Annotated in this window: 41 protein-coding genes; 18 read left to right on the top strand and 23 right to left on the bottom strand. The window is 45.3% G+C overall.

The genetic code is table 11. The features are described 5' to 3' along the window. Positions 1 to 328: 328 nt before the first annotated feature. The 3 genes from ispF to ftsB are packed head-to-tail and all read right to left on the bottom strand — an operon-like array spanning position 329 to position 1,763. Complete coding sequence (gene ispF / locus ACO59Y_RS05045; RefSeq protein ID WP_373603604.1) at positions 329 to 805, bottom strand: 2-C-methyl-D-erythritol 2,4-cyclodiphosphate synthase; 477 nt, start codon at positions 803 to 805, stop codon at positions 329 to 331. Further along, positions 802 to 1,485 (bottom strand): 2-C-methyl-D-erythritol 4-phosphate cytidylyltransferase, encoded by a 684-nt coding sequence (gene ispD / locus ACO59Y_RS05040; RefSeq protein ID WP_486131199.1) that lies wholly within the window; start codon positions 1,483 to 1,485, stop codon positions 802 to 804. The genes ispF and ispD overlap by 4 nt, the downstream gene beginning before the upstream one ends. Continuing rightward, positions 1,485 to 1,763 (bottom strand): cell division protein FtsB, encoded by a 279-nt coding sequence (gene ftsB, locus ACO59Y_RS05035; protein WP_486131197.1) that lies wholly within the window; start codon positions 1,761 to 1,763, stop codon positions 1,485 to 1,487. Before ftsB ends, ispD begins: the two co-directional genes overlap by 1 nt. A 240-nt stretch (positions 1,764 to 2,003) precedes the next feature. Between ftsB and ACO59Y_RS05030 the strand changes: the two genes are divergently transcribed. Together ACO59Y_RS05030 and ACO59Y_RS05025 are read left to right on the top strand one after the other, a co-directional pair. Beyond that, a complete protein-coding gene (locus ACO59Y_RS05030) occupies positions 2,004 to 2,825 on the top strand; it encodes a 5'-nucleotidase, lipoprotein e(P4) family (RefSeq protein WP_486131195.1) in 822 nt (273 codons plus the stop codon). 448 nt (positions 2,826 to 3,273) lie between these two features. Next, positions 3,274 to 3,858 (top strand): Crp/Fnr family transcriptional regulator, encoded by a 585-nt coding sequence (locus tag ACO59Y_RS05025; RefSeq protein WP_373603600.1) that lies wholly within the window; start codon positions 3,274 to 3,276, stop codon positions 3,856 to 3,858. A 3-nt stretch (positions 3,859 to 3,861) separates the two neighbouring features. Here the strand turns inward: ACO59Y_RS05025 and ACO59Y_RS05020 are convergent, their stop codons facing one another. Continuing rightward, a complete protein-coding gene (locus ACO59Y_RS05020; protein ID WP_486131193.1) occupies positions 3,862 to 4,731 on the bottom strand; it encodes a DMT family transporter in 870 nt (289 codons plus the stop codon). 241 nt (positions 4,732 to 4,972) lie between these two features. Next, complete coding sequence (gene glpT, locus ACO59Y_RS05015; RefSeq protein ID WP_486131191.1) at positions 4,973 to 6,412, bottom strand: glycerol-3-phosphate transporter; 1,440 nt, start codon at positions 6,410 to 6,412, stop codon at positions 4,973 to 4,975. A 311-nt stretch (positions 6,413 to 6,723) separates the two neighbouring features. Here glpT and glpA point away from each other — a divergent pair, with 311 nt between their 5' ends. From glpA to glpC, 3 genes are read left to right on the top strand one after another with little or no spacing between them, the layout of a single operon-like run. Next, positions 6,724 to 8,415, top strand: coding sequence for an anaerobic glycerol-3-phosphate dehydrogenase subunit A (gene glpA, locus ACO59Y_RS05010; RefSeq protein ID WP_486131189.1), 1,692 nt, complete (start codon positions 6,724 to 6,726; stop codon positions 8,413 to 8,415). Further along, on the top strand, positions 8,405 to 9,688 hold the full coding sequence (gene glpB / locus ACO59Y_RS05005; RefSeq protein ID WP_486131187.1) for a glycerol-3-phosphate dehydrogenase subunit GlpB: 1,284 nt from the start codon (positions 8,405 to 8,407) through the stop codon (positions 9,686 to 9,688). Before glpA ends, glpB begins: the two co-directional genes overlap by 11 nt. 8 nt (positions 9,689 to 9,696) lie before the next feature. Beyond that, a complete protein-coding gene (gene glpC, locus ACO59Y_RS05000) occupies positions 9,697 to 10,977 on the top strand; it encodes an anaerobic glycerol-3-phosphate dehydrogenase subunit GlpC (protein ID WP_486131185.1) in 1,281 nt (426 codons plus the stop codon). A 94-nt stretch (positions 10,978 to 11,071) separates the two neighbouring features. Here the strand turns inward: glpC and hslU are convergent, their stop codons facing one another. From hslU to pckA, 4 genes are all read right to left on the bottom strand, one after another. After that, a complete protein-coding gene (gene hslU / locus ACO59Y_RS04995) occupies positions 11,072 to 12,406 on the bottom strand; it encodes an ATP-dependent protease ATPase subunit HslU (protein WP_486131183.1) in 1,335 nt (444 codons plus the stop codon). A gap of 18 nt (positions 12,407 to 12,424) precedes the next feature. Further along, positions 12,425 to 12,763, bottom strand: coding sequence for a DMT family transporter (locus ACO59Y_RS04990; protein WP_486131181.1), 339 nt, complete (start codon positions 12,761 to 12,763; stop codon positions 12,425 to 12,427). Then, positions 12,747 to 13,271, bottom strand: coding sequence for an ATP-dependent protease subunit HslV (gene hslV / locus ACO59Y_RS04985; protein ID WP_373603592.1), 525 nt, complete (start codon positions 13,269 to 13,271; stop codon positions 12,747 to 12,749). Before hslV ends, ACO59Y_RS04990 begins: the two co-directional genes overlap by 17 nt. 404 nt (positions 13,272 to 13,675) lie before the next feature. Next, positions 13,676 to 15,292, bottom strand: coding sequence for a phosphoenolpyruvate carboxykinase (ATP) (gene pckA, locus ACO59Y_RS04980; RefSeq protein WP_486131179.1), 1,617 nt, complete (start codon positions 15,290 to 15,292; stop codon positions 13,676 to 13,678). Between the two features lie 293 nt (positions 15,293 to 15,585). Here pckA and ACO59Y_RS04975 point away from each other — a divergent pair, with 293 nt between their 5' ends. Continuing rightward, positions 15,586 to 17,640: a TonB-dependent receptor domain-containing protein gene (locus tag ACO59Y_RS04975; protein ID WP_486131177.1), complete on the top strand. Its 2,055-nt coding sequence runs from the start codon at positions 15,586 to 15,588 to the stop codon at positions 17,638 to 17,640. A gap of 40 nt (positions 17,641 to 17,680) precedes the next feature. Beyond that, the gene (locus ACO59Y_RS04970) at positions 17,681 to 18,547 is read left to right on the top strand and encodes an alpha/beta hydrolase (RefSeq protein ID WP_486131175.1); all 867 of its coding nucleotides are present in this window, start codon (positions 17,681 to 17,683) and stop codon (positions 18,545 to 18,547) included. A gap of 221 nt (positions 18,548 to 18,768) precedes the next feature. Here the strand turns inward: ACO59Y_RS04970 and ACO59Y_RS04965 are convergent, their stop codons facing one another. Next, positions 18,769 to 21,090, bottom strand: a complete 2,322-nt coding sequence (locus tag ACO59Y_RS04965; RefSeq protein WP_486131173.1) for a Tex family protein — start codon at positions 21,088 to 21,090, stop codon at positions 18,769 to 18,771. Between the two features lie 248 nt (positions 21,091 to 21,338). On the opposite strand from ACO59Y_RS04965, the gene greB reads away from it, so the two are divergent. Next, on the top strand, positions 21,339 to 21,818 hold the full coding sequence (gene greB, locus ACO59Y_RS04960; protein WP_486131171.1) for a transcription elongation factor GreB: 480 nt from the start codon (positions 21,339 to 21,341) through the stop codon (positions 21,816 to 21,818). Between the two features lie 158 nt (positions 21,819 to 21,976). Here greB and slyD read toward each other — a convergent pair whose 3' ends face one another. From slyD to rraB, 3 genes are all read right to left on the bottom strand, one after another. Further along, on the bottom strand, positions 21,977 to 22,627 hold the full coding sequence (slyD, locus tag ACO59Y_RS04955) for a peptidylprolyl isomerase (RefSeq protein WP_486131169.1): 651 nt from the start codon (positions 22,625 to 22,627) through the stop codon (positions 21,977 to 21,979). 66 nt (positions 22,628 to 22,693) lie between these two features. Further along, positions 22,694 to 23,410 carry an SIMPL domain-containing protein gene (locus ACO59Y_RS04950; RefSeq protein WP_486131167.1) on the bottom strand — a complete coding sequence of 239 codons (717 nt, stop codon included), beginning with the start codon at positions 23,408 to 23,410 and terminating at the stop codon, positions 22,694 to 22,696. A gap of 49 nt (positions 23,411 to 23,459) precedes the next feature. Continuing rightward, positions 23,460 to 23,912, bottom strand: coding sequence for a ribonuclease E inhibitor RraB (rraB, locus tag ACO59Y_RS04945; RefSeq protein WP_486131165.1), 453 nt, complete (start codon positions 23,910 to 23,912; stop codon positions 23,460 to 23,462). Positions 23,913 to 24,017: 105 nt separating this feature from the next. On the opposite strand from rraB, the gene truD reads away from it, so the two are divergent. The 6 genes from truD to ACO59Y_RS04915 all read left to right on the top strand — a co-directional run bounded on the left by truD (position 24,018) and on the right by ACO59Y_RS04915 (position 29,037). After that, positions 24,018 to 25,031 carry a tRNA pseudouridine(13) synthase TruD gene (truD, locus tag ACO59Y_RS04940; protein WP_486131163.1) on the top strand — a complete coding sequence of 338 codons (1,014 nt, stop codon included), beginning with the start codon at positions 24,018 to 24,020 and terminating at the stop codon, positions 25,029 to 25,031. Positions 25,032 to 25,083: 52 nt separating this feature from the next. After that, entirely contained in the window at positions 25,084 to 25,824 is a 741-nt protein-coding gene (gene surE / locus ACO59Y_RS04935) for a 5'/3'-nucleotidase SurE (protein ID WP_373603581.1), read from the top strand. Positions 25,825 to 25,864: 40 nt separating this feature from the next. After that, positions 25,865 to 26,440 carry a YqaA family protein gene (locus ACO59Y_RS04930; RefSeq protein ID WP_486131203.1) on the top strand — a complete coding sequence of 192 codons (576 nt, stop codon included), beginning with the start codon at positions 25,865 to 25,867 and terminating at the stop codon, positions 26,438 to 26,440. A 13-nt stretch (positions 26,441 to 26,453) separates the two neighbouring features. Then, positions 26,454 to 26,639, top strand: a complete 186-nt coding sequence (locus tag ACO59Y_RS04925; RefSeq protein ID WP_373603580.1) for a lipoprotein — start codon at positions 26,454 to 26,456, stop codon at positions 26,637 to 26,639. 13 nt (positions 26,640 to 26,652) lie between these two features. Further along, on the top strand, positions 26,653 to 27,837 hold the full coding sequence (nlpD, locus tag ACO59Y_RS04920; protein ID WP_486131160.1) for a murein hydrolase activator NlpD: 1,185 nt from the start codon (positions 26,653 to 26,655) through the stop codon (positions 27,835 to 27,837). 267 nt (positions 27,838 to 28,104) lie between these two features. Next, positions 28,105 to 29,037, top strand: a complete 933-nt coding sequence (locus ACO59Y_RS04915) for a hypothetical protein (RefSeq protein WP_486131158.1) — start codon at positions 28,105 to 28,107, stop codon at positions 29,035 to 29,037. A 78-nt stretch (positions 29,038 to 29,115) separates the two neighbouring features. Here the strand turns inward: ACO59Y_RS04915 and purL are convergent, their stop codons facing one another. The 9 genes from purL to ACO59Y_RS04870 all read right to left on the bottom strand — a co-directional run bounded on the left by purL (position 29,116) and on the right by ACO59Y_RS04870 (position 40,555). Beyond that, a complete protein-coding gene (gene purL, locus ACO59Y_RS04910) occupies positions 29,116 to 33,006 on the bottom strand; it encodes a phosphoribosylformylglycinamidine synthase (protein WP_486131156.1) in 3,891 nt (1,296 codons plus the stop codon). Between the two features lie 281 nt (positions 33,007 to 33,287). Next, positions 33,288 to 34,007 carry a purine-nucleoside phosphorylase gene (gene deoD / locus ACO59Y_RS04905; RefSeq protein ID WP_486131154.1) on the bottom strand — a complete coding sequence of 240 codons (720 nt, stop codon included), beginning with the start codon at positions 34,005 to 34,007 and terminating at the stop codon, positions 33,288 to 33,290. 91 nt (positions 34,008 to 34,098) lie between these two features. Then, positions 34,099 to 35,349: a NupC/NupG family nucleoside CNT transporter gene (locus tag ACO59Y_RS04900; RefSeq protein ID WP_486131152.1), complete on the bottom strand. Its 1,251-nt coding sequence runs from the start codon at positions 35,347 to 35,349 to the stop codon at positions 34,099 to 34,101. Positions 35,350 to 35,539: 190 nt separating this feature from the next. Further along, positions 35,540 to 36,172 carry a pyridoxamine 5'-phosphate oxidase gene (gene pdxH / locus ACO59Y_RS04895; RefSeq protein WP_486131150.1) on the bottom strand — a complete coding sequence of 211 codons (633 nt, stop codon included), beginning with the start codon at positions 36,170 to 36,172 and terminating at the stop codon, positions 35,540 to 35,542. Positions 36,173 to 36,250: 78 nt separating this feature from the next. After that, positions 36,251 to 36,898, bottom strand: a complete 648-nt coding sequence (hisIE, locus tag ACO59Y_RS04890) for a bifunctional phosphoribosyl-AMP cyclohydrolase/phosphoribosyl-ATP diphosphatase HisIE (protein WP_486131148.1) — start codon at positions 36,896 to 36,898, stop codon at positions 36,251 to 36,253. Positions 36,899 to 37,261: 363 nt separating this feature from the next. After that, positions 37,262 to 38,035, bottom strand: a complete 774-nt coding sequence (gene hisF / locus ACO59Y_RS04885; RefSeq protein WP_486131146.1) for an imidazole glycerol phosphate synthase subunit HisF — start codon at positions 38,033 to 38,035, stop codon at positions 37,262 to 37,264. Next, positions 38,017 to 38,763, bottom strand: a complete 747-nt coding sequence (gene hisA / locus ACO59Y_RS04880) for a 1-(5-phosphoribosyl)-5-[(5-phosphoribosylamino)methylideneamino]imidazole-4-carboxamide isomerase (protein WP_486131144.1) — start codon at positions 38,761 to 38,763, stop codon at positions 38,017 to 38,019. The genes hisF and hisA overlap by 19 nt, the downstream gene beginning before the upstream one ends. Positions 38,764 to 38,838: 75 nt before the next feature. Beyond that, a complete protein-coding gene (gene hisH / locus ACO59Y_RS04875; RefSeq protein WP_486131142.1) occupies positions 38,839 to 39,435 on the bottom strand; it encodes an imidazole glycerol phosphate synthase subunit HisH in 597 nt (198 codons plus the stop codon). A 388-nt stretch (positions 39,436 to 39,823) separates the two neighbouring features. Continuing rightward, positions 39,824 to 40,555, bottom strand: coding sequence for a glutathione peroxidase (locus ACO59Y_RS04870; RefSeq protein ID WP_486131140.1), 732 nt, complete (start codon positions 40,553 to 40,555; stop codon positions 39,824 to 39,826). Between the two features lie 121 nt (positions 40,556 to 40,676). On the opposite strand from ACO59Y_RS04870, the gene oxyR reads away from it, so the two are divergent. Both oxyR and fabR read left to right on the top strand, forming a co-directional pair. Beyond that, complete coding sequence (oxyR, locus tag ACO59Y_RS04865) at positions 40,677 to 41,582, top strand: DNA-binding transcriptional regulator OxyR (RefSeq protein WP_486131138.1); 906 nt, start codon at positions 40,677 to 40,679, stop codon at positions 41,580 to 41,582. Further along, the gene (fabR, locus tag ACO59Y_RS04860; RefSeq protein ID WP_373603567.1) at positions 41,582 to 42,208 is read left to right on the top strand and encodes an HTH-type transcriptional repressor FabR; all 627 of its coding nucleotides are present in this window, start codon (positions 41,582 to 41,584) and stop codon (positions 42,206 to 42,208) included. Before oxyR ends, fabR begins: the two co-directional genes overlap by 1 nt. 38 nt (positions 42,209 to 42,246) lie before the next feature. On the opposite strand, the gene ribB is transcribed toward fabR, so the two are convergent. Then, complete coding sequence (gene ribB / locus ACO59Y_RS04855) at positions 42,247 to 42,894, bottom strand: 3,4-dihydroxy-2-butanone-4-phosphate synthase (RefSeq protein ID WP_486131135.1); 648 nt, start codon at positions 42,892 to 42,894, stop codon at positions 42,247 to 42,249. Positions 42,895 to 43,359: 465 nt separating this feature from the next. On the opposite strand from ribB, the gene nadR reads away from it, so the two are divergent. Both nadR and ACO59Y_RS04845 read left to right on the top strand, forming a co-directional pair. Further along, the gene (gene nadR, locus ACO59Y_RS04850) at positions 43,360 to 44,466 is read left to right on the top strand and encodes a multifunctional transcriptional regulator/nicotinamide-nucleotide adenylyltransferase/ribosylnicotinamide kinase NadR (RefSeq protein ID WP_486131133.1); all 1,107 of its coding nucleotides are present in this window, start codon (positions 43,360 to 43,362) and stop codon (positions 44,464 to 44,466) included. A 1-nt stretch (position 44,467) separates the two neighbouring features. Then, positions 44,468 to 45,157, top strand: coding sequence for a metallophosphoesterase family protein (locus tag ACO59Y_RS04845; protein WP_486131131.1), 690 nt, complete (start codon positions 44,468 to 44,470; stop codon positions 45,155 to 45,157). Positions 45,158 to 45,261 lie beyond the last annotated feature (104 nt).

Raw genomic sequence — 45,261 nt, 5'->3', positions numbered from 1 at the left:
TAGGCGCCGGCGTTGTTGCGAAAATCATCAAATAATTATTTGATAAATTAACTAAAAAGGCGACTTGAAAGAGTCGCCTTTTTGTTTACCTAAAATAAATCAATATAGTAGCCCAAACAGGAATAATTACAGAATAATAGTTCAATTTATTCATGCAGAAATCGTTTTTATGCGTTTTTACGGCATTATGTAGCAAATACAAAACCATTCGAACGAAATATGAATTTGCATTACAAAAATAGCACCGCATTGAAAGTCGTTTCAATGCGGTGCTATTTTGTAAGGTCATTTAGGCCTTGTGCAACAACTACTACATAATTTCTCGTTTTCATTGTTTTATAAGAAGTGCAACAGCTTCACAGGCAATCCCCTCGCTTCTTCCGGTAAAACCTAACTTTTCTGTTGTTGTTGCTTTTATATTTACCGATTCAATATCGCATTGTAAATCCGTTGCAATGACGCCACGCATATCATCAATGTGCGAACGCATTTTCGGCGCTTGTGCAATAATCGTTACATCTATATTACCCACTTTATAACCTTTGGCCCGCACTTGACGAAATGCTTCACGAAGTAGCTCTCGGCTATCCACGTTTTTGTATCGCATATCCGTATCCGGAAACAGTTTACCGATATCTCCCAATGCCGCCGCGCCCAACAATGCATCCGTTAAGGCATGCAATGCGACATCACCATCGGAGTGGGCAATAAACCCGGTATGGTAAGGCACTTCTACGCCACCGATGATGAGCGGACGATCTTCACCAAATGCGTGAACATCAAAGCCGTGTCCGATTCTTATCATAATATTTTCCTTGTTAAGTAAAACTCCGCTAAAGCCAAATCTTCCGGTCTTGTGATCTTGATATTATCGCGTCGTCCCATCACTAAATGCGGTTGAAATCCGGCAAATTCCATGGCTGATGCTTCGTCAGTAATGGTGAGTTTTTGCCGTATCCCTGTATTTAGGGCTTTTTTCAGTAAATCCAGCGGAAAAAATTGTGGCGTTTGCGCTTGCCAAAGTTGTGAACGATCTTCCGTCGCAATAATATTGCCGGCGATATTTGCACGTTTAACAGTATCTGTTACCGGAACCGCTAAAATGGCACCGTTTTCATCCGTCGTTGCCAACAGCTTATCCAAATCCCGTGTTGTTAAACAAGGTCTTGCCGCATCGTGCACAAGCGCCCAAACGTGCTCTTCCGATACCACATTCAAGGCACTTAAAACGGACTCCGCACGTGTTGCGCCCCCTTCTACAAGTTGAATTTTCGGGTGAGAAAGTACAGCAAGTTCAGCCGCGTAAGGATCGTTTTTACTGAGCGCTACAATCACACGAGAAATCGCAGGATGGGAAAGCATAATCTCTAACGTATGCTGCAAAACGGTTTTGCCTAGAATCGTTAAATATTGCTTAGGTTTATCGGCTTGCATACGAGATCCCACGCCAGCGGCCGGAATAATAGCGATGATTTTTCGAGACATTATTTGTGCTCTTTTACAATGTGATAGAAGATTTCGTGCTCCTTCACCATGTCATGCTGCATTCTGGCGCGCTCTTCGATGGACTCGAACCCTTTAGTCAACCCTTGAATTTCTGCCGAAACCATTTGATTTCGTTGCATAAGTCTTTCATTTTCAGTTTTATTTTCGATAATTTTGGCAGCGACTTCTTTATAATCTAAATAACCGTTTTTGCCGAACCAAAAATCATATTGAAATAGCGCGAGAATTCCAATTAATATTGCTGTAAATAATCGCATAATTTACTCGGTATAACTTAAAAGTGTCTATAGTTTAGCTTGAAACGGTATGAAAGGCGATGGAAAAGTACGGTTGATTTTCACGAGTTTTTTAGTCAAATTTGACTGATTGTGATCTTAATCACAAATCTAGTGAAATTAACGAATAATGCCGAAAAATTTCGGCAAAAAACTAGAAAAGCGACAAAATGTCTTGTTATACTTTTTGCGTTTTATTTTGTTTCAATAGAGGAAAACACCATGAAAAAAACGTTAAAATTGACCGCCTTGACAGCGATTTCTGTCTTTGTTTTAGCGGGTTGCGCACACAAAATGGATCCGCAAGAGCATGCCAATATGCAATTAGAACAGCAAGCCGTGCTCGGTTTAAACTGGATGCAAGATTCCGGTGAATATCAAGCGTTAGCGTATCAAGCCTACAATGCGGCCAAAGTGGCCTTTGATCATGCCAAAGTAACAAAAGGTAAGAAAAAGGCTGTGGTTGTGGATTTAGACGAAACGATGTTAGACAACAGCCCTTATGCGGGTTGGCAAGTTAAAAATAATAAGCCTTTCGACGGCCAAGACTGGACCCGTTGGGTTGATGCACGTCAGTCTCGCGCGGTGCCGGGTGCGGTGGAATTTAACAATTATGTCAATTCCCACAAAGGTAAAATGTTCTACGTCACTAACCGTAAAGACAGCACAGAAAAAGCCGGTACCATTGATGATATGAAACGCTTAGGCTTCAACGGTGTAGATGAGTCGGCACTTTACTTGAAAAAAGACAAATCCGCCAAAGCGGCGCGTTTTGCCGAGATCGAAAAACAAGGTTACGAAATCGTACTTTATGTGGGCGATAATTTAGATGATTTTGGTGATGCAGTGTATGGCAAATTAAATGCGGAACGCCGTGATTTCGCAGCGAAAAACCAAGCGAAATTCGGCAAAACTTATATCGTATTACCTAATGCGAATTATGGTGGCTGGGAAGGTGGTTTGAAAAAAGATTACTTCAAAGGCGATACGCAAGATAAAATCAAAGCGCGTTTGGATGCGATTCAAGCTTGGGACGGCAAATAGCCTAGCTTGGCTAAAAACAATTGATAGACGGATTTAATTAAAGGGCCGAGTTCTTTATTCTACTGAGCTTGGCCTTTTTATTGGCCCGTCATTGACCTTCGCCACCAGCACCGCATTGAAACCTGATGAGGCGTGCCTTCGCTTTAGTCCATTCGACGATTGAGATAAACAGAATTACTGAATTTCCCGTCCATATTCATATAGATAAAGCCTGTTTTGAATCATCAACATCTCAAGTGAGCGGAAACTTCAATCAATCGTTATATTGCCTTAGGATAATTTAAATCAGTAAATTTTATTTTTACTTAGAGTGAAATATTTTTTATTAAACCAATATTTATTTAATAAATGTTATTTTGTTACGAAGTTAACACTTTTACATCTTGCCCGTGGCAGATTACCAATTGAATTTGTATAGTAAAGCAAATGACATCAGAAGGATTGTATTATGCTTTATTTACCTCAGCAATTAACACACTGCCTCGTTTCGGAAAGTAAAACCCTTGAACGAAATAGTGTTATTTATTCTCAAGGTGAACGCACTCAGGTTTTTTATTTTCTTCAAAGCGGCCTAGTCGGTCTTTATCATGGGCTTGAGAACGGCAAAGAAACACTTATTCGCCTGTACCACGCCAAGCAATATTTTGGCTTTCGTACATTATTTAGCGATACAACCTATCACTGCAGCGCCCGCGTATTGCAAGAAGCGGTCGTTACGCGTATTCAACCTACATCGCAAGCGCGTTTTATTGCGGATAATTCTCAATTTTCCCAATATTTGATTAAACAATTAGCCGGCGAATTATATGATGCCGAGCATCGTTTAACCAAAACTGCCCATAAACGTAGTTACGATCGTGTAGCGGAGGCCATCGCTAACCTAACGGAAAGTTATCCCGATTATCCTTGGACGTATCGCGAAGTGGCTGAATTCTGTGGTTGTGAAACGGAAACCGCAATCCGTATTAGCCGCGAATTGAAGAAAAAAGGTATTTTGGATAAATCCAATCGCCATCTTCGTATGAACAGTTAAACCTCATTTTGAGGACCGCATTCGAGCCAGTAGCGTCACCGATGCAATAATCACCACAGCGCCAAGCCAAAAAGAAAGGGTTGGCGCGCTATCCCAAAATAACCAATCAAACACACTTGAGAAAATTACGCCGGTAAAGGCAAAGGGTGTGATAACGTTCGCCGGTGCATGTCGGAAAGCGCGGGTCAATAACAGTTGAAAAATTAAGCCAAAGCCGCCGATTAATAACAGCAGGGCGAATTCGTGTAAATCAGGCATTTTCCATTGGTGAATGAAAAATATCGGCAAAAGCAAAGTACCGATTAAGTGAAAATAAAATACGATGTTTTTCGGTGAATTGTGCTTATTAAGTTCTTGTAGGCTGATGAATGCCATTGCTGAGAGCACCGCACCGCCTAAGCCGACAAACACGTAAAACGGCTCGACGCTGCCGTTATGATTAGCGAGTAAGATCATTGATACGCCGAAAAAGCCGATTAAGCTGCAAGCTAGCACATTAAGCGGTGTTTTTTGGCGAAAGAATAGCAGTAAGAGCGGGATAAACAGTGTTGAAGTGTTAATTAACAATACGCTAATCGAGAGCGGTAAGAATGCGACGATATAAAAGTTAAGCAACATACTTGCCACCCCCGCCAAGTTGCGCAATAACAGAAATTTCCATTGGCGGATTTCTACTTTGAAATCGCGATCTTTAATCATAAACGGTAATAAAAACAGTAAGCCGAGCAAAAAACGCGAAAATAAAGTTTCGCTAGCCGGCATCGTGGAGGAGGCAATTTTGACGAACGCGTTCATCAGAGTAATGCTGAAATAAGCGGAAATCATAAAAATAATGGCTTTATGATAAAGCGTGTTGGCGGGTTGATTTTGCATAAGTCTTTCTAGAAATACGAAGCAGTATTTGGTCTGAATTTCAATAAACTTTTTGATGAACAGAAAATGATTTCGTTCGATGCGATATCACCTTAATCGTGCATCATAAGAAAAACCGGCGAGATATTATTTAAAATGTTGTTTTCAATGCGGTGCTTAAAACGAAGTTCACACTGTTGCAACAAGGCATTGATACAAAAAAAAGCGGCAAGCTTTCGCTTGCCGCCACTAAACCGATTCCTTATTTACCGTAGGTATCGCCAATTTTCGCTTTATGTTTACCTTCTTCAACCATTACGATGAAGAGTAAGATAATAGCTAAGATACCACCGCCGATCATGACGTAGAAACCGCCGTCCCAACCGTAGTGTTGTGCAGCCCAACCGATAACCGCTGATGCAGATACGGTACCGCCTAAGTAACCGAATAAACCGGTGAAGCCTGCTGCAGTACCTGCTGCTTTTTTCGGTGCAAGCTCAAGAGCATGTAAACCAATTAACATTACAGGGCCATAGATTAAGAAACCGATTAGGGTCATTAATACGAAGTCGGTTAATTGATATGGGTTTTCATACCATGCGCTGTAGTTTGCTAACTCAGCTTCAGGTGTAGCCGGATTCATCCAATATGCTGCCACTGCTACAGTAGTTAAGATCATAAAGATGAAACCTGTTAAACCACGTTTTCCTTTGAATAAATGGTCAGATACCCAACCACAAAGCAATGTACCAGGAACAGCCGCTAATTCATAAATGGTGTATGCCCATGCGGTACCTTTGATATTGAAGTGTTTTACTTCACTTAAATAAACCGGAGACCATTTCAATACGCCGTAGCGGATTAAATAAACGAACACGTTAGCAATTGCGATGTACCATAACAATTTGTTTTTTAATACATAAGTAATGAAAATTTCTTTTGCAGTTAAGTCGTTTTCATAAGTTTTTTCGTTATAGTCATCAGGATAGTCATTACGCCATTTTTCGATGGACGGTAAACCACAAGATTGCGGAGTATCGCGCATAACGAAGTACACCGGAATAGCACAGATCATCGCAGCAATACCGGGATAGTACAAAGATTGTTGCCAGATGTCTTTCGCTTGCGCTTCAATACCGTGAGTACTGAAGAAGATTGCACTTGCCAATAATACCATTGCACCCGGCATCATACCGCCGATATTGTGCGCTGTATTCCAAATTGACACGATAGTACCGCGTTCGGATTTAGACCACCAGTGAACCATGGTACGGCCACATGGAGGCCAGCCCATACCTTGGAACCAACCGTTTAAGAAGATCATCACCCACATAATTGCAATGCCGGAAGTCGCCCATGGGAATAAGCCCATCAAGGTCATACATAAACCGGAGAGTAATAAACCGAATGGTAAGAATACACGCGGGTTAGAACGGTCTGACATCCCTGCCATAACAAATTTTGATAAACCGTAGGCAAGACCGGCCGCTGAACCGATGACACCAAGTTCTGCTTTAGTATAAAGGCCGGCTTGAATTAAACCTGGTTGCGCTAAGTCAAAGTTTGCACGAACAAAATAGTAAGCGGCATAACCAAAGAAGATCCCTGCGAACACCTGCCAACGTAGGCGTTTATACGTGGAATCAATTTTTTCCGCCGGTAATTCCGCGATATGCGGGGCGGGTTTAAATGGTCCAAACATAACTTTTCTCCAATTTATTAGTTTTTATGGTGAGTTCTTTGTTGTTATTCAAAGAATATAAAAATAGGAGTGCATAATAAAAGAAAATTAAAAATAAAAAAGCGGATTTATCAAAAAATGTGATTTAATTCACAAAAAAACGCCTTAATGAGCGAATACGAAAATATTTTGTGAGGCATATCACAAAAATATTTTCTTTTTCGCTCAAAACGTTGTTAATTTAAACAGACTTCAATAAAATGCCCATAATTTTTAGGTATCGTTTTTAACTATAGATTTTAAATTAAATATAGTGGGCTTTGGGGGTAAACATGGGATTATCGCCTAATTTATATCGAGATGCGGGTGATCTTTCACCACTCTCAACGGATGTGATTATCATTGGCGGTGGCGCAACAGGTGCGGGAATTGCACGCGATTGTGCGCTTCGTGGCATTGATTGTATTTTACTGGAGCGTCGCGACATCGCCACCGGCGCCACCGGTCGTAACCACGGTTTATTGCATAGCGGTGCGCGTTATGCAGTGAACGATCAAGAATCCGCGGAAGAATGTATTAAAGAAAACCGCATTTTGCGCAAAATCGCGCGCCACTGCGTGGATGAAACAGAAGGCTTGTTTATTACGTTGCCTGAAGATTCGCTGGACTATCAAAAAACCTTCCTTGACAGCTGTGCCAAATCCGGTATTGATGCTCAAGCGATTGATCCTGATTTAGCCAAAATTATGGAGCCTTCCGTCAATCCGGATTTAGTCGGTGCGGTGGTCGTGCCGGACGGCTCTATCGACCCATTCCGTTTAACGGCTTCCAATATGATGGATGCCGTTGAAAATGGCGCGAAAATGTTTACCTATTGCGAAGTGAAAAATTTAATTCGTGAAGGTGGCAAAGTCATCGGTGTGAACGTGTACGATCACAAAAACAAAGCCGAACGCCAATTCTTTGCGCCGTTAGTCGTGAATGCGGGCGGTATTTGGGGACAGGGCATTGCGGAATACGCCGATCTCAAAATTAAAATGTTCCCGGCCAAAGGCGCTCTGCTCGTCATGGGGCACCGCATTAACAAATTGGTTATTAACCGCTGTCGTAAACCGGCGGATGCAGATATTCTCGTGCCGGGCGATACTATTTGTGTTATCGGCACAACATCCAGTCGCATTCCTTACGATCAAATTGACAATATGGAAGTGACACCGGAAGAAGTGGATATTCTATTCCGCGAAGGGGAAAAATTGGCACCAAGTTTGCGTCATACCCGTGTGCTTCGCGCTTATGCAGGTGTGCGTCCGTTGGTGGCGAGCGATGATGATCCGTCCGGCCGTAATGTGAGCCGCGGTATCGTCTTGCTTGACCACGCAGAACGTGACGGTTTAGACGGTTTCATTACCATCACCGGTGGTAAATTAATGACTTACCGCCTAATGGCTGAGTGGGCAACAAACTTAGTTTGTAAAAAACTTAATAAAACCGCGACTTGCGTGACGGCGGATCAACCGCTTCCGGGTTCCACCGAAAGCCGTCAAGAAACCAATCAGAAAGTCATTTCCCTCCCTAGCACCATTCGCTATTCTGCGGTATATCGCCACGGTTCACGCGCCACTCGTTTGTTAGATAAAGAACGCTTGGATCGTTCCATGGTGTGCGAATGTGAAGCGGTGACTGCCGGTGAAGTGCGCTATGCGGTGGATGAATTGGATGTCAATAATCTTGTGGATTTACGCCGCCGCACCCGCGTGGGCATGGGCACTTGCCAAGCAGAACTTTGTGCTTGCCGTGCCGCTGGTCTAATGAACCGTTTTGAAGTGGCCACACCACGCCAATCCACCACCCAACTTTCCGCCTTTATGGAAGAACGCTGGCGCGGCATTGAGCCGATTGCTTGGGGCGAAGCCATTCGTGAAGCCGAATTTACTTCTTGGATGTACGGCAGCGTATTGGGCTTGAATGATGTGAAACCGCTTGAGACACAAGCGCAACAGGGGACGGATAGCAATGAATTTTGATGTAGCCATTATCGGCGGTGGTCTTGCCGGTTTAACTTGCGGCATTGCCCTTCAACAACGCGGCAAACGTTGCGTGATTATTAATAACGGCCAAGCAGCCATCGACTTCGCTTCCGGCTCCCTTGATCTGTTAAGCCGTATGCCGGATGGAAGTGTGGTCGAAAATATCAACGAAAATTTGACCGCACTTCGCACCGCATTACCGGCGCACCCTTATAGTTTATTAGGTGCGGAAAAAGTGATTGCCAAAGCGCAAGATTTTGAACGCTTAGCCAATGCGCTCAATTTAGATTTAATCGGCTCCAGCGAAAAAAATCACTGGCGAGTGACCGGTCTTGGTAGTCTACGTGGCGCGTGGCTTTCACCGAACAGCGTACCGACCGTGCAAGGTAACGAAACCTTTCCGCACAAACGCATTGCAGTGCTGGGCATTGAAGGTTATCACGATTTCCAACCGCAACTGCTAGCCGCGAATTTAGTACTTAATCCGCAATTCGCCCATTGTGAAGTGACGAGCGGATTCTTAAATATTCCGCAATTAGATGAACTTCGCCAAAACGCGCGTGAGTTCCGCAGTGTGAATATTGCGCAATTATTAGAACATAAGTTAGCGTTTAATGATTTAGTCAGCGAAATCATCGAGTCGGCACAAGGCGCCAATGCGGTGCTCTTACCGGCGTGCTTCGGTTTGGAAAATCAAGAATTTATGAATGCATTGCGCGATGCGACAAAACTCGCCTTATTTGAATTGCCAACATTGCCGCCGTCTTTGCTCGGTATGCGTCAACGCATTCAATTACGCCGCAAATTTGAATCGCTCGGCGGTTTAATGATTAACGGAGACAGTGCACTTAACGCGCATTTTGAAGGCGACCGCGTGCATTGTATTAAAACCCGTTTATTAGAAGATGAAGAAATCATCGCGGACAATTTCGTCTTAGCAGCAGGCAGTTTCTTCAGTAAAGGCTTGGTGTCCGAGTTCGATAAAATTTATGAACCGGTGTTTGAATCCGACATTATCGGCGTAGAAGGCTTCAACAACAAAGATCGCTTCAGTTGGACAAATCACCGATTCGCGAATCCGCAGCCTTATCAATCGGCAGGCGTGGCAATAAATGAACATTGCCAAGTGCAAAAGGGCGGTCAATTTTTAGCGAATTTATATGCTATCGGTAATGTCATTGGTGGTTTTAATGCCCTTGAGCTCGGCTGCGGCTCGGGGGTGGCGGTAGTGACTGCGTTGGCAGTGGCTGATGAAATTTTAGCGAAATAGGGGGCGATATGGATACGAACATTCAACGATTAATCGAAAGCGCAAAGCGCTCGCTCAACTCCCCGGCAAGTCACAAATACATTGATGAAAGTTTTGAAAGCTGCATTAAATGTACTGCTTGTACCGCAGTTTGTCCGGTTTCGCGCAATAATCCGCTTTATCCGGGCCCGAAACAATCCGGCCCTGACGGTGAGCGTTTACGTTTAAAATCCGCGGAGCTTTACGATGACGCCCTTAAATATTGCACTAACTGCAAACGCTGTGAAGTGGCTTGTCCGTCTGATGTAAAAATCGGTGACTTAATCGTACGTGCCCGTAATAATCACTTGGCGCAGGCGAAGAAACCATTAATGAACAAATTGCGTGATGCGATTTTAAGTAACACGGATGTAATGGGTAAAATCAATACCCCATTGGCGCCGATTGTGAACACCATTACGAGTTTAAAAGCCACTAAATTTATGTTGGAAAAAACGCTTAAAATCAGCAAAGAACGTACCTTGCCAAAATATGCTTTTGGCACGTTCCGCAGCTGGTATATGAAAAATGCCTTAAAAGACCAACAAAAATTTGAGCGCAAAGTGGCGTATTATCACGGCTGTTACGTAAACTACAACAATCCGCAACTGGGCAAAGAGTTTATTAAAGTATTCAACGCCATGAACATCGGCGTGATGTTGCTTGAAAAAGAAAAATGTTGTGGCTTGCCGTTAATGGTGAACGGCTTCCCTGAACGCGCACGCAACATTGCGCAATTTAACACCGATTATATTGGCAAAATGGTGGATGAAAATGGCTTAGATGTGATTAGCGAAGCATCCAGTTGTTCGCTCAATTTACGTGATGAATATCATCATGTTTTGGGTATCGATAACGCTAAAGTGCGCCCGCATATTCATATGGTAACGCCTTTCTTGTACCAACTTTTCAAAGAAGGCAAAACCCTACCGCTCAAACCACTTAAGTTGCGTGTGGCATACCATACCGCGTGTCACGTGGATAAAGCCGGCTGGGCGCCTTATACGTTGGAAGTATTGAAACAAATACCAGGGTTAGAATTAGTGATGCTACCGTCACAATGCTGTGGTATTGCCGGAACTTACGGCTTCAAGGCAGAAAATTACGATGTGTCACAAGCCATCGGTAAAACCTTATTCGATAACATCAACGAAGGCGGGTTTGACTACGTCATTTCCGAATGCCAAACCTGTAAATGGCAAATTGATATGTCATCGAATGTGACTTGTATCCACCCATTGACCTTACTTTGTATGTCAATGGAAGCATAAATTCAAAATAACAATCCGCACTTAAAAGTGCGGATTAGATTATTCCCTCAAAAATACTTGAAGATAATACTTAAGGTTTAGCACAAATTGAATTTTAAAGAATAAAGCGACTTAAGTCTTCGTTCTCGATCACATCGCCGAGCGCTTCGTTGACATATGATGCATCAATGCTGACGGTTTGTTCGTCCATATCACTGGCATTGAAAGATATTTTATCCATCAAGCGCTCCATCACCGTATGCAAACGGCGGGCGCCAATATTTTCAGTTTTCTCATTGACGCGGAATGCCGCCTCGGCGATTTTCTTAATTGCATCTTGAGTAAATTCTATATTCACACCTTCCGTGGCCATTAAGGCTCTGTACTGCTCCGTTAAAGAAGCATTTGGCTCGGTCAAAATGCGCTCAAAGTCCTCGGCGGTGAGTGCGGAAAGCTCCACTCGAATCGGCAAACGCCCTTGTAATTCCGGAATCAAATCAGACGGACGCGCCACTTGAAACGCACCGGAGGCAATAAACAGAATATGATCGGTTTTCACCATGCCGTGCTTGGTATTGACGGTAGAACCCTCTACCAACGGCAGCAAGTCTCGTTGCACGCCTTCGCGCGACACATCTGCACCGCTGTATTCGCCTTTTTTACAGATTTTGTCGATTTCGTCGATAAACACGATGCCGTTTTGTTCCACTGCATCAATGGCTTTTTGTTTCAATTCTTCCGGGTTAATCAACTTCGCTGCTTCATCGTCAATTAAGGTTTTAAGAGCATCCTTAATTTTCATTTTACGTTTTTTAGTTTTTTCGCTGCCGAGATTTTGAAACATGGATTGCAACTGGCTGGTCATTTCTTCCATGCCGGGAGGCGCCATAATTTCCACCCCCATAGATACACCGGCAGCAACATCAATTTCGATTTCTTTCTCGTCTAGCTGTCCTTCCCGTAATTTTTTGCGGAAAGCTTGGCGTGTACTACTGTTGCTATCATGATTCTCCACATCGCCCCATTGATTTTTCGCTGGCGGCAGCAACGCATCTAAAATACGCTCCTCCGCTGCATCTTCCGCTTTAACGCGATTTTTAGCAATTTCTTGTTGGCGAACCAATTTCATTGCACCATCGGTTAAATCTCGAATAATGGAATCCACTTCTTTACCCACATACCCCACTTCGGTAAATTTAGTGGCTTCCACTTTAATGAACGGTGCATTGGCTAATTTTGCCAAACGACGGGCAATTTCGGTTTTCCCCACGCCGGTCGGCCCAATCATAAGAATATTTTTCGGGGTCACTTCATGGCGCATTGGCTCTTGCAGCTGCATTCTGCGCCAACGGTTTCTTAGGGCAATTGCTACTGCGCGCTTGGCATCGCTTTGACCGATAATATGTTGATCTAATTCAGAAACTATTTCACGAGGTGTCATTTCAGACATAATTTTTCCTTACTATAACTAGGCTGCCATTTTTAAAACGACAACACCACTAACAATTAATAATGCACCAATGATCCGCCAAAAGGTGAACGGATCTTGATAGAACAGCACGCCAACAATAAAGGCTCCCGCCGCACCAATTCCTGTCCACACACCATAAGCGGTCCCTATCGGGATAGTACGTTGCGCTAACCACAATAATACCCCGCTACCAAACATAAATATTACGGCAATCACAATACCGGAAATTCGCGTCTCCGGGTTATCTGCCATTTTCAACCCAATCGGCCAACCAATTTCCAGCAAACCGGCAAAAATCAAGCAAAGCCAAGCCAAGCCATTAAGGTAATTCCTCAATAGTGAAATTGGTGTTGGTGAATACGCAAATCTCACCGGCGATTTTCAACGATTTCTCCACAATTTCACGCGCCGATAAATCAGTATTTTCCACCAAAGCACGGGCGGCAGATAACGCGTAGTTGCCGCCGGAACCAATGGCAAGAATCTGATCTTCCTCCGGTTGTACTACATCGCCGATACCGGTGATAATCAAACTTTCTTTCTCGTCCGCCACGATTAGCATCGCTTCCAATTTACGCAACGCGCGGTCGGTGCGCCAATCTTTCGCCAATTCCACCGCACTTTTCAGCAAATGCCCTTGGTGCATTTCTAATTTACGTTCAAACAATTCAAATAAGGTGAAAGCATCCGCCGTACCGCCGGCAAAACCGGCCAATACTTTGCCGTTATACAAGCGACGTACTTTGCGTGCGTTACCTTTCATCACCGTATTGCCTAAAGAAACCTGTCCATCGCCGCCAACGACGACTTGTCCGTTGCGACGGACACTTACGATTGTTGTCATTTTTTATCCTTTTATTTAAGAAAATTTTCCGCTATATGGCGATGAATTAAAAAAATTCAAGCTATTTGAGCAATTAAAAAATCTCCCAATATGCTCTGTTACGCAAAATCAAAATTACACTCATTGAGCCGCCTCGAAACCTTTTCAAAGCGTAAGTCATTGCAACATTATTGCCGAACGATTGAAATAGCACCGCATTGAGAACGGCTTCAATGCGGTGCTGTTTTGGGCAGTCGATTAATGACTCGGCAAGTTTTTTTACCAAGCTCGAACATCTTGCTCGTTTTTTAAATTTATAGCTAATGCCGTAATAACGACTCCAATTGCCGGATATTAATTATCAGACAAAAAAATGCCGCACTTTGATTTACCAAAATGCGGCGGATTTTTAACAAATTTTATAACTACGCTTTAGGGCCGGCAGAAATCAATGCTTTGCCTTCTGCATTAGTCGCGTATTTTTCAAAGTTCTTCACGAAACGACCGGCAAGATCTTTCGCTTTTGCCTCCCATTGCGCTTTATCAGCGTAAGTATCGCGCGGATCTAAGATAGCAGAATCAACCCCCGGTAAGGCTTTAGGAATTGCTAAATTGAAGATTGGTAATTCGCTCATTTGGGCTTTTTCGATTGAACCGTCTAAGATGGCGTCGATGATACCGCGCGTATCTTTAATGGAGATACGTTTACCCGTGCCGTTCCAACCGGTATTCACCAAGTAGGCTTCCGCACCTGCCGCTTGCATGCGTTTCACTAACACTTCCGCATATTGGGTAGGGTGAAGCGTTAAGAATGCCGCACCGAAACAGGCAGAAAAAGTCGGTGTTGGTTCGGTGATACCGCGTTCTGTACCCGCTAATTTCGCCGTAAAGCCGGATAAGAAATAGTATTTGGTTTGTTCCGGTGTCAATTTAGAAACCGGTGGCAACACACCAAATGCGTCTGCCGTTAAGAAAATTACCTTAGTGGCATGACCGGCGCGGGAAACCGGTTTAACAATGTTATCGATGTGATAAATCGGATAGGACACGCGGGTGTTTTCTGTTTTAGAACCGTCATCGAAATCTACGGAACCGTCTGCACGCACAACCACGTTTTCTAATAACGCATCACGACGGATTGCGCGATAAATATCCGGTTCGTTTTCTTCGGAAAGGTGGATGGTTTTTGCATAGCAACCACCCTCAAAGTTAAAGATACCCACATCGTCCCAACCGTGTTCATCGTCACCGATTAATTGACGTTTCGGATCAGTGGAAAGCGTGGTTTTACCGGTACCGGACAAGCCGAAGAATACCGCCACATCACCATCTTTACCTACGTTAGCAGAACAGTGCATTGCACCCACACCTTTCAACGGTAAGAAGTAGTTCATCATGGAGAACATCCCTTTCTTCATTTCACCACCGTACCAAGTACCGCCGATTAATTGAATGCGTTCAGTTAAGTTAAAGGCCACGAAGTTTTCGGAATTTAAGCCTTGTTCTTTCCAATTCGGATTGGTCACTTTAGAACCATTCATTACTACAAAATCCGGCTCAAAGTTTTTAAGTTGTTCTTCCGTCGGACGAATAAACATGTTTTTCACAAAGTGCGCTTGCCACGCCACTTCGGTCACAATGCGCACCGCAATGCGGTCCTTTTCGCTGGCGCCGCAAAAACCATCAATGACAAACAAACGTTTACGAGAAAGTTGATTGGTGACCAAATCTTTCAAGTGTTGCCATGTGGATTGATTCATCGGTTTATTGTCGTTTTTCGCTGCGTCGGAAGTCCACCAAACGGTATCTTTGGTTTTTTCGTCTAATACAATGTATTTATCTTTTGGCGAACGGCCGGTAAAAATACCGGTATCCACGGCCACCGCACCGGTGGTGGTTAATGTGCCTTTCTCAAAGCCTTCCAAACCCGGTTTAGTTTCTTCTTCAAATAATTGTTCATAGCTCGGATTGTAGACAACTTCTTTTACGTCATAAATGCCAAGGGCTTCGAGTTCTTTAACTACTTTTTTCACGTCTGTCATAAGTCACCTCTATAGATCAAAGTTTAAAATTTAGCTAGGTTTATTCTAAAGAAAGACCATTAAAAAAAATGTTAACTAGATCTCATTTTGGGAAATCAACTCCATTTCATGCTTTTTTTAGTTGAAATCTGTGATGAAAGTCAAAAATAATCAAAGCAAAAATAATGAAAGATAGCGGAGGATATTTTGAGTGAAACGATCGAAATTTAACATTAACCGAATTGCTCCTTTGAGATTTTAACAAGTTTCTGTATGATAAATAGGAATAATTCTTAATAACTAAAGGAACCTTTATGAAACTAATGAAACTTACCTCAATCAGCTTAGCCTTAAGCGGCATTTTTGCCGCAAACGCAACGGCAAATGAGCAAAAAACGGAAAAACTTGATGAAATCGTGGTAACTGCCGCAGGCACTTCGCAAGCTCTTAAAGATGCGCCGGCAAGTATTAGCGTCATAAATCGGCAACAGCTAAAACAACATCCGGTCAATAATCTGGAAAATGCATTACAAGACGTACCTGGTGTAAATGTCAGCGGCAGTAATGCCAATCGCACAGATATTTCCTTACGCGGTTTACCGCCCGACTACACGTTAATTATGGTGGACGGTCGTCGTCAGAATACGCGCGAATCCCGTCCGAACGGTAACGGTGGTTTTGAAGGCGGGTTTATGCCGCCATTGAATGCAATTGAACGCATTGAAGTGGTTCGTGGCCCAATGTCTTCCCTGTATGGTTCCGACGCTATGGGTGGCGTAGTGAACATCATTACGAAAGACGCCACGGAAGAATGGATCGGCTCACTTTCAAGCGGTTTTACCGTGCACGATAAAACCGCATTCGGTGACGGTTATCACGGTAACTTTTTTGTTTCCGGCCCGCTAATTAAAAATTTACTCGGTTGGCAAATTTATGGCGGCGGTAATTATCGCCAAGAAGACGAAATCATCGGTGCATCTAATAAAAATAAAAACCGCAATCTCAATACGAAATTGACTTTCACACCGACCGATAAACAAACCTTTATTTTAGAAGGCGGTCGCCACTTCCTCGAAAAAGATGAAACACCGGGAAAATCTATCGCACTTTTCACAACGCGCGGCGGCAGTACAACGCCTAATAACCCAAGCAACACACGAGCAATTCGTAATCATTGGTCACTAACCCACCGAGCGGATTGGAACTTTATGGCCTCCGAATTGAGTTTTTATCAAGAAAAGGCAAAACGCGAAGTCAGCACAAACGGCGTAACAGATTCCCGCAAACCGGAAATTACCAACAATGTTTTTGATGGGAAATTAATGTTACCGGCTGCAAATCATTTCTTTGTCTTCGGCGGACAATATCAACAGGCCAAACTACGAGATGATTCAGTATTAAGCGTTAACCGCGGAGTACGACCGATTAGAGTGAATTATCAAAACACTAGAAATAAAATTAAACAATATGCGTTCTTTGCTGAAGACGAAATCAATTTTGCCGATAAATTCTTACTGACTCTCGGTAGCCGTTTCGATCACCATGAAAAATTCGGTACCCACTGGAACCCTCGTATCTACGGCGTATACCACATTAACGATCAATTCAGCTTAAAAGGTGGCGTGGCGAAAGCTTTCCGCGCACCAAGTATTCGTGAATTAAGCGAAAGCTACATTACTTCGACCGAACGCGGTGCCGGCGTGATTTACGGTAACCCGAATTTAAAACCGGAAACCAGCATAAATGAAGAATTGAGTTTAATATACAACCGTGATGACTTGAACGTCAGTCTGACCGTCTTTAACACGGATTTTAAAAACAAACTTACCAGTCACGACACCGGCCGAACAGATTCGGCGACACGCGCCCGTTTATACGAATATAGCAACGTCGGCAAAGCCAACATTAAAGGACTGGAAATGAGCGCACATATTCCGTTCAACCCGCATTGGAATGTGGATCTTTCCTATACTTATCAACATTCCAAACGCAAATCCGATGAAGATTTATCGGCTTCTCGCGCCAGCTTGCGCGGTTTACCGTTAGATAACACGCCGAAACATAGCGCCAGCGCTAAACTGAATTGGATGGCCAACGACAACTTCAGCGCTTATACCCGCTTAGCTTATAAAGGCAAACAAATTTGGGCGAATCCGCGTAATGGTGACAACCGTAATCGCTATCGCACTCGCGCCGGTTACGTCACACTGGATGTCGGTGGTACTTACCAATTCAGTCCGAACGTATCCTTAAACGTTGCGCTGTTGAATCTCACCAATCAAATCGGCGAACGCGTGAACACCAACGGCGGCAGCTGGACAGTGGAAGACGGTCGTCGTCTCTGGACGAATTTAAATATCACATTCTAACGACGTATCGCGGCATTTTACCGAATGCCGCCGTTCTATTATGCTGCGACTATTTTTTCTAGTTTTCATCGGGTTCAGCGCTACACGCATCGTGCAAGCCGAACCCGATTTTCAAATTCCGCAAATTCAACCGAGCATGCAACAACATTATTTTTTTCATCAGCAAGATATGCCTTTTGAAAATAAAATCTATCGGCTGTTTATTGCCGAAGCGAAAACCAAAACCGCGCAAAAACCAAGCGTGCTTTACCTGCTGGACGGCAACGCACAGTTTCCTTTAGCAGTAAACGCGGCGGATCCGAACAAGCCGTTGCCATTAATTATCGGTATCGGTTACGTTTCAGATAAAGCTTACGTCTTGGAGGAACGCACGCGTGATTACACCTTCCCGGCACAAGGCGAAGCGTTCCGTCAAGGCGGACAGGCAGCAGGTTTTTTACGCTTCTTACAAACCAAACTCAAACCTGATATTGTCCGACATTACGCACCAAATGAAGCGCGCCAATTTTTCTTCGGCCATTCTTTCGGCGGTCTATTCGGCATTTACGTGTTGTTTCATCAACCGGATTTATTTCAAGATTACACCCTCGCCAGCCCTTCATTATGGTGGGGAAACGGTGAATTTTTGACGCGCGAAAAACCTTGGCTTGCCGCGAAGCCCGACTTCGTTTCAGTTACGCTGGGGGAATTTGAATTATATCCACAACGCGACCCCGACATTCGCCCCGAACAACAGGATAAAATTCGTCAGCGACAAAAAATGGCGCCAATGAACGCGCAAGATTTTGCCAACGCTCTTGCAGAACAAGGCGTGAAGACGCAATTTAAATTAATCGAAGGAAAAAATCACGGCACTTCAATTGAAGACGCGATTCGAATTACGATGGAACGGATTCAAAATCGGTAAACACAAGGCGATATTTCATCGCCTTTTCTTTCGCATTTATTTCGGACGTCGCCGCCCTAAAACGCGACCGGATTTGTTGAACCGCTTATCAAACAGGCAAATAGCACCGCATTGAATAGCACCGCATTGAAGCGGCTTGCAATGCGGTGCTATTTTGATAACACGCAGCGAAAGCGAAACGGCAAATGTCAGCGTTGTGTAACAACGGAGTCAATGCACCGTTATTTCTTCCAATTTTTTAACGCATCGGCAAAGGCATTGCCCATGGCGCCGTTGCCGTACACATTGCTGCGCACATTGCGCTCTTGGCGAGGCACATTGCTGCGAGGTTTGGCGGATGAAGTGCGGTCGGCTTTATCGCTATTTTTCACCGTATTTTCATCCAATCGCATCGTCAGTGCGATGCGTTTGCGCGGCACATCCACGTCCAACACTTTCACTTTGACAATATCGCCGGTTTTTACCACTTGATGCGGATCTTCGACGAATTTGTCACTAAGTGACGAGATATGCACTAATCCGTCTTGATGTACGCCGATATCGACGAACGCGCCAAAGTTGGTCACATTCGTAATGGTGCCTTCCAAAATCATACCGGCTTTCAAATCCGTGATGTCTTCCACGCCATCGGCAAATGTGGCGGTTTTAAATTCGCCACGCGGATCGCGCCCCGGTTTTTCCAATTCTTTGAAAATGTCTTGCACCGTCGGCAAACCGAAACGTTCGTCGGTAAATTGGTTCGCATCCAGTTTGAGCACCGCATTGGAGCCCATTAATTCCTGAACGGATTGTTGCGTGGCGTGCAGAATTTTTTCCACCAAAGCATAAGCTTCCGGGTGAACACCGGAAGCATCGAGCGGATTTTTACCGTCGGCGATGCGCATAAAACCGGCGCATTGCTCAAAGGCTTTCGGCCCTAAGCGGGGCACTTTTTTCAGTTGTTCGCGGCTGTCGAAGCGGCCGTTTTCGTCACGATAAGCCACAATATTTTGCGCCAACGTCTTTGTCATTCCCGCCACGCGCGCCAATAACGGCGCCGATGCGGTGTTCAAATCGACCCCCACTGCATTTACGCAGTCTTCCACCACCGCATCGAGTTTACGCGCAAGTTGGCTTTGATTTACGTCGTGCTGATATTGCCCCACGCCAATGGCTTTCGGTTCGATTTTCACCAGTTCGGCAAGCGGATCTTGCAAACGACGTGCAATGGACACCGCGCCACGCAACGAGACATCTAAATTCGGGAATTCGTTTGCCGCAAATTCTGAAGCCGAATAAACGGATGCGCCGGCTTCGGAAACCACCACGGTTTGCGGTTTATTCTCTTTGATTTCTTTAATCACCTCTTTGGCAAAGCGTTCGGTTTCGCGCGATGCGGTGCCGTTACCGATGGCGATGAGTTCCACTTTATGCTTGCGAATTAAGCCGAACAGCGTCATCTGCGCCTCGGTTTCACGGCCGGTATGCGGGTAAACGGTGGCGGTATCCAATAATTTCCCGGTGTTATCCACCACGGCGACTTTCACGCCGGTGCGTAAACCCGGGTCAAGCCCCATGGTATTTTTAGAACCGGCGGGGGCGGCCATTAAAAGTGCGGTGAGATTACGGGCAAAAACGTCAATGGCTTCTTCTTCCGCTTTCTCGCGCAACGCGCCCATTAATTCGGTTTCTAAGTGCAGGGAAACTTTGATTTTCCACGTCCAAGCGATCACTTGTTCGCGCCATTTATCCGCCGGCTGTCCGCTCAAATGCACACCCAAATGCTCGCGAATAATCTCTTCGCAATAACTGTGGCGCGCGTCTTCTTCTGCATCGGGATCGGCATTTAAGCCAAGTTGCAAAATGCCTTCGTTACGTCCGCGCAACATCGCCAATGCGCGGTGAGAAGGCACATTTTTGAGTAATTCCGTATGCTCAAAATAATCTTGGAATTTCGCCCCTTCGGCTTCTTTGCCTTCAATTACTTTTGCTTCAATTTGCGCATTTTGCTGTAAATATTGGCGCACTTTTGCCAATAATTGAGCATCTTCGGCAAAACGTTCCATCAAAATATAACGCGCGCCGTCCAATGCGGTCTTCGCATCCGGCACGCCTTTTTCCGCATCGATAAAAGAAAGTGCGGCAGATTCCGGCTCGTTTTCCGGTGCGTTCCACAATAAATCGGCAAGCGGTTCCAATCCCGCTTCAATGGCGATTTGTCCCTTAGTGCGGCGTTTCGGTTTAAAAGGCAAATAGAGATCTTCCAACTCGGTTTTGCTTTGTGTCGCTTCGATTTGCGCACGCAATTCGTCGGTGAGTTTGCCTTGCTCATCAATGGATTTCAAAATGCTTTGGCGACGCTCTTCCAACTCGCGCAAATAGCCCAAACGGGTTTCAAAATGGCGCAATTGCGTGTCGTCCAAACCACCGGTCGCCTCTTTACGATAACGGGCAATAAAAGGAATGGTATTGCCATCATCCAACAGTTGAATGGCGGCGAGAATTTGCTGTGGCGCTACGTTGAGTTCTGCTGCAATAATTTGGCTAATTTGTTGATTTAACATATCAATACGTCCGGTTAATGAAAATGGGACATAGCATACTGGTTTTGGTAAGATGGCTCAAATATAATTCGATCATTTTTAGTAAGGAGGATTTATGACGACTATTACCAAATTGTCCCAGCTAGATTTAAATAAATCCTACACCTATGCCGATTATTTAATGTAGCAGTTATTACCGAAGGCGATATGGCGGCATCGACGCGCTTCCCCGAGTTACGCTTTTCCACCGAAACCTTATTCGATTAATTATGGCAAAATCAAATTACATCACACGCCAAGGTTGGAACGCCTTGGATCAAGAACTCAAATTTTTGTGGAAAGAAGAACGCCCGAGAGTCACGCAAGCGGTGTCCGATGCAGCAGCATTGGGCGATCGCAGCGAAAATGCCGAATATATTTACGGCAAACGCCGGCTACGCGAAATCGATCGCCGCGTACGTTTTTTAACCAAACGTTTGGAAGTGCTGCAAATCGTCGATTACCACCCTAAACAAGAACAAAAAGTCTTCTTTGGCGCTTGGGTAGAACTGGAAGAGGAAAACGGCGAGATAAAACAATATCGTCTGGTTGGTAGCGACGAATTTGATCCCGCCAAAAACTGGATTTCTATCGATTCGCCGGTAGCGCGCGCCTTAATCGGCAAGGAAGTCGACGACGAAGTCAAGGTCGAAACTCCGTCCGGATGCGTAACGCTGTATATAAATCAAATTTGGTATGAAAAAGTGTAAGTTAAAGTTTAGACCGCGCGATAGTACACAAGGCGCGTAATTTTCTTACCAACGACAGTCCGATTGCCACGACATCGCCAATTAGAACCACATTGAACGCGCGTCAAAACAAAAAAGGCAACCTAGGGTTGCCTTTTTTGTTATGTGGAATGCTGTGATTAATGTCCGCCGCATCCACAGCCGCCATGACCATGACCGTGGCCATGTTCGTGTTTGTGAGCGCCGCCACAACAACCGCCATGTTCATGTTCGTGTTCGTGCTCATGTTCGTGAGCATGGTGATGGCCGTGCCCGCCACAACCGCAGCCGTGGCCATCTTCATCGTCATGATGATGGTGATCGTGCGCGCCGTGCACATGGCCATGAGCGATTTCTTCCAAAGTCGCTTCGCGGGTAGCGACCACTTCTACGGTAAAGTGTAATTCTTGACCGGCTAACATATGGTTACCGTCCACGACGACTTCGTCATCGTCCACTTCGGTAATCACCACAGGAACCGGGCCGATGTCGGTGTCTGCCAAGAAACGCATTCCCACTTGCAATTCATCTACGCCTTGGAACACCTCTTTTGGTACACGTTGCACCATGCTTTCGTTGTATTCGCCGTAACCTTCCTCCGGTTGCACACGCACTTCGAATTTATCGCCCACCGCTTTGCCTTCAAGGGCTTTTTCAAGACCGATGACTAAATTATTGTGGCCTTGTAAATATTCCAACGGTTGATTCGCCGGCGCCTCGTCCACTAACACGCCGTCTTGCGTGCGCACTTGGTAAGCAATGCTCACCACCACGTTTTTTGCTACGTTCATTGCAGTTTCCTTATTTGTATAAAAAGTGTCGCCATTGTATAGAAGAAAAAAGAATTGTATAGCAAATTAATCGCTAAGCAACTCGATTCGTCCCTCAACACGCATACGTACGGTTTCTTTGCCATTCTCCAACGGCACCGCATTGGAGGCAGATTCCGAAAGCGTAAGCGCGGATTTCGCCGTCGGCTCATAATAGACGCGCGCATAATTGTGTTCATTGGCTGCAGAGATATTCAAATCCATCACGCGATAATTTTTCATCTGCAGAGTATTTTGAATTAACAAAGCTTTATTTTTGAATTTTTCCAGAACGGCTTGAGTGAGTTCGTTTTCTACATGCGTTAATTTCTCGTCGGACACCGATGCCGAAATATTTTCGATTGCGAGCGTGTCGTCTAAGGCGTTAATTACGTCGGACAGCGCTTGCGAATCTTTGCTTTCCAACATAAGTTCAACGCGCGCCAGCCAGCCGCTTTGTTTGCCTTTGCCATCATATTGCACCATGGTATTACGCGTGTTGCCTTGAATTGCCACTGCAGGATATTGTTTGGCGATGCCGATTGCTTTATTTAAACGCGTATTAACGGTTTTATTGAGCTCCGACAAATTTTTGCCTTCGCTTTGATAGAATAAATTCACTTGCATTAAATCGCGTTCGATTTGGCGTTCCGCCTCGACATTGAAGGCGATGACATTGTTCGGTTGTGCGGCGTCAGCGTCAGCGCGCGCCGATAAAACAAAAGAAAAGGCCAATAAAGCGAGACTTAAGGTTTTTAATTTCATCATTTCTCCGTAAAAAAGACCGCACGATTTAGATGCGGTTTGAAGTTAATTAATGTAAACGCTTGCCTTCGGCTTCCTCTTCGACTTCTTCCTCCTCCTCTTCGTCCTCTTCGTCGAAAAATTCGCCGTCATTACCATATTCGTCTTCGTCGGCGTTCGGATCCTCAAAATAGGTGCCCCAACCGTCGTAAACGCCTTGATGCCGTTCGATTAACGGCAAAATTTCTTTTTGTTGCGCGTCGATAATTTCTGCCTTTAATTCCACTTCGCTAATAATGTCGAAACAAAAAAGCGGCTTGCCGTCATCATCTTCAAACTCTTCCGCTTCAGACACTTCATAGCCCATTTTGAACGCATCCAGCGCGATTTTTTCTAATAAGTCGAAATTATCATGCGCCACGTGATGTTCAATAATATAAAGTGCAGCAGGATCGCTGCCGTCGTTTAACAAATCGGCGATAATTTCGCGAGTTTCACTTTGAAGCTCGGTAAAGTCAGTCATAATCGGTTCCTTATTGGGGGTAAAAAGTGCGCTTATTTTAGTGGATAAATAGGCGAAAGTCGCATAAAATTTCGCTCCGTTATTTTTCGATAAAACCCCGAAATCATGCTCGAACAATTGCCTTATCTCACCTTAAGCGCGCCACCACAATCTACCGCGTTGCTAAAACAACAATGTGCCGATTTTATTGTAAAAGAAGATCTCGGCTACGACATGTCGGGCGAAGGCGAATTCGTGGCATTGAAAGTGCGCAAAACCGACGCAACCACTTTATTTGTCGGTGAAAAATTGGCGAAATTTGCCGGCGTATCGGAACGCAATATGAGTTATGCCGGCTTAAAAGATCGTCAAGCCGTTACCGAACAATGGTTTTGCCTACAGATGCCGGGACGAGAAACGCCGGATTTCAGCCGCTTTGAATTGGAGGGCGTGGAAATTTTAGCCGTGACCCGACATAACCGTAAAATCCGTACCGGCAGCTTACGGGGCAATTATTTCGAAATTTTATTACGCAGCGCGCAACCGACCGATGAACTGAAAACGCGCTTGGATTTGGTGCAAAATGTCGGTTTTCCGAATTATTTTACAGAACAACGTTTCGGTCGCGACGGTTATAATCTGACGCAGGCATTGCGTTGGGCGCAAGGTGAAATTAAGGTCAAAGAGCGTAAAAAACGCAGTTTTTTCCTGTCCGCTGCGCGTAGCGAAATTTTTAATTTAGTGGTGGCGGCGCGCATTGAGCAAGGCGTGGCGAATCGAATTTTGCCGAACGATATCCTGCAATTAAACGGCTCACACAGTTGGTTTCAGGTTGCGGAAGGTGAAAATAGCACCGCATTGGAGGCCCGTCTGGCGCACAATGATATCTTACTCACCGGGCCGTTAATCGGCGAACCGAACCTCGCCGCCGCAGACATCGAAAATACGATTGTGGCGCGGCACGATGCGTTTGCACCATTGATGAAACAGGAAAAAATGAAAGCCGCGCGCCGTCCGTTATTAATGCGCGCGCAGGATTTTCATTGGCAATTTATCGAAGACGGGCTGAAATTAAATTTTTACCTACCGGCAGGCAGTTATGCCACCGCATTGGTTCGAGAATTAGTTAAGCTTTGTTGAGCTCACAAATATGACATCTGCGATCTATAGCTCCCAATCATAAGGAAGTACAATGCGAATTTTATTAAGTAATGACGACGGCTTTCACGCCGAAGGCATTCGGGTTTTAGCGGCGGAATTGCGCAAATTTGCCGATGTAGTGATTGTCGCACCGGATCGTAACCGCAGTGCGGCTTCCGGTTCGCTGACCTTAGTGGAACCGTTACGTCCGCGCCATTTGGATAACGGTGATTATTGCATTAACGGTACGCCAGCGGATTGCGTACATTTGGCGTTAAATGGCTTTTTGTCCGGCCGAGTGGATTTGGTGGTGTCAGGTATTAACGCCGGTTGCAATATGGGCGACGATACGCTGTATTCCGGCACCGTAGCTGCCGCATTGGAAGGGCGTCACTTGGGCTTACCGGCCATCGCAGTGTCGCTGGACGGCCGTCAGCATTATGAAACGGCGGCGCGTGTGGTGGCGGATTTGATTCCGAAATTGCATAACCAATTATTAAACCCACGTGAAATTATTAACATTAACGTGCCGGATCTACCTTACGACGAACTCAAAGGTTACCAAGTGTGTCGTTTAGGTTATCGTTCTTCCGCGGCGGAAGTGATTAAACAAAAAGATCCGCGGGATGAAGCCATTTACTGGATCGGTCCTTCCGGCTTGCCACAAGACGAAAGCGAAGGTACGGATTTTTATGCGGTGAAAAACGGCTACGTTTCCATCACACCGATTCAAGCGGATATGACAGCGCATCACTCATTGCAAGCTTTACAAGGCTGGTTGGAACGTGAATAATGCGTTTTTTTGTCGAATTTAAATGCAAAAGATGAATAGAATAAATATTTTTGGTGCAATGTACGATAAAACCATGGCTTGGTCGAAGCACCGTTTTGCGGCGTTTTGGTTGTCTTTCGTGAGTTTTATCGAAGCGATCTTCTTCCCGATTCCGCCGGATGTGATGTTAATTCCGATGTCCATGGCAAAGCCAAAAAGTGCAATCAGATTCGCACTTTATACAACGATTGCTTCGGTCTTAGGCGGAATGATCGGTTATGCCGTTGGTTATTTCGCCACCGATTGGGTGCAAGGTGTCGTGCAACAATGGGGGTACGGCGCACATTGGGCAAAGGCAGTCGGCTGGTTTGAACAATGGGGCGTGTTGGTAGTGTTTGTTGCCGGCTTCAGCCCGATTCCGTACAAAGTTTTTACGATCTGTGCGGGCGTGATGCAAATGGCATTTTTGCCGTTCGTCCTAACCGCGCTGATTTCTCGCGCAGCGCGTTTCTTGCTCGTAGCGAAATTAGCCGCTTGGGGCGGGGAAAAATTTGCCGCAAAATTACGCAAATCTATCGAAATTATCGGCTGGTCAGTTGTTGTACTTGCCGTAATTGCTTATTTAATTTTGAAATAAAATAGGATAAATAATGAACAAATTATTACTTGCCTTATCTATCGCGTTCGTACTAAGCGCGTGTTCTTCCGAACCACCAAAAGACGCTGAAAGCTTACCGGACGGCATCATGCTGCCGGTGGAGGGGACCGGCGCTATCGCCGGCGGTAGCTTTATGCCGGAAATCGAATATCAAGCTATGCCGAACGGAATGAAATAAGAAGGAAAAATAAATGAACAAATCGTTTTTACTCTTGCCTTTAAGCGTTGCGATTTTGACGGCCTGTTCTTCAAATACGCAAGCGCCGATTGAAAATGCCGGCGGCTCTCTTTCTCCGGGAATAATGCAACCGGTTGATAATCGCAATGCTGGCGGTAGTTGGCAACCTGAAATTCAACAAAATTCTATGCCGAACAATATGGGTAACAGCGTGCCTGCCGGCAAACAAGCACCACAACCAAATTTCCAACCAACTTATCAGCCCGCTGCGCAAACGCAAACACAAGCGCAAACTCAAACCGTGAGCAAAACCGTTTCCGATTGTAGTGGAGCGCAGCATGTTAATGTGCCGCGCAACCCAAATACCAATGCACCGGATTACAGCCAGATCCAAAAAGGTTCTTACAAAGGTGCCACTTATAAAGTGAACAAAGGCGACACCATGTTCCTTATCGCATATCTGGCAGGTATTGACGTAAAAGAGTTAGCGGCCTTAAACAATATGTCCGAACCTTATCATTTAAGTGTAGGGCAAACCTTGAAAATCGGTAATTGTTCAACTAAAACCATCACCTCGACCGTCGCTGCGAGCACCGCATCGAACGCGGTGAACAGCACACCCGCAGTCACCTATACGCCGGGCGCAAACGGCACGCAAATTGGTTCAGACGGCAGCATTATCGGCCCGGTTAAATCCGGCGCCGGCGTACCTTCCGTCACACCAACACCGACTTATAACACGTCAAGTAACACACCAAGCGCGCCGGCCGCCACGGAAGAAAATACAACGGCGACAAACGCTAATGTCATCGCGCCGATCGCTTCTAATGTTGCTTGGCAATGGCCGGCAACAGGCAACATCATCCAAGGTTTTTCTAATTCTGACGGCGGTAATAAAGGAATCGATATCGCGGGCTCACGCGGTCAAGCGGTTAAAGCGGCAGCCGCGGGGCGCGTGGTCTATGCCGGCAACGCACTACGCGGTTACGGCAACCTAATCATTATTAAACATAATGATGATTTCTTAAGTGCTTACGCACATAACGATAAAATTCTCGTTGCCGACCAACAAGAAATCAAAGCGGGGCAAGAAATTGCCAAAATGGGCAGCTCAGGCACCAATGCGGTAAAACTCCACTTTGAAATTCGCTACAAAGGCAAATCGGTGGATCCGACCCGTTACTTACCGAGACATTAATTCGGCCACCACCCACACAAACGCCGCAATATCTGTTATTGCGGGTTTCCACTAAAAATAGCACCGCATTGAAGGCTTCAATGAAGCTTTCAATGCGGTGCTATTTTTAACTCCGACAAATCACCGCTAGCGCGCGTCTCCCGACGCGTGCCAAAAATTCAGAGCATAAAAAAGCACGCGTCAGGAGACGCGCGCTATTGTGGAGAAATTTTATAATCCATAATGTATAATAAATAGCCTATTTTTTATTTAAAAGAGAAAAACAAAATGACTCTAGAGATTGGACTTATTAGCATCCCAGTAATCATTGCCGCCATGTTAAAAATTCTAAAATATTTAGATGATGCTTTTGGTAATGGTAGTATTGCAAAAAAAATTCCTAAATTTTTACAAGATCTTAAAACTCAAAGAAAAGTATCATCTTTCCTTGTAAATTCAATCTTTCTGACTGATATAATTTATGGAAAGAAAATTATTTCCTGCAGATCATTTATATCTTCAAGCATCATAAGCTCTCTATGGATTTTAATATTGTTATCTTATTCTTATTTATTATCACACCCTAATAAACAATGGATATTTGGTAATCCAGTCACACCTATAATATATAACTTTCTTTGGTTTTTCTTTATTGGAATAGTAATTGATTATATCTCATCTTGCATTACTCGCTGGTTATTTAATAGATATATAAATTCTCATATAATCAAACAAATACTAGTTGTAATTTTCAATACCGCTCTATCAATAACCATCTTTGTTTTATCTTATACCACAATAAAGGAACTACTTTTTACACGAAATTTTTCTTTTAATACATTTTATAACAACTTAGTTTCTTGGATATCTAACCCTATGGAAGTTAGTATATTATTTCAATTTATTACAGATGCTTATTTAATAGATAAAGGTGATGGCTCATTCGACATTATAAATGGAAATACTGAAGTATTTTTTGCTTTCCCTGAAGGAATAATATTTTTATCAAGCTTATTAACTTCACTATGGTCTTGGGTATTCCTTGTGGCATTATTAACTAATAAAGCAACACGCTATCTAGATAAAAGTAAAGATTTCTTATTGCAACAGTCATCTATTGATAGCAAGCCTATATTTACTCTAGGAATAATTATTACTATATTATTAGCCCCAATATGGATTGTTTTATATATTGCAAGTTTAATTTATACCACGTTATGAAATATTAACGGATAGATATAGATTCTAAGGTATAAATAAAACCGACTATTTCCAGTCGGTTTTATTTATCTTAAATTATTAAAGCTGCACCCTCGCATTCCTAAAAATCCGCATCCAAGCCCCATCTTCCCCCCACTCTTCCGGATGCCATGAGTTGCTCACGGTGCGGAAGACGCGTTCCGGGTGTGGCATCATGATGGCGACGCGACCGTTGGTATTGGAAAGGGCGGTGATGCCGAGGGCGGAGCCATTCGGGTTCGCCGGATACACTTCTGTCGGGTTGAGGTTGTTATCGATGTATTGCGCCACGATCAAGTTTTGTGATTGAAGTGCGGTTAAATTTTCAGGTGTTTTGAATTCTACTCTGCCCTCACCGTGGGAAACGGCAATTGGCATGTGGGAGCCTGCCATGCCTTGGAACCATAGGGAGTTGCTTTCGTTAATGCGAACCAAGGCGGCGCGGGCTTCGAAACGTTCGGATTTATTGCGCACGAAACGTGGCCAGTTTTCTGTGCCCGGAATGATTTCCGCTAAAGTGGAAAGCATTTGGCAGCCGTTACAAATGCCAAGTGCGAGCGTATCTTCACGTTCAAAGAATTGGCTGAATTGATCCCGTAAGTGTGGGTTAAATAAAATGGATTTCGCCCAACCGCCACCGGCGCCGAGCACGTCGCCGTAAGAGAAGCCGCCGCACGCCACCAAGGCATTGAAGTGTTGCAAGTCATAACGGCGGTTGTGCAAGTCGCTCATGTGTACGTCGATAGCCTCAAAGCCGGCGCGGTCAAATGCAGCCGCCATTTCAACATGGCTGTTGACGCCTTGCTCGCGCAATACCGCCACTTTCGGACGTTTACCGGTGGCAATATAAGGCGCAGCAATGTCTTCGCTTGGGTCGTAGGTTAAATAGGCGGAGAAGCCTTTGTCCTGCGGATTTTTCTTCGCGGCAAATTCTTGGTCGGCACATTCCGGGTTGTCGCGCAAGCGTTGCATTTGATGGGTCAATTCCGCCCAAATGCCGCGTAAGTCGGAGCGTTTTTCATTGAGTAACACTTTGTTGCCACGGGTGATTTCGATTTCGTCGTCTTCAGTCACGGCGCCTAATTCTTTCACTAAGTGCAACACATTGTGTTTAGCGAAGACGTCGCGCACGAGACTCAAATCGCTGTCGCGCACTTGAATCACTGCGCCTAATTCTTCGTTAAATAACACGGCTAAATCGTTGTCGCCCAAGGCGCTGATATCCACTGCTACGCCACAATGTCCGGCAAAGGCCATTTCTGCCAAGGTGACGATTAGCCCGCCATCGGAGCGGTCGTGATATGCCAATAATTTTTCTTGCGCCACCAAGTCCTGCATGGCGTTAAAGAAGTTTTTCAATGTGTCGGCGTTGACTACATCCGCCGGTTTGTCACCAAGTTGCGCATACACCTGCGCTAACGCCGTAGCACCCAAGCGGTTGTTGCCTTCGCCCAAATCCACCAACAACAAGCGGGATTGCCCTTTGTCAGTGCGTAATTGTGGGGTGACGGCTTTTCGCACATCTTCCACGCGGGCGAAGGCGCTGATAATCAAAGAAAGCGGCGAAGTCACGCTTTTTTGCTCGCCATTTTCCTGCCAAGTGGTTTTCATGGACATGGAGTCTTTGCCCACCGGAATGGTTAAGCCTAATTGCGGGCAAAGTTCTTCGCCCACGGCTTTCACCGCGGCATATAATCCAGCATCTTCGCCTTTGTGGCCTGCGGCGGACATCCAGTTGGCAGACAATTTAATGCGTTTAATGTCGCCGATATTCGTAGCGGCAATGTTGGTGAGGGATTCTGCCACGGCTAAACGGGCAGAGGCAGCGAAATCGAGTAATGCTACCGGCGTACGTTCGCCCATGGACATGGCTTCGCCATAGTAGCTGTCTAAGGTCGCCGTGGTCACTGCGCAGTCTGCCACCGGTACTTGCCACGGGCCGACCATTTGATCACGCGCCACCATGCCGGTCACCGTGCGGTCACCGATGGTGATTAAGAAGGTTTTTTCTGCCACCGCAGGCAAACGAAGCACACGATGTAACGCCTCTTTTAATTGAATTTGGCTTTGTTCGAGCGGTTCGCCATTAACGCTTGCGGTTTGCACATTGCGGGTCATTTTCGGGGTTTTGCCGAGCAACACGCCCATCGGTAAATCAATCGGATTGTTGTTGAAATGCTCGTCATGTAAGGTTAAATGTTCTTCTTCCGTGGCTTCACCGATCACCGCATAAGGCGCGCGTTCACGACGGCAAAGTTCCTCAAAGTGCGGTAGTTTTTCCGGGTGAATGGCAAGCACATAACGCTCTTGTGATTCGTTACACCAGATTTCCAATGGGCTCATTTCGCGCTCATCGCTTAAGATTTTGCGGAGCTCGAATTTACCGCCACGGCCGCCGTCATGCACCAATTCCGGCATAGCGTTAGATAAACCGCCCGCGCCCACGTCGTGAATAAAGGCAATCGGGTTGTCATCGCCCAGCTGCCAGCAACGGTCAATCACTTCTTGGCAGCGACGTTCCATTTCCGGGTTGTCCCGTTGTACGGAGGCGAAATCCAAGTTTTCTTTGGATTTGCCGGATGCCATCGAAGACGCTGCGCCACCGCCCAAGCCGATGTTCATGGCAGGGCCACCAAGCACAACCAGTTTTGCGCCCACCGGAATGTCGCCTTTTTGCACGTGTTCGGCACGAATGTTGCCGATACCGCCCGCCAACATGATCGGTTTGTGGTAGCCACGTACTTCTTCGCCGTTGAAGCTATTTACTTTTTGTTCGTAAGTACGGAAATAGCCGAGCAATGCAGGGCGACCAAATTCGTTGTTAAACGCCGCACCACCTAAGGGGCCTTCCAGCATAATGTCTAAGGCGGAAGCAATACGGTTCGGTTTGGAAAGCGGCGCTTCCCAAGGTTGTTCAAAGTTTGGAATGCATAAGTTGGATACAGAGAAGCCCACCAAACCCGCTTTTGGTTTGGCGCCGCGACCGGTCGCTCCTTCGTCACGGATTTCGCCACCGGAGCCGGTTGCCGCACCCGGGAATGGGGAAATGGCAGTCGGGTGGTTGTGGGTTTCCACTTTCATCAAAATATGGGTATCTTCATTGTGATAACGGTAAATGCCGTCTTGATCCGGGAAGAAACGCCCCGCTTTGGAGCCTTCCATCACCGCCGCGTTGTCTTTATACGCGGAAAGCACAAAATCAGGGGTTTTCTCAAAGGTATTTTTGATCATTTTGAACAGGGATTTATCCTGTTTTTTGCCGTCGATAACCCAGTCGGCATTAAAAATTTTATGGCGGCAGTGTTCAGAGTTGGCTTGCGCGAACATGTACAGTTCGATGTCGTGCGGATTGCGTCCAAGTGCGGTGAAATTTTCCATCAAATAATCGATTTCATCTTCCGCCAATGCCAAGCCAAGTTCCACGTTGGCACTTTCTAAAGCACTGCGTCCGCCGTTTAAAATATCCACGGTTTTGAACGGTTTTGGTTCTTGTTGACGGAACAACACTTCCGCCTCATCAGCCTTGCGCACTACGGTTTCCATCATACGGTCATGTAAAAGTGCGGTCAGTTTTTCCGTCGTTTTTTCATCTAACGGCTGTGTCAATTCAAAGTAATACACCAAACCACGCTCAATACGTTCCACTTCATTTAAGCCGCAGTTATGGGCAATATCGGTGGCTTTAGACGACCAAGAGGAAATGGTGCCGACCCGCGGAATCACAATAAAACTTTCCCCTTTGGCTTCATGTTCGGCAAGAGTCTGGCCGTAATGGAGTAATTCTTTGAGCTTAGTTTCCTGCTTCTCCGAGAGCACCGCATTGAGTTCTACAAAATGTACGTATTCGGCATATACGGCATTCACCGGCAGATCATTTTGTCGGAATTTTTGCATTAAGGCGTTGATACGGAATTCGGAAAGGGCAGGTGAGCCACGGAAAATTTGGAACATGAGGATTACCTTTGAGGTTGAATTGAAACAAAAATTGCGAGCTATTATAAAGGAAAATCGAGGGAAACGAAAACGTTTGCGCAGCAGTTGAATTGCGTTTGAGGGCTTTTGTCGGTGCATTTTTTGTGTAATGCGATACTGAATTAGTAAGCCGTCAATGCGGTGCTAAATCAGTAAGTCGCCAATGCGGTGCTGAATCAGTAAGTCGCCAATGCGGTGCTAAATCAGTAAGTCGTCAATGCGGTGAAATTCACCGCATTTTTCTTTCTTAAAAACGCCAATTACGCGTTTTTATCATCAATTAAAATACTTTCTAATGCGATTTCGATCATTTCATTGAAAGTCAATTGACGCTCTTCGGCACTGGTTTGTTCGTGCGTACGAATGTGATCCGAAACGGTGCAGATCGTTAATGCGCGTGCGCCAAATTCAGCTGCGACGCCGTAGATGCCCGCCGCTTCCATTTCCACGCCGAGGATGCCATATTTTTCCATTACGTCGAACATTTCAACGTCCGGCGTGTAAAATAAATCGGCGGAAAATAAATTACCCACTTTGACCGGAATACCTTTTTGTTTAGCCGCTTCAACCGCCGCACTGGTCAAACCGAAATCGGCGATAGCGGCGAAGTCGTTATCCTTAAAACGAATGCGGTTCACTTTGGAGTCAGTACAAGCCCCTAAACCGATAATCACATCGCGCACCTTGGCGTCCATTTTCACGGCGCCACAAGAACCGACACGAATGATCTTTTTCACGCCATATTCGGTAATTAATTCTTTCGCGTAGATGGAGCAAGACGGAATGCCCATGCCATGTCCCATTACGGAAATTTTACGGCCTTTATAAGTGCCGGTAAAACCAAGCATATTGCGCACATTGGTCACTTCTTTGACGTCTTGCAAAAATGTTTCGGCGATATATTTAGCGCGTAGCGGATCGCCCGGCATCAGCACCGCATCGGCAAATGCACCTTCGGGTGCGTTAATGTGTGGAGTCATGCTATTACCTCTTTTTTGACTAAATTAAAATAAAGGCACCACGTATATCCGTGGTCGTGGTGCAAAAAACTTTCGGAAAATCGTTCGTACTTTATAGTGCCGTGCCACTTAACCCAATAAAAAGACCTGCAATGGTAGCGCTCATTAAGTTAGCCAGCGTACCGGCAACGACTGCTCTCAAACCTAAGCGTGCGATGTCGCCACGACGATTCGGAGCAATTCCGCCCAAACCGCCGATTAAAATAGCGATAGAGCTGAAATTGGCGAAACCACACAGGGCGAAAGTGATAATCGCTTTGGTTTTTTCGCTTAATACCACAGCCGCATCCGGTTGTAAGTATTTGGCAAATTCAAGATAGCCTACGAATTCATTCACTGCGAGTTTCATCCCAATCATTTCGCCGGCAATACCGGATTCTTGCCAAGATACGCCGATTAAGTACGCAAGCGGTTTAAAGATCCAACCAAAGATGGATTGTAAGGTTAACTCGCCGTAACCAAACCAACCTCCGATACCGCCTAAAATGCCGTTAATCAACGCGATTAACGCCACGAATGCGATCAACATCGCGCCGACGTTTAGAGCCAATTGCATACCCGCACTGGCGCCGCCTGCCATGGCCTCTAACAGGTTGGACGGTTTCTCAGCGTCGGTGATTTCAGGTTGAATATCGTTAAATTTTTCGGTTTGCGGATAAAGAATTTTTGCAAACAACAAACCCGCCGGCGCCGCCATGAATGATGCGGCGATTAAGTAAGTCAGAGAAACGCCCATCCCCGCGTAGCCGGCCATCACAGAACCCGCGATGGATGCGGTGCCGCCGGCCATGATGGCGAACAGTTCGGATTCGGTCATCCGGCTGATATAGGGTTTTACCACTAACGGCGCTTCGGTTTGCCCTACAAAAATGTTTGCCGCAGCAGACATAGATTCCGTTTTGGAAGTACCCAATACTTTTTGCAATGCGCCGCCGATGATTTTAATCACGACTTGCATAATGCCTAAGTAGTAAAGTACGGAAATCAATCCGGAGAAAAAGACAATGATTGGCAACACTTTTACGGCAAAAATAAAGCCGGTTGGTTTGCTTGGATCGGCTAAGCCGCCAAATACAAAGTTAATCCCTTCATTACCGTAGGCAATCACATTAGCCACTGCATCGGCAGTCGCGCCTAAGGCGTTTTTACCTGCCGGTACATATAAAATAAGGGCCGCAAATCCGATTTGAATTGCAAGAGCCCCTATCACTGTTCGCCAGTTGATTGCGCGACGATTGTTAGAAAATAAAATTGCGATGGCGAGTAATACCGCCATACCCAGAATGCCCATTAAAACATCCATACATACCTCGGCTCATTGAATTAAAAATGGCGTCATTCTACCGTTTTTTGCCAAACTATGTGAACTTTTTCGGGAAAATAACGCCAATTTCGAATGAATTGGAATTGCTCAATATATGAACGCACACCGCATTTTTTCGTATGAACCAACTAGGTAATTTTTTTACGTTGAAGAAAGGGAGCAATTACCACTAAGGCGAAAGGCGTTCTCGGATCCATTCGCTATTTTCTAAGCGATAACGAATGCGATCATGCAAACGGCTTGGACGACCTTGCCAAAACTCGACCGCATCGGGCACCACTAAATAGCCGCCCCAATGCGGTGGTCGTGGGACATTCAGAGGATGCTTGGCCGCCATTAATGCGGCTCTGGCGAGCAATGATTGATAACCGGAAATAACCGCACTTTGTTCGCTCGCCCAAGCGCCGATGCGACTGGAATATGGACGACTGGCAAAATATTCGTCCGATTGTGTGGCAGGAATTTTCACCGCTTTGCCTTCAATACGTACTTGACGTTCCAATTCGGGCCAAAAGAAAGTCAATGCAACGAACGGATTACATTCAATAGCGCGTCCTTTGCGACCGTGATAATTGGTGAAAAATACGAAACCTTGTTCGTTTACTTCTTTTAACAATACAATGCGGCCGCTTGGTCTGCCGTTTTCATCTACTGTCGCCACATTCACTGCGGTCGGTTCGTTTACTTGACCGGTTATCGCTTCATTCAGCCAAAGCTCAAATTGTTTAATTGGGTTCTCATGACAATCGTGCTGCGATAACACACGTTTACGGTATTCTTCGCGAATATTATGTAAATCCATCTGGTTTCCTTTATTGCTATAAGTTTACTCTTTTAACAAGCATTTCGCGTTTTACTAAAAAGGACGAAAACATCAATATTATTTATTCGCCCCTTCCTGATGCAACCCGATCCCTTGATGGCGCTCTTGTAACTTAGCAATAATATCGCACCAACGTAGTTCTTGATTATGTAATAGCACGGTTAAGTGATAAACCAAATCCGCTGCTTCGGAAATGATTTCCGCCTTGTCACGGGTTACTGCGGCAATGGCCGTTTCCACGCCCTCTTCACCAACTTTTTGAGCGATTTTATTGATGCCTTTAGCATGTAGAGTTGCTGTGTATGAGCTTGTAGGAGCAGCGTTTTTCTTCTCGGCAAGATGCTGCTCTAATTTAGCGAACCACGTCCAGTTTCCAACCGCTTCTCGCTCAAATCGATGGAAACAGCTTTTTTCCCCCGTATGGCACGTTGCTCCTATGGGATTCGTCAAAATCAATAAGGTGTCCTGATCGCAATCCAAGCTCATATCCACCACGTTTAAAAAATTGCCCGAGGTTTCCCCTTTCGTCCACAGATGGTTTTTCGTACGGGAAAAAAACGTCACTCTTTTCTCCGCTAAGGTTTTCTCCAACGCCTCCGGATTCATATACCCCAGCATCAACACCTCACAAGTGGTAGCATCCTGCACGATAACAGGGAGGAGGTTATTGATTTTTTGCCAGTTGATGTTTTGTGTGTTTAGCATCGTTTTTCCTCAAAATTTAGTCTAAAAAAAGGTTACAAAGAAATTACGATAGCCCCAAATTTCCTCATAATGCTTAATCGTATTTTCTGCTGTTATATCGTGATCGTAATTTGTCGTTTTTGCGCCTTTTTTTCATAACTTACTCTTCTGCTTATTTCAGCACGCGTTAGAATTCGTACGCCATCGTTTTATAAAATGCCGCTGTTGCACAAAACTGAAATGAACTCACAAAATAGCACCGCATTGAGGCGCCCTCCAATGCGGTGCTATTTTATAACTCCGATTCATACTTCATTCAGATGGCTTTATATATTTGCTACATGATACTGAAAAATACTTTCAAAAACGACCGCACTTTTCGCGTTAGCACCGCACTTCCACGCCTTCCTGCGCCAAATAATCTTTCAGTTCACCGATATTAATAATCTGCTTATGAAACACACTCGCGGCTAGCGCGCCATCCACATTGGCTTCCATAAACGCATCGCGGAAATGCACCATTTCGCCCGCGCCGCCGGAGGCGATTAGCGGGACGTGGCAAGCTTGGCGTACCAGTTTCAGTTGCGCTAAATCATAGCCGTTGCGTACGCCGTCTTGGTTCATCATGTTCAACACAATTTCGCCGGCGCCGCGTTGTTGCACTTCGGCTACCCAATCTAACAACTGCCAGTTGGTTTGACGGGTGCGTTTTTCATCGCCACTGTATTGGTTCACCCAATATTTGCCCGTTTCCTGCTCAAACCAGCTGTCAATGCCCACCACGATGGCCTGCACGCCAAAACGTTCCGCCAAGCGGGAAATCAAATCAGGGTCGGCAAGGGCGGGAGAATTAATGGAAATTTTATCCGCGCCGAAAGCAAAAATCTGTTCGGCATCCGCGATGGTTTTAATGCCGCCCGCCACACAGAACGGAATGTCGATGACTTGCGCCACGCGCTCCACCCAGCTTTTATCCACGGTGCGACCGTCAGAAGAGGCGGTAATATCATAAAACACTAGCTCGTCGGCGCCTTCCTGCGCATAACGTTGCGCCAGCGGCACGATGTCGCCGATGATTTCATGATTACGAAACTGTACGCCTTTCACCACCTGTCCGTCGCGCACGTCCAAACAAGGAATTATCCGTTTTGCCAACATTCAATTGCCTCCGCTACATTAAATTTGCCTTCCAACAAAGCACGCCCCACAATTACGCCCGCCACGCCTGTGCCTTTGAGAGCCTCGATATCCGCCAATGAACCGATGCCGCCGGAAGACTGGAACTGCACATCCGGAAACTTGGCGCATACTTCACGATAAAGTTGCACGTTGGAACCCGCCAGCGTGCCGTCGCGGGAAATGTCGGTGCAAAGCACATGTTGCAAGCCAAAAGTGCGGTAGTTTTCCACGACGTTTTCTAGGGTCAGCGCACTGGTTTCCTGCCAACCTTTAATCGCTACCAGTTTCTGCCCGTTTTCAATGCGCACGTCTAGCGCCAACACGAATTTCTCCGCGCCATATTTAGTAAACCAGCCTTGCACCATATCGGGTTGTGTCACTGCCGTAGAACCAATCACCACGCGGTTCGCGCCTACCGCAAGCAAATCGGCAACATCCTGTTCGGTACGAACGCCACCGCCCACCTGAATGTTGCTTTGCGTGGCGGCGATAATCTTGCCGATAAGTGCGGTTTGTCTTTTCGTTGGCTCTTTGGCACCGGTTAAATCAACCAAATGCAACTGCTGCGCACCTTGTTGAATATAGCTTGCGAACTGCTCAATGGGATTGTCGCTGTAAGTGGTCTGCTGCGCATAATCGCCCTGATGTAGGCGGACAACGTGCCCGTCGATAAGATCGAGGGCGGGGATAATTTGTGATGTTTGCATAGGTTTTCCTGTGTAATGTAATCAGTTCCCCTCTTTAGCAAAGAGGGGGATCGTGCGTTATTTTAGATCTGTAGTCTATTTCACCTTCTCCACAAAATTCCTCAACAATAACGCGCCGTTTTTACCCGAACGTTCCGGATGAAACTGCACACCGTAGAAATTTCTATTGGCGATGGCGGCGGAGAAATCTACGCTGTAATGGCTTGTCGCAAGCGTGTTTTGATTGGGTTGCACGGCGTAGCTGTGCACAAAATAAAAATGACTGTCCTGTTTAATGCCGGTAAACAGCGGATGGTCTGGCGTGTAACGCACTTTGTTCCAGCCCATGTGTGGCAACGGCAAACCGCTATCAGGGATAAGATCCGTCTGCCCACTCATTAAGCCGAGTGTCGCCACATTGCCTTCGGTGGAAAATTCGGTCATCAACTGCATACCCAAGCAAATACCAAGCATAGGTTGGGTGGCGTTGCGGATGCAATCAATCAGGTTACGTTCTGCCAAATTCCGCATCGCCGCCATTGCCGTGCCCACACCGGGCAGCAGCAATTTATCGGCAGATTGAATTTTGCGAATATCTCGCGTAATTTCGGCGCGATAACCCAAGCGGTTAAAAGCAAATTTGACAGAGGAGAGATTAGCGCAGCCGGTGTCGATAATAGTGATATTTTGCATAATTTCCTTTTTACAAAATTAATTATTGTGAATACTTGAATTTATTGTATCTATCTATATTTATACATCTAAGTATATAACTTTTGTTATATATGATACATGTAGTAACCTTACTAAATTTTAGAGGAGATGCATTATGAAATATTATCCTGGAGAATCAGTGCCTCAATCAGGTATCTACGGACAATACTCTGAAAGTGGTACAAAAGTAAATGAAGTAACCTGTGTAAAAGGCGAACCATTTCCACCCACCCCACGCCCTAATATGTATTACCAATTAGTGAGAGCAACTCGTTAGTTGACATAAAATAAAAAAACCGAATCTCAAATGAGATCCGGTTTTTAATCATACAAATCCTAAATAAATAACGCTAAATCACTTTCCTGATTACGCAAAATATTTTTCTAAATCGTCGCTACCACCAATGTATTCGCCGCCAATGAAAACTTGTGGCACGCTGGTTTTTCCGGTAATCGCACACACGGAAATGGTGCTTGCATCACGACCTAACACGATTTCTTCAAAAGTAAATCCTTTTGCTTTTAACAATGCTTTTGCTTTTGCACAGAATGGACAACCCGGTTTTGTGAACACGGAAACGGACGGTTTGGCTGTCCAACCCGGTTTTAAATATTTCATCATCGTATCCGCATCGGAAACTTTAAACGGATCACCAGGCTCTTCCGGTTCAATGAACATTTTTTCAACTACGCCGTTTTTCACCAGCATAGAATAACGCCATGAACGTTTGCCAAACCCTAAATCTTCTTTACCAACAAGCATACCCATACCTTCGGTAAATTCGCCATTACCATCCGGGATAACCGTGATATTTTCAGATTCTTGATCGGCTTTCCAAGCGTTCATCACAAAAGTATCGTTTACTGAAACGCAGATAATGTCATCCACGCCGGCCGCTTTAAACTCGCAAGCCAATTCGTTATAACGCGGTAAATGCGTGGATGAACAAGTCGGCGTAAACGCCCCCGGCAATGAGAACACAACAACGGTTTTGTTATCGAACAATTCGCTTGTAGTCACATCGACCCAAGCATCGCCTTGACGCGTGTGGAATGTAACGTTCGGTACTTTTTTACCGGTCATATCGGTTAAAGCCATATTTTTTCTCCTTAATTTGAGGTGAAGTTTTACTTACGGGCTGGATTATAATGAAACTTGTGATATAGTTACAATCAATTAATTCTATACTATTGATTGAATTTTTCTATAAGGAAACATCATGAACATTCGCGATTTAGAATACTTAGTAGCGCTATCAGAACATAAGCATTTCCGCCGCGCAGCGGACTCTTGTAATGTCAGCCAACCGACTTTGAGCGGCCAAATCCGCAAATTAGAAGATGAACTCGGCATTATTTTATTAGAACGCACCAGCCGCAAAGTATTATTTACTCAATCCGGTATGTTACTTGTGGAACAGGCCCGTACCGTATTGCGCGAAGTGAAATTATTAAAAGAAATGGCGAGCAATCAAGGCAAAGAAATGACCGGCCCGCTACATATCGGTCTAATCCCGACGCTAGGGCCTTATTTACTGCCTTACATCGTACCGACTTTAAAAGAATCTTTCCCGGATTTGGAAATTTTTCTTTACGAAGCGCAAACCAGCCAACTGCTAGAACAACTTGAAACCGGCCGATTGGATTGTGCGATTTTAGCCCGCGTTCAAGAAACCGAACCTTTTATCGAAGTACCGATTTTCAACGAAAAAATGCTGCTGGCCGTTTCGGAAGCCCACCCTTGGTCAAAAGAAGAAAAAATTTCGATGAATCAACTTAAAGGACAAGAAATGCTTATGTTGGACGATGGCCATTGCTTGCGTAATCAAACCATGGATTACTGTTTCGCCGCCGGTGCAAAAGAAAATTCGCATTATCAGGCAACCAGCTTAGAAACCTTGCGTAATATGGTAGCCGCCAATGCAGGAATGACGTTTATGCCCGAGCTTGCAGTATTAAATGAAGGCTCACGTAAGGGGGTAAAATATATTCCTTGCCACTCCCCGGAACCTACTCGTTCTATCGCTCTCGTGTACCGACCCGGTTCGCCGTTACGGAACCGCTATGAACGCGTCGCCAATGCGGTCGGATCTGCGGTGAAGTCTATTCTTGCGGGAGAAAAATAATGGCCGGTGTTCGTGCAATCCAAAAAGAAAAAACCCGCCGTGCCCTTGTAGATGCGGCGTTCAATCAACTTAGCGCGGAAAAAAGTTTTTCTAATTTAAGTTTACGTGAAGTGGCGCGTGAAGCCGGTATTGCGCCAACTTCTTTTTATCGTCATTTCGGTGATATGGACGAGCTCGGTTTGGAAATGGTGGACGAAGCCGGTTTGATGTTGCGCCAACTCATGCGCCAAGCGCGCAAACGTATTGATGCAGGCGGCAGTGTAATTGCCGTTTCGGTGGGCACCTTTTTTGAATTTATCACCAATAGTCCTAATATCTTTCGCTTATTACTGCGTGAAAGCTCCGGCACCTCCCAAGCGTTTCGCACCGCCGCCGCACGAGAAATCAAACATTTTGTGGACGAACTGGCGGAATATATCGCCCAGAAAAACGGTTACTCTCAATATATTTCTTACGTACAAGCAGAAGGCATCGTCACCATTGTTTTTACTGCCGGCGCCAATGCGTTGGATATGAATAAATCGGAACGGGATCAACTTAAACAACGCGTCATTCTACAGTTACGGATGATCGCAAAAGGCGCTGACTTCGCCGCCCATAAAGAAAAACATACGCAACATAAGTAACCCATTGCCACTCCGATTTGCTCCCGTACCGGCTTAACCTAAACCTTATGCGCCAAACGATACGCCACTAAGTCTTCAATGGTCAGCACGGAATAACCCGACTTTCGGGCAAATGCCACGATTTCAGGCGCACGCGCCATCGTGCCGTCGTCGTTAGTGATTTCACAAATTACACCGGCTGGCTTAAAACCGGCAAGGCGGGCCAGATCAACGGAAGCTTCGGTGTGACCGCGACGCGTTAATACGCCGTCATTAGCGGCGCGAAGCGGGAAAACATGTCCCGGGCGATGTAAATCCGCCGGCACCGCATTGTCGGCGATTGCGGTTTGAATCGTCGTCACGCGATCCGCCGCGGATACACCGGTAGAAACTCCCTTTGCCGCCTCGATCGTCACTGTGAATGCGGTTCTGTTTACGCTGTTGTTATGTTTCACCATCGGCGGTAAATCAAGTTGTCGGCAACGTTCGTCAGTAATGCACAAACATACAATACCGCTGCCGTAACGAATAAGTTGCGCCATTTGTTCCTTTGTAATGGTTTCGGCCGGGAAGATTAAATCACCTTCGTTTTCGCGATCTTCATCATCTAATACAAGCACGCCGTTGCCGCTTTTGAAGGCATTGATTGCGTTAAGTACGCGTTCTTCGGCATTATTGCCGAACGGGGATAAAATTGACTGATTCATCGTAATTTCCTTTTGTCGCTTTAAAATTAACCAGAATCAGGGCTGAGAAATGCAAATAAAAAGAACGGGTTGGCAAGCCAATCCGCTTTATTCTCTTTCATCCAGACTTTACTGTCGGCCTTGGAATTTCACCAAATCTGCTGTCTTTGGAAAACATGTCGCTTTTTGCCGCTGTACGCAGTGGAAGGCATTTCAATGCGGTGCTATTTCGCACTTCCATTTTATTCCTTTCGTCACTGAATAAGCTTTTTTCTTTAAACGAAGAAGGTGAAGGCAATAAGCCAAAATACTCATTATTTTCCAAACGCTCGTGGGCTGTCACCACCGGTAGGGAATTTCACCCTGCCCTGAGAATGCGCGCTCAGTATAGCGTAAAATCTCCCTTCAGAAAAATCAGAACGTGAAAAATCCGCCTATTTCGCCTACAATAGTCGGCATTCATTCTTATGTGACAAAAGGTCAGCCATGTCAGCAACGAAAGAAAAAAAAATCGGCGTAATTTTTGGCAAATTTTATCCCGTGCATACCGGCCACATTAATATGATTTATGAGGCATTCAGTAAAGTGGATGAACTGCATGTGATTGTCTGCAGCGATACCGAGCGCGATTTAAAATTGTTTTACGATAGCAAAATGAAACGTATGCCGACGGTGCAAGATCGCTTGCGTTGGATGCAGCAGATTTTTAAATATCAGAAAAATCAAATTTTCATTCACCATTTAATTGAAGACGGCATTCCGAGCTATCCGAACGGCTGGCAATCTTGGAGTGAGGCGGTGAAAACGTTGTTCTACGAAAAAGGTGTTCAGCCATCTATCGTATTCAGTAGCGAACCGCAAGACAAGGCGCCTTACGAGCAATATTTAGGTTTGGAAGTTTCGTTAGTGGATCCGGATCGTACATTCTTTAACGTATCTGCCACAAAAATTCGCACTACACCGTTTCAATATTGGAAATTTATCCCGAAAGAAGTGCGTCCGTTTTTTGCAAAAACCGTGGCGATTTTAGGCGGCGAAAGCAGCGGTAAAAGCGTCTTAGTGAATAAACTGGCAGCGGTTTTTAATACCACTTCCGCTTGGGAATATGGACGCGAGTTTGTGTTTGAAAAGCTCGGCGGCGATGAGCAGGCAATGCAATATTCCGATTACCCGCAAATGGCGCTAGGGCATCAGCGTTACATTGATTACGCAGTACGCCATGCGCATAAAATTGCCTTTATCGACACGGATTTCATCACCACTCAAGCGTTTTGTATTCAGTACGAGGGCAAAGCTCATCCGTTTTTGGATTCAATGATCAAAGAATATCCATTTGATGTGACCATTTTGCTAAAAAACAACACGAAATGGGTGGATGACGGTTTACGCAGTTTGGGTTCGCAAAAACAACGCCAACAATTTCAACAATTATTAAAAAAATTATTGGATAAATACAAAGTGCCTTATATTGAAATTGAGTCACCAAGTTATTTGGATCGTTATAACCAAGTGAAATCGGTGATCGAAAAAGTGTTAAACGAAGAAGAATTGGACGGTTTACAAAACGGTCCAAGCATTTTGAAAAGCAAATAAGATGATTTTATATGCAGGCGATCCGCACGGAAATTACGACCACCTCTATCCTTTCGTGCTGCAAAATGAGAAGGTTGCCTTGATTATTCTGGGCGACTTGCAACTTTCTTCGCCGGACGCATTGGATAAACTAGCACAATATTGTGATATTTGGTTTATTCACGGCAATCATGACAGTAAAACCGTTGCCGCATTTGAAGCGATTTGGGGAACGCAATGGAAAACCCGTAATTTGCATAATCGTATTGAAAATATTCAGGGCACCCGCATTGCGGGCTTGGGCGGCGTGTTTCGAGGACAAATCTGGATGCCGCCGAATCGTCCGATGTTTTTCGATCCGATTCATTACTGTCAATACAGCCCGCAAGAAAAAATCTGGCACGGTGGCGTGCCGTTGCGCCACCGCACATCAATTTTTCCTTCCGATATTGAAGTTCTTGAAAATAAACAAGCGGATGTGTTGATCTGTCACGAAGCACCAAAACCGCATCCAATGGGCTTCCAAGTCATTAATGATCTCGCCCAGAAAATGGGCGTAAAACATATTTTCCACGGACATCACCACGACAATTATATTTATCGCACACAATATCCTTACAAAATTACAAATGTCGGATTTCGCAGTTTAACAGACGCGGAAGGTAATTATTTATTGAAAAACATTGATGATCGGGAAGAACACTCGAGTTAAACCGATGCTTTTAAAACTAATGAATTAGGAAGTAGATAAAGGAGAGAAGTTGGCGCACCCGAAAGGATTCGAACCTTTGACCGCTCGGTTCGTAGCCGAGTACT

The organism is Rodentibacter sp., assembly GCF_057314195.1.
Note: the sequence above shows the minus strand (reverse complement) of the source record. Positions and strands in the feature narration are given on the sequence as shown.

Excerpts from the sequence above, each read along its gene's own strand:
- ispF (WP_373603604.1), bottom strand. The coding sequence starts at position 805 with ATGATAAGAATCGGACACGGCTTTGATGTTCACGCATTTGGTGAAGAT.
- ispD (WP_486131199.1), bottom strand. The coding sequence starts at position 1,485 with ATGTCTCGAAAAATCATCGCTATTATTCCGGCCGCTGGCGTGGGATCT.
- ftsB (WP_486131197.1), bottom strand. The coding sequence starts at position 1,763 with ATGCGATTATTTACAGCAATATTAATTGGAATTCTCGCGCTATTTCAA.
- ACO59Y_RS05030 (WP_486131195.1), top strand. The coding sequence starts at position 2,004 with ATGAAAAAAACGTTAAAATTGACCGCCTTGACAGCGATTTCTGTCTTT.
- ACO59Y_RS05025 (WP_373603600.1), top strand. The coding sequence starts at position 3,274 with ATGCTTTATTTACCTCAGCAATTAACACACTGCCTCGTTTCGGAAAGT.
- ACO59Y_RS05020 (WP_486131193.1), bottom strand. The coding sequence starts at position 4,731 with ATGCAAAATCAACCCGCCAACACGCTTTATCATAAAGCCATTATTTTT.
- glpT (WP_486131191.1), bottom strand. The coding sequence starts at position 6,412 with ATGTTTGGACCATTTAAACCCGCCCCGCATATCGCGGAATTACCGGCG.
- glpA (WP_486131189.1), top strand. The coding sequence starts at position 6,724 with ATGGGATTATCGCCTAATTTATATCGAGATGCGGGTGATCTTTCACCA.
- glpB (WP_486131187.1), top strand. The coding sequence starts at position 8,405 with ATGAATTTTGATGTAGCCATTATCGGCGGTGGTCTTGCCGGTTTAACT.
- glpC (WP_486131185.1), top strand. The coding sequence starts at position 9,697 with ATGGATACGAACATTCAACGATTAATCGAAAGCGCAAAGCGCTCGCTC.
- hslU (WP_486131183.1), bottom strand. The coding sequence starts at position 12,406 with ATGTCTGAAATGACACCTCGTGAAATAGTTTCTGAATTAGATCAACAT.
- hslV (WP_373603592.1), bottom strand. The coding sequence starts at position 13,271 with ATGACAACAATCGTAAGTGTCCGTCGCAACGGACAAGTCGTCGTTGGC.
- pckA (WP_486131179.1), bottom strand. The coding sequence starts at position 15,292 with ATGACAGACGTGAAAAAAGTAGTTAAAGAACTCGAAGCCCTTGGCATT.
- ACO59Y_RS04975 (WP_486131177.1), top strand. The coding sequence starts at position 15,586 with ATGAAACTAATGAAACTTACCTCAATCAGCTTAGCCTTAAGCGGCATT.
- ACO59Y_RS04970 (WP_486131175.1), top strand. The coding sequence starts at position 17,681 with ATGCTGCGACTATTTTTTCTAGTTTTCATCGGGTTCAGCGCTACACGC.
- ACO59Y_RS04965 (WP_486131173.1), bottom strand. The coding sequence starts at position 21,090 with ATGTTAAATCAACAAATTAGCCAAATTATTGCAGCAGAACTCAACGTA.
- greB (WP_486131171.1), top strand. The coding sequence starts at position 21,339 with ATGGCAAAATCAAATTACATCACACGCCAAGGTTGGAACGCCTTGGAT.
- slyD (WP_486131169.1), bottom strand. The coding sequence starts at position 22,627 with ATGAACGTAGCAAAAAACGTGGTGGTGAGCATTGCTTACCAAGTGCGC.
- ACO59Y_RS04950 (WP_486131167.1), bottom strand. The coding sequence starts at position 23,410 with ATGAAATTAAAAACCTTAAGTCTCGCTTTATTGGCCTTTTCTTTTGTT.
- rraB (WP_486131165.1), bottom strand. The coding sequence starts at position 23,912 with ATGACTGACTTTACCGAGCTTCAAAGTGAAACTCGCGAAATTATCGCC.
- truD (WP_486131163.1), top strand. The coding sequence starts at position 24,018 with ATGCTCGAACAATTGCCTTATCTCACCTTAAGCGCGCCACCACAATCT.
- surE (WP_373603581.1), top strand. The coding sequence starts at position 25,084 with ATGCGAATTTTATTAAGTAATGACGACGGCTTTCACGCCGAAGGCATT.
- ACO59Y_RS04925 (WP_373603580.1), top strand. The coding sequence starts at position 26,454 with ATGAACAAATTATTACTTGCCTTATCTATCGCGTTCGTACTAAGCGCG.
- nlpD (WP_486131160.1), top strand. The coding sequence starts at position 26,653 with ATGAACAAATCGTTTTTACTCTTGCCTTTAAGCGTTGCGATTTTGACG.
- ACO59Y_RS04915 (WP_486131158.1), top strand. The coding sequence starts at position 28,105 with ATGACTCTAGAGATTGGACTTATTAGCATCCCAGTAATCATTGCCGCC.
- purL (WP_486131156.1), bottom strand. The coding sequence starts at position 33,006 with ATGTTCCAAATTTTCCGTGGCTCACCTGCCCTTTCCGAATTCCGTATC.
- deoD (WP_486131154.1), bottom strand. The coding sequence starts at position 34,007 with ATGACTCCACACATTAACGCACCCGAAGGTGCATTTGCCGATGCGGTG.
- ACO59Y_RS04900 (WP_486131152.1), bottom strand. The coding sequence starts at position 35,349 with ATGGATGTTTTAATGGGCATTCTGGGTATGGCGGTATTACTCGCCATC.
- pdxH (WP_486131150.1), bottom strand. The coding sequence starts at position 36,172 with ATGGATTTACATAATATTCGCGAAGAATACCGTAAACGTGTGTTATCG.
- hisIE (WP_486131148.1), bottom strand. The coding sequence starts at position 36,898 with ATGCTAAACACACAAAACATCAACTGGCAAAAAATCAATAACCTCCTC.
- hisF (WP_486131146.1), bottom strand. The coding sequence starts at position 38,035 with ATGTTGGCAAAACGGATAATTCCTTGTTTGGACGTGCGCGACGGACAG.
- hisA (WP_486131144.1), bottom strand. The coding sequence starts at position 38,763 with ATGCAAACATCACAAATTATCCCCGCCCTCGATCTTATCGACGGGCAC.
- hisH (WP_486131142.1), bottom strand. The coding sequence starts at position 39,435 with ATGCAAAATATCACTATTATCGACACCGGCTGCGCTAATCTCTCCTCT.
- ACO59Y_RS04870 (WP_486131140.1), bottom strand. The coding sequence starts at position 40,555 with ATGGCTTTAACCGATATGACCGGTAAAAAAGTACCGAACGTTACATTC.
- oxyR (WP_486131138.1), top strand. The coding sequence starts at position 40,677 with ATGAACATTCGCGATTTAGAATACTTAGTAGCGCTATCAGAACATAAG.
- fabR (WP_373603567.1), top strand. The coding sequence starts at position 41,582 with ATGGCCGGTGTTCGTGCAATCCAAAAAGAAAAAACCCGCCGTGCCCTT.
- ribB (WP_486131135.1), bottom strand. The coding sequence starts at position 42,894 with ATGAATCAGTCAATTTTATCCCCGTTCGGCAATAATGCCGAAGAACGC.
- nadR (WP_486131133.1), top strand. The coding sequence starts at position 43,360 with ATGTCAGCAACGAAAGAAAAAAAAATCGGCGTAATTTTTGGCAAATTT.
- ACO59Y_RS04845 (WP_486131131.1), top strand. The coding sequence starts at position 44,468 with ATGATTTTATATGCAGGCGATCCGCACGGAAATTACGACCACCTCTAT.